The 57,671-nt window shown below is 64.9% G+C and carries 51 protein-coding genes (1 of these 51 running past the window's edge); 25 read left to right on the forward strand and 26 right to left on the reverse strand.

Annotated elements, in window-relative coordinates; genetic code table 11:
* Positions 1-1,017: the 5' portion of an ABC transporter substrate-binding protein gene (locus FYJ92_RS16685; RefSeq protein WP_185261692.1), read on the reverse strand. It extends 147 nt beyond the left edge of the window; 1,017 of the gene's 1,164 nt are visible here — the first part of the coding sequence; the start codon lies at positions 1,015-1,017; the stop codon falls past the left edge of the window.
* A 330-nt stretch (positions 1,018-1,347) separates the two neighbouring features.
* Here FYJ92_RS16685 and FYJ92_RS16690 point away from each other — a divergent pair, with 330 nt between their 5' ends.
* The 7 genes from FYJ92_RS16690 (at position 1,348) to FYJ92_RS16720 (ending at position 8,108) form a co-directional block, all read left to right on the forward strand.
* The gene (locus FYJ92_RS16690) at positions 1,348-2,340 is read left to right on the forward strand and encodes a LacI family DNA-binding transcriptional regulator (RefSeq protein ID WP_185261693.1); all 993 of its coding nucleotides are present in this window, start codon (positions 1,348-1,350) and stop codon (positions 2,338-2,340) included.
* Between the two features lie 66 nt (positions 2,341-2,406).
* Positions 2,407-3,570: a hypothetical protein gene (locus FYJ92_RS16695; protein WP_185261694.1), complete on the forward strand. Its 1,164-nt coding sequence runs from the start codon at positions 2,407-2,409 to the stop codon at positions 3,568-3,570.
* A gap of 65 nt (positions 3,571-3,635) precedes the next feature.
* Positions 3,636-4,313 carry an alpha/beta fold hydrolase gene (locus FYJ92_RS16700; protein WP_185261695.1) on the forward strand — a complete coding sequence of 226 codons (678 nt, stop codon included), beginning with the start codon at positions 3,636-3,638 and terminating at the stop codon, positions 4,311-4,313.
* Positions 4,310-5,245 carry an ester cyclase gene (locus FYJ92_RS16705; RefSeq protein ID WP_185261696.1) on the forward strand — a complete coding sequence of 312 codons (936 nt, stop codon included), beginning with the start codon at positions 4,310-4,312 and terminating at the stop codon, positions 5,243-5,245. Before FYJ92_RS16700 ends, FYJ92_RS16705 begins: the two co-directional genes overlap by 4 nt.
* A gap of 24 nt (positions 5,246-5,269) precedes the next feature.
* Complete coding sequence (gene hisD, locus FYJ92_RS16710; protein ID WP_185261697.1) at positions 5,270-6,592, forward strand: histidinol dehydrogenase; 1,323 nt, start codon at positions 5,270-5,272, stop codon at positions 6,590-6,592.
* Complete coding sequence (locus FYJ92_RS16715) at positions 6,589-7,362, forward strand: SDR family NAD(P)-dependent oxidoreductase (RefSeq protein WP_185261698.1); 774 nt, start codon at positions 6,589-6,591, stop codon at positions 7,360-7,362. Before hisD ends, FYJ92_RS16715 begins: the two co-directional genes overlap by 4 nt.
* A complete protein-coding gene (locus FYJ92_RS16720; RefSeq protein WP_185261699.1) occupies positions 7,359-8,108 on the forward strand; it encodes an HpcH/HpaI aldolase/citrate lyase family protein in 750 nt (249 codons plus the stop codon). Before FYJ92_RS16715 ends, FYJ92_RS16720 begins: the two co-directional genes overlap by 4 nt.
* A gap of 67 nt (positions 8,109-8,175) precedes the next feature.
* Here the strand turns inward: FYJ92_RS16720 and FYJ92_RS16725 are convergent, their stop codons facing one another.
* The 5 genes from FYJ92_RS16725 to FYJ92_RS16740 all read right to left on the reverse strand — a co-directional run bounded on the left by FYJ92_RS16725 (position 8,176) and on the right by FYJ92_RS16740 (position 14,377).
* The gene (locus FYJ92_RS16725; protein WP_185261700.1) at positions 8,176-9,663 is read right to left on the reverse strand and encodes a M20/M25/M40 family metallo-hydrolase; all 1,488 of its coding nucleotides are present in this window, start codon (positions 9,661-9,663) and stop codon (positions 8,176-8,178) included.
* A gap of 260 nt (positions 9,664-9,923) precedes the next feature.
* Positions 9,924-10,340, reverse strand: coding sequence for a phosphotransferase (locus FYJ92_RS19190; RefSeq protein WP_255482175.1), 417 nt, complete (start codon positions 10,338-10,340; stop codon positions 9,924-9,926).
* Positions 10,235-10,807 carry a phosphotransferase gene (locus FYJ92_RS19195; RefSeq protein ID WP_370526034.1) on the reverse strand — a complete coding sequence of 191 codons (573 nt, stop codon included), beginning with the start codon at positions 10,805-10,807 and terminating at the stop codon, positions 10,235-10,237. Before FYJ92_RS19195 ends, FYJ92_RS19190 begins: the two co-directional genes overlap by 106 nt.
* Positions 10,808-10,942: 135 nt before the next feature.
* Positions 10,943-12,946, reverse strand: coding sequence for a VWA domain-containing protein (locus FYJ92_RS16735; RefSeq protein WP_185261701.1), 2,004 nt, complete (start codon positions 12,944-12,946; stop codon positions 10,943-10,945).
* A 42-nt stretch (positions 12,947-12,988) separates the two neighbouring features.
* Positions 12,989-14,377 carry a sigma 54-interacting transcriptional regulator gene (locus tag FYJ92_RS16740; RefSeq protein WP_185261702.1) on the reverse strand — a complete coding sequence of 463 codons (1,389 nt, stop codon included), beginning with the start codon at positions 14,375-14,377 and terminating at the stop codon, positions 12,989-12,991.
* 235 nt (positions 14,378-14,612) lie between these two features.
* Between FYJ92_RS16740 and FYJ92_RS16745 the strand changes: the two genes are divergently transcribed.
* The 6 genes from FYJ92_RS16745 (at position 14,613) to FYJ92_RS16770 (ending at position 23,705) form a co-directional block, all read left to right on the forward strand.
* The gene (locus tag FYJ92_RS16745) at positions 14,613-15,206 is read left to right on the forward strand and encodes a TetR/AcrR family transcriptional regulator (RefSeq protein WP_185261703.1); all 594 of its coding nucleotides are present in this window, start codon (positions 14,613-14,615) and stop codon (positions 15,204-15,206) included.
* A gap of 74 nt (positions 15,207-15,280) precedes the next feature.
* Positions 15,281-16,819 carry an aldehyde dehydrogenase family protein gene (locus FYJ92_RS16750; RefSeq protein WP_185261704.1) on the forward strand — a complete coding sequence of 513 codons (1,539 nt, stop codon included), beginning with the start codon at positions 15,281-15,283 and terminating at the stop codon, positions 16,817-16,819.
* Positions 16,820-18,460 (forward strand): GMC family oxidoreductase, encoded by a 1,641-nt coding sequence (locus tag FYJ92_RS16755; protein WP_185261705.1) that lies wholly within the window; start codon positions 16,820-16,822, stop codon positions 18,458-18,460.
* 121 nt (positions 18,461-18,581) lie between these two features.
* The gene (locus FYJ92_RS16760) at positions 18,582-20,159 is read left to right on the forward strand and encodes an APC family permease (protein ID WP_255482176.1); all 1,578 of its coding nucleotides are present in this window, start codon (positions 18,582-18,584) and stop codon (positions 20,157-20,159) included.
* 145 nt (positions 20,160-20,304) lie between these two features.
* Positions 20,305-20,859, forward strand: coding sequence for a hypothetical protein (locus tag FYJ92_RS16765; RefSeq protein WP_185261707.1), 555 nt, complete (start codon positions 20,305-20,307; stop codon positions 20,857-20,859).
* On the forward strand, positions 20,856-23,705 hold the full coding sequence (locus tag FYJ92_RS16770) for an ATP-binding cassette domain-containing protein (protein WP_185261708.1): 2,850 nt from the start codon (positions 20,856-20,858) through the stop codon (positions 23,703-23,705). Before FYJ92_RS16765 ends, FYJ92_RS16770 begins: the two co-directional genes overlap by 4 nt.
* Here FYJ92_RS16770 and metH read toward each other — a convergent pair.
* From metH to FYJ92_RS16790, 4 genes are all read right to left on the reverse strand, one after another.
* Positions 23,695-27,345: a methionine synthase gene (gene metH, locus FYJ92_RS16775; protein ID WP_185261709.1), complete on the reverse strand. Its 3,651-nt coding sequence runs from the start codon at positions 27,343-27,345 to the stop codon at positions 23,695-23,697. The genes FYJ92_RS16770 and metH overlap by 11 nt on opposite strands.
* 196 nt (positions 27,346-27,541) lie before the next feature.
* Positions 27,542-28,960: an amidase gene (locus tag FYJ92_RS16780; protein WP_185261710.1), complete on the reverse strand. Its 1,419-nt coding sequence runs from the start codon at positions 28,958-28,960 to the stop codon at positions 27,542-27,544.
* Positions 28,957-29,193, reverse strand: a complete 237-nt coding sequence (locus FYJ92_RS16785) for a hypothetical protein (protein WP_185261711.1) — start codon at positions 29,191-29,193, stop codon at positions 28,957-28,959. Before FYJ92_RS16785 ends, FYJ92_RS16780 begins: the two co-directional genes overlap by 4 nt.
* The gene (locus FYJ92_RS16790) at positions 29,190-30,563 is read right to left on the reverse strand and encodes an amidohydrolase family protein (RefSeq protein WP_185261712.1); all 1,374 of its coding nucleotides are present in this window, start codon (positions 30,561-30,563) and stop codon (positions 29,190-29,192) included. The genes FYJ92_RS16785 and FYJ92_RS16790 overlap by 4 nt, the downstream gene beginning before the upstream one ends.
* Before the next feature lie 91 nt (positions 30,564-30,654).
* Here FYJ92_RS16790 and FYJ92_RS16795 point away from each other — a divergent pair, with 91 nt between their 5' ends.
* Positions 30,655-31,581, forward strand: coding sequence for a polysaccharide deacetylase family protein (locus FYJ92_RS16795; protein WP_185261713.1), 927 nt, complete (start codon positions 30,655-30,657; stop codon positions 31,579-31,581).
* A gap of 31 nt (positions 31,582-31,612) precedes the next feature.
* Here FYJ92_RS16795 and FYJ92_RS16800 read toward each other — a convergent pair whose 3' ends face one another.
* From FYJ92_RS16800 to FYJ92_RS16870, 15 genes are all read right to left on the reverse strand, one after another.
* Entirely contained in the window at positions 31,613-32,332 is a 720-nt protein-coding gene (locus FYJ92_RS16800) for an aspartate/glutamate racemase family protein (RefSeq protein WP_219729667.1), read from the reverse strand.
* Positions 32,333-32,334: 2 nt separating this feature from the next.
* The gene (locus tag FYJ92_RS16805; protein WP_185261715.1) at positions 32,335-32,952 is read right to left on the reverse strand and encodes a cupin domain-containing protein; all 618 of its coding nucleotides are present in this window, start codon (positions 32,950-32,952) and stop codon (positions 32,335-32,337) included.
* A gap of 113 nt (positions 32,953-33,065) precedes the next feature.
* Positions 33,066-33,788, reverse strand: a complete 723-nt coding sequence (locus FYJ92_RS16810) for an aldolase/citrate lyase family protein (protein ID WP_185261716.1) — start codon at positions 33,786-33,788, stop codon at positions 33,066-33,068.
* Positions 33,789-33,848: 60 nt separating this feature from the next.
* Complete coding sequence (locus tag FYJ92_RS16815) at positions 33,849-34,277, reverse strand: cupin domain-containing protein (protein ID WP_185261717.1); 429 nt, start codon at positions 34,275-34,277, stop codon at positions 33,849-33,851.
* The gene (locus tag FYJ92_RS16820; protein ID WP_185261718.1) at positions 34,274-35,206 is read right to left on the reverse strand and encodes a polysaccharide deacetylase family protein; all 933 of its coding nucleotides are present in this window, start codon (positions 35,204-35,206) and stop codon (positions 34,274-34,276) included. Before FYJ92_RS16820 ends, FYJ92_RS16815 begins: the two co-directional genes overlap by 4 nt.
* Positions 35,207-35,247: 41 nt before the next feature.
* Positions 35,248-36,072, reverse strand: coding sequence for an MBL fold metallo-hydrolase (locus FYJ92_RS16825; RefSeq protein WP_185261719.1), 825 nt, complete (start codon positions 36,070-36,072; stop codon positions 35,248-35,250).
* On the reverse strand, positions 36,069-36,836 hold the full coding sequence (locus FYJ92_RS16830) for a hypothetical protein (RefSeq protein ID WP_185261720.1): 768 nt from the start codon (positions 36,834-36,836) through the stop codon (positions 36,069-36,071). Before FYJ92_RS16830 ends, FYJ92_RS16825 begins: the two co-directional genes overlap by 4 nt.
* 26 nt (positions 36,837-36,862) lie before the next feature.
* Entirely contained in the window at positions 36,863-37,546 is a 684-nt protein-coding gene (locus FYJ92_RS16835) for a cysteine hydrolase family protein (protein WP_185261721.1), read from the reverse strand.
* Between the two features lie 79 nt (positions 37,547-37,625).
* Positions 37,626-39,221, reverse strand: coding sequence for an ABC transporter substrate-binding protein (locus FYJ92_RS16840; protein WP_185261722.1), 1,596 nt, complete (start codon positions 39,219-39,221; stop codon positions 37,626-37,628).
* A 27-nt stretch (positions 39,222-39,248) separates the two neighbouring features.
* Entirely contained in the window at positions 39,249-40,079 is an 831-nt protein-coding gene (locus FYJ92_RS16845; RefSeq protein ID WP_185261723.1) for an MBL fold metallo-hydrolase, read from the reverse strand.
* 9 nt (positions 40,080-40,088) lie between these two features.
* Positions 40,089-40,916: a hypothetical protein gene (locus FYJ92_RS16850; protein ID WP_185261724.1), complete on the reverse strand. Its 828-nt coding sequence runs from the start codon at positions 40,914-40,916 to the stop codon at positions 40,089-40,091.
* Positions 40,917-40,973: 57 nt separating this feature from the next.
* The gene (locus FYJ92_RS16855) at positions 40,974-42,047 is read right to left on the reverse strand and encodes an ABC transporter permease (protein ID WP_185261725.1); all 1,074 of its coding nucleotides are present in this window, start codon (positions 42,045-42,047) and stop codon (positions 40,974-40,976) included.
* Positions 42,044-42,847 carry an ABC transporter ATP-binding protein gene (locus tag FYJ92_RS16860; RefSeq protein ID WP_185261726.1) on the reverse strand — a complete coding sequence of 268 codons (804 nt, stop codon included), beginning with the start codon at positions 42,845-42,847 and terminating at the stop codon, positions 42,044-42,046. The genes FYJ92_RS16855 and FYJ92_RS16860 overlap by 4 nt, the downstream gene beginning before the upstream one ends.
* Positions 42,848-42,849: 2 nt before the next feature.
* Positions 42,850-43,746: an ABC transporter ATP-binding protein gene (locus tag FYJ92_RS16865; RefSeq protein ID WP_185261727.1), complete on the reverse strand. Its 897-nt coding sequence runs from the start codon at positions 43,744-43,746 to the stop codon at positions 42,850-42,852.
* Positions 43,743-44,630, reverse strand: a complete 888-nt coding sequence (locus FYJ92_RS16870; RefSeq protein ID WP_185261728.1) for an ABC transporter permease — start codon at positions 44,628-44,630, stop codon at positions 43,743-43,745. The genes FYJ92_RS16865 and FYJ92_RS16870 overlap by 4 nt, the downstream gene beginning before the upstream one ends.
* A 458-nt stretch (positions 44,631-45,088) precedes the next feature.
* On the opposite strand from FYJ92_RS16870, the gene FYJ92_RS16875 reads away from it, so the two are divergent.
* From FYJ92_RS16875 to FYJ92_RS16885, 3 genes are read left to right on the forward strand one after another with little or no spacing between them, the layout of a single operon-like run.
* A complete protein-coding gene (locus FYJ92_RS16875) occupies positions 45,089-46,063 on the forward strand; it encodes a branched-chain amino acid transaminase (RefSeq protein ID WP_185261729.1) in 975 nt (324 codons plus the stop codon).
* Positions 46,064-46,073: 10 nt separating this feature from the next.
* A complete protein-coding gene (locus FYJ92_RS16880) occupies positions 46,074-47,057 on the forward strand; it encodes an acetamidase/formamidase family protein (RefSeq protein ID WP_185261730.1) in 984 nt (327 codons plus the stop codon).
* Positions 47,050-48,474, forward strand: coding sequence for a dihydroorotase family protein (locus FYJ92_RS16885; protein ID WP_185261731.1), 1,425 nt, complete (start codon positions 47,050-47,052; stop codon positions 48,472-48,474). Before FYJ92_RS16880 ends, FYJ92_RS16885 begins: the two co-directional genes overlap by 8 nt.
* 1,306 nt (positions 48,475-49,780) lie before the next feature.
* Here FYJ92_RS16885 and FYJ92_RS16890 read toward each other — a convergent pair.
* The gene (locus FYJ92_RS16890; protein ID WP_255482179.1) at positions 49,781-50,947 is read right to left on the reverse strand and encodes a transposase family protein; all 1,167 of its coding nucleotides are present in this window, start codon (positions 50,945-50,947) and stop codon (positions 49,781-49,783) included.
* Positions 50,948-51,246: 299 nt separating this feature from the next.
* Between FYJ92_RS16890 and FYJ92_RS16895 the strand changes: the two genes are divergently transcribed.
* The 8 genes from FYJ92_RS16895 (at position 51,247) to FYJ92_RS16925 (ending at position 57,462) form a co-directional block, all read left to right on the forward strand.
* Positions 51,247-51,939 (forward strand): N-acetylmannosamine-6-phosphate 2-epimerase, encoded by a 693-nt coding sequence (locus tag FYJ92_RS16895; protein ID WP_185261733.1) that lies wholly within the window; start codon positions 51,247-51,249, stop codon positions 51,937-51,939.
* Between the two features lie 60 nt (positions 51,940-51,999).
* Positions 52,000-53,553 (forward strand): PTS transporter subunit EIIC, encoded by a 1,554-nt coding sequence (locus tag FYJ92_RS16900; protein ID WP_185261734.1) that lies wholly within the window; start codon positions 52,000-52,002, stop codon positions 53,551-53,553.
* An 11-nt stretch (positions 53,554-53,564) separates the two neighbouring features.
* On the forward strand, positions 53,565-54,035 hold the full coding sequence (locus FYJ92_RS16905; protein WP_185261735.1) for a PTS glucose transporter subunit IIA: 471 nt from the start codon (positions 53,565-53,567) through the stop codon (positions 54,033-54,035).
* 84 nt (positions 54,036-54,119) lie between these two features.
* Complete coding sequence (locus FYJ92_RS16910) at positions 54,120-54,998, forward strand: PRD domain-containing protein (protein WP_185261736.1); 879 nt, start codon at positions 54,120-54,122, stop codon at positions 54,996-54,998.
* On the forward strand, positions 54,995-55,255 hold the full coding sequence (locus tag FYJ92_RS16915; RefSeq protein WP_185261737.1) for an HPr family phosphocarrier protein: 261 nt from the start codon (positions 54,995-54,997) through the stop codon (positions 55,253-55,255). The genes FYJ92_RS16910 and FYJ92_RS16915 overlap by 4 nt, the downstream gene beginning before the upstream one ends.
* Positions 55,256-55,370: 115 nt before the next feature.
* Complete coding sequence (nagB, locus tag FYJ92_RS16920; RefSeq protein ID WP_185261738.1) at positions 55,371-56,150, forward strand: glucosamine-6-phosphate deaminase; 780 nt, start codon at positions 55,371-55,373, stop codon at positions 56,148-56,150.
* A 107-nt stretch (positions 56,151-56,257) separates the two neighbouring features.
* On the forward strand, positions 56,258-56,599 hold the full coding sequence (locus FYJ92_RS19355; protein WP_370526038.1) for a hypothetical protein: 342 nt from the start codon (positions 56,258-56,260) through the stop codon (positions 56,597-56,599).
* A gap of 11 nt (positions 56,600-56,610) precedes the next feature.
* Positions 56,611-57,462, forward strand: coding sequence for an N-acetylglucosamine-6-phosphate deacetylase (locus FYJ92_RS16925; RefSeq protein WP_370526039.1), 852 nt, complete (start codon positions 56,611-56,613; stop codon positions 57,460-57,462).
* The last annotated feature ends 209 nt before the right edge of the window (positions 57,463-57,671 follow it).

The following is a 57,671-nucleotide window of genomic DNA, read 5'->3' on the forward strand; positions in this document are numbered from 1 at the left end:
CGGCAGCGTGTCCGCGCCCGCTTCAAGGGTATCCAGTGCTGCCTGCCAGTAGGGTGCTTTGGCCTGCAGCGTGGGGTCGTTGAGCTTGCTGGTCCGGGAAATGACGGCGAAGGGGGCGCCGTTGGTCATGGCTGAGTCTCCGACCGAGGTGGCCAGGACTCCGGCGAGTGTGTCGAATCCGACCTTGGAGTTCTTTGCGATGGCGAAACCGTCCTGGGTCCACTGGGCGGCCGGCTTCCCGCCTGCCTTTGCCGCCGGCGCAGGCGCGAAGGCGAAATCGTTGGAGAACTTGGACAGGGCCGGGTCGATCAGGGTGGCACCGCGGCCAGCATAAATGATACCCATAGCTGCCTGCCCGTTCTGCAGGGCGGCGACGGCCTTGGCGTTGTTCAGGGTCAGGGCGTCGCTGGACATGTAGGACTTGAGCTTGCGCAGGTCGTTGATCGCGGCTGCACCTTCAGGGGAGGCAAGTGTGGGCCGTCCCTCGTTGTTGACCCAGGAGCCACCTTGGCTGGTCAGTGCGTTGTTGAACGCAGTGGAGATATCGCTGTCCGCGTTGAAGGAAGCGACGAACGGTGTCTCAGACTTTTCCGCTGCCCTGATCTTGTCGGCCGCTGCAAACAGTTCGTCATAGGTCGTGGGGGCCTGGATACCCAGGCCGTCGAGGATATCTTTGCGGTACATCAGAATGTGGACATTCTGCTGGTTAGGCAGGGCGTAGAGGTGGCCGTCGTATTTCATCTTCTCCAGCAGTGCCGGATCAATATCGTTGACACCGGAGGCTTCACCATTCTTGGCCACCCACTCGTCCAGAGGCGCCAGCCATCCTTTAGAGGCGTACTCGACCAGGGTGGTGTTATAGACCTCCACAATGTCATAGGACGCGCCGTCGGCCGGCTGGGAAAGCGAAAGTGGCGCCTTTTCGAGTTGGGCCGAGAAATCCACCGGTGAGTGGTTTACCTTGAGATTCTTGACTCCGTTACAGGCGCTCGTCATGGCCCTGGTAAACGGGTCCATGCCAGGGGCACCGTAAGCCAACACATTGACGGTGGCAGAGGCCGCGGGTTCCGGAGCAAGACAGGTCCCCTGGGCGCCGGATGCACCGGGAATCTGACTGCCGGCGCCACAGGCAGCCAGGGACGCCACCGTAAGGGCGGCTACAGCCAGCAACAGGGGAGATCGACCGATTCTTTTGGGAAAGTTCAAAACGTCACCTTATTGATAGGTGCCCCTATGGGCATGAATACGTATGTAATAGACTGTGGCATAGCTAACATGCTTGTCAATAGGCTTGCCGTGAGATGTTTACATCGAAGCATCCGCCCGAACCCGGAAAGTGAGGCAACAATGGTTGCCACCAGTCGTGACGTCGCCCGCTTGGCGGGAGTATCCCAGCCGACGGTTTCGCGTGCCCTGCGCGGGGATCCCCGGGTCACCTTGGAGACGCGCCGCCGCATTGCGGACGCGGCGGCGGCCCTAAGCTACGTTCCCAGCCAGATGGGCCGCTCACTCTCAACGCAAGCCACACAGCGGGTGGCCATGGTCGCCGATCTGGCCAACCCCCTCTACCCCCTGATACTTCCGGCGATCCACGACGCCCTGGCCTCCCGCGGCTACCGGATGGTTCTGATGGCCGAACGCGAGGATGACGATGCTGCCTACTCGCCACTTCTGGACCGCTCCGTGGACGGGGTGCTGCTCACGACCACGCGGCGGGAGTCCACGATGCCGTTTGAACTCCAGCAGCGAGGCATCCCAATGGTCATGCTGAACCGCATTGGCGGCATCGTGGCAGCCGACAGCGTGGTAGCGGACAACCTGGCAGCGGGTCGGGTAGCAGCCCAGATGCTTGTGTCTGCAGGCCACACCGAGATCGGGCTGATAGCGGGACCGGCCGCAGCCTCCACCAGTACCGACCGCGAGACCGGAATCCGGGAGGCACTCGCTGACTCCGATATCCCCTTGCGTTCCTCGCGGATCGCACGCGGTTGGTTCGGACATGATTCCGGGGTTTCGGGGATGCGCAAGCTTATGGCACTCGAGCGCCCACCCCGCGCCGTCATCTGCATCAGCGACTCGGTCGCCATCGGCGCGCTGAACGCGGCCCGGGAACTTGGCCTCCGGGTACCCGAGGACATTGCCCTGGTCGGGATCGATGATATCCCCACCTCCGGCTGGCCGATCTGCAACCTCAGCACCGTCGCCATCCCCTTGGCCGACATGGCCCGGGATGCCGCGAATCTTCTGGTGGACAGGCTGACGGGGGCTCTGGCCGAGGACCCGGTTCGCCGCGTCCACCCGGTGACCGCCGTGCCCCGCGGCACTCACACCGTCTCCTAGTCGACGCACGTCCCAATCCGCGAGCGAAACCTTGACATGCATGCGATACATACGTATACATGACCCATGGACGTTAACGTGAAGCAGAAAACAGCAACCCAGGTCGTCGATGAAAATGAGCTGAGGCGCCGGACCATCCGCCGCAGTGACTATGTCAGCTGCAACCAGGCCTTCATCGACTGCCGCACCCCCGGGAGCGACACCAAGGAGAACTACTCGATCATTGGGCCGGGGGTGACCCAGAGCGCACAACAGGTCGTGAACCTTCGGGAACCGCACGGCTTCAATATCGGGGCCGCCGCCATGCCGGATGGCGTGGTGAACAACCTCCATCTCCACTTCACTGCCGAAGTGTTCCTGAACTGGAGCGGAACCTGGCAGATGCGCTGGGGCGCGGACGGCAGCGACGGCGAATTCATCTGCGAAGAGGGCGATATCGTCAGCGTTCCCACCTGGATCTTCCGTGGATTCACCAATGTGGGAGGTTCGCACGGTTGGCTGTTCACTGCCTTGGGCTTCGACAACACCGGAGGCATCATCTGGGGACCCTCGGTGCTGAAGGAGGCCGAAAAGCATGGCCTCTTCCTGACCCTGGACAACGACCTTATCGATACGGTGGCCGGCGACACGATCCCGGAAAACGTGGAGGTCGTCCCGCCCCTGCCCCAGGCCGAGATCGACAGGCTGCGCACCTGGACCGCCGAGCAGATGCAGCAACGTGTGGTCCGCCAGCGCGATCTGAAGTGGAGCAGCCAACCGTTCCTGTGTAATGAACTGCCCGGCGGCGGGGCTGAGCTGGCCACGGTCATCGGTTACGGAATGACAGAGGACCGGGACCAGGTACCGCCGATACACTACCCGCACAACTTCAACCTCGCGTGGCTGCGTGCGGTCAAGGACGAGGGCATGCTCCAGCACCGCCACGACCACAGCCAGGTGTTGATGGGCTACCGCGGCACATGGCTGGTGACCCTGAACGACGGCGACCATAAGGTGGCGACCGTCCTCCGTCCCTACGACACGATATCCGTGCCGGCGGGAGCCTGGCGGACCTTCACCGCAATGGATGACGAGGCCCAGATGCTGGTCGTGAACAGCGGCGACGGGCGCGTCCGTCTCGAATGGCCGTCCGAAACCATCCGGCACGCCGAAGACAAAGGCCACGCCGCCGACGCCGCCGGCTACGTCGCCGCGTGGAACGTCGTCCGATACTCCACAATCGACGACTGAGCGGGCAGATCATGGGGCCTCGCCCAGCGACACAACGGATCCGTACCTGGATCAGGGTGCCGGGCATGCTGTGTACCGCCGAAATCTTTACCGCTATGGATCCCTACCTCCGCCTCGGCGGCGCGACAGTGGACACACGGATCGAGGGCACCACCTTGGACGAAGGGGCGGACTATCTCCTCGAGCTTGCCCGGAGGCAGGAGGGGCCGGTGGGAATCATCGGACTCTCACTCGGTGCAATCGTCGCGATGGCCGCGGCAGTGAAAGACCCGTCAATCTTCCACGCCGCAGTGCTGATCTCGACCAACCCCCGGGGACCCAGGCCCGAACAGATGCAGGCCTGGGAAGAATTGGTCCGACGCAACACGGCTGGTGCCTTCCCCGAAATCGCCAGTGACCTCGCGCCTGGCCTGTTCGCGCCGGCACGCATCACCGCCGCCCTACTCAGGACTGGAACAGCCATGGCCGAACACCTCGGACCGCGAGTCTTCGCCGACCAGCTGGGCATCCAGCGAAGCCGCCGGGACCTTCGTCCCGACTTGCAGCGGGTCACTGCACGGACTCTGGTCCTCGCCGGATCCGAAGATCAGCTCTGCACCCCGGAGATGCACCACGACATTGCCACTGCCATGCCACACGCCGAACTCCACACCATGTCCGGCGCCGGCCATCTCATGCCACTTGAGGGTCCGGAAGCAACGGCCAACACCATCAACCACTGGAACCGAAGGAAAACTTCATGACAACCACCCCCCCGGGGCTGCGGGCCTACGGGTTCGACGGCCCCGTCGACTACATCGAACGCATCACCTACGACATCTGGAACCTGCCCCACCGCGATCTCGAACTCATCCGCAAGTACTACGCGCCCAGCACGGCAATCCACCTCGACGCCGGCGACCTGGTGGGCGACGAGATCGTCATCGCCAACACCCACGCGCGGCTGCGCACCTACCCGGACTTCCACGGCGTCATCGATGACACGATCTGGACCGGTTCCGAAGAGGAAGGTTACCGGACCTCCATGCGCTGGACCTGGACCGGGACCGACACCGGCGGCACCGTCTACGGCCCCGCCACCGGCCGGCCGGTGACATTCACGGCGATAGCCAACTGTATTGTGCACGGCGAAGTCATCGTCGAGGAATGGCTGGGCGCCAACCCGCTCGCTCAGGCACGCCAGCTGGGATACTCCCATGAGGACGCCGTGCAGGCTACTGAGTATCCCTCTGCAACCCGGGTGGCCCGTCCGTCCTTTGACTTCACCCGGACGGCGGAGGGAGACCTGGTCCGGAAGGCATTCACCAATGCTTTGGAAGGCCGGTTTGAATCCGGGCTCTATGCCGCCGATTGCGCCACCGCGTTCGCCCCGGACGTCCAGCGTGACGGAGCCGGCGCAGTGGTGGAGTGGGCTACCGGTCTGCGGGCCGTCCTCGGACTTCTGACCGTGACGGTGGATGACCAGTACTCGCTGCCCGCGTCGGACAAGCTGCCGGTGCGTGTTGCCACCCAGTGGCGGATCGCCGGTACTGGGCCCAAGGGCCCTGTCGAGTTCAGCCTCATCAGCCACCACCATCTCGTTGAAGGCCGCGTTACGGCGCAGTGGCTGGCCTACGACGAACTCGCCTTCGCCCACCAAGGCATCGCCTTGCCCCAGCCAGCCACCGCCGCCTGACCACCAACCTTCCCGGAGAACACTATGTCGCAGATACTTAAATCAGCCCTCCCGACCGGCCATACCGGCAGCAGCAAGCCGGAAGTCCGGGCCACCGTCGAGGCAATCATTGACGATATCCGTACCCGCGGGGACGTCGCCGTCCGCGAATACTCAGAGAAATTCGATGGTTGGAGCCCCGAATCTTTCCGGCTCACCCTCGAGCAGATCGAGGAGATCATTGCCACCCTGCCCCGGCAGGTGATCGATGACATCACGTTCGTCCAGGACCAGGTCCGCCGCTTCGCCCAGGCCCAGCGTGATTCCATGACGGACATTGAAATCGAGACGCTGCCCGGTGTCCGGCTGGGTCACCGGCACCTGCCCGTCGCTTCCGCCGGGGCCTACATCCCCGGCGGCCGCTACCCCCTGACCGCTTCCGCGCACATGACCATCATCACGGCCAAAGTCGCGGGCGTGCCCCGGGTGGCCGCCTGCACCCCGCCCATCCGCGGTAAGATCCCCGCAGCGACCATTGCGGCCGCACACATGGCGGGCGCGGATGAGATCTATCTGCTCGGCGGCGTTCAGGCCGTGACGGCCCTCGCTGTTGGTACCGAGGAAATTCCCAAAGTGAATCTCATTGCCGGCCCGGGCAATGCCTTTGTGGCCGAGGCCAAGCGCCAGTTGTTCGGCGAGGTCGGCATCGACCTTTTCGCCGGTCCGACCGAGATCCTGGTCATCGCTGATGAGTACGCGGACCCGTTCATTGTCGCCGTGGACCTGCTCAGCCAGGCGGAGCACGGGCCCGATTCCCCGGCTGTGCTCATCACCACCAGCGCCGCACTGGGCGCCCGGGTGCTGGAACATATTGAGCAGATCCTGCCAGGCATGCCCACCAACGACTACGCCGGGCCGGCCTGGCGGGACCACGGCCAGATCCATGTCGTCGATACCCTTGACCAGGCCTATGCCTTGGCGGATACTTTCGCCTCCGAGCATGTCGAGGTCCTGACCCAGGAGCCCCGCGAGGCCCTGGATAAGATGCATGAGTACGGCGCGCTGTTCCTCGGCGAGGGCACCTGCGTCTCCTACGGCGACAAAGTTATCGGCACCAACCATGTCCTTCCCACCAAGGGCTCAGCCCGCTACACCGGCGGCCTTTGGGTGGGCAAATACCTGAAGACCGTCACCCACCAGGAAGTTACCGACACCGCGTCCTCGGCGCTCCTGGGCGAGATCTGCGGCCGCGCCAGCAGGGTCGAATCCTTCGAAGGCCACGCCCGGTCCGGTGACGTCCGGGCCACTAAGTATGCCGGCGCCGACCTGCCTTGGGCCACCATGCCAGTGACCGTGGACCAGCCGTGACAGGGCCATTGACAGGCCGCACCGCCCTGGTCACCGGCGCCGGCAACGGGTTGGGCCAAGCCATGACCCAGCATCTGGTGGATGCTGGCGCCCGTGTGATCATGGTCGGCCGGAACCTGGATAAACTCGTCCAGGCCCGCCAAGAACTTGGACTGACCGGGGACCAGTGCAAGCTGGCAAGCTGCGACGTCTCGGATTCGGCCTCGGTCGATCAGCTGGCGCTGACCCTCAAGGACGAATCCGTTTCCATTCTGGTAAACAACGCCGGGATTCCCGGGCCGGTGTCCGATTTGGTCGACATCGATCCGGACGACTGGGACAACGTCTTCGCCACCAACGTGCGAGGCGTCTACCTGATTTGCCGGGCCTTTCTTCCTGCCATGATGAAATCCCGCAGCGGCGACATCATTAACATCGCATCAGTGAGCGGGAAACGGCCCCTGGTTGGGCGGACTCCCTACTGTGCATCGAAGATGGCTGTGATCGGACTGACCACGACTCTGGCTGCCGAGGCCGGCCCGTATGACATCCGCGTCAACAGCCTCTCGCCCGGCCCGGTCCGGGGACCACGGATGGAACGCAACTTCCGGCTCGAAGCTGAACGCTCAGGAACCTCCTACAATCAGGCCGAGGCAGATTTCGTCTCCCGGGCGGCCCTGGGCCGAATGGTCGAGGAAGAGGAAGTTGGCCAGGCTCTGGTCGGAATTCTGCAGATGCGGGGACTGACCGCAGCAGACATCGACCTGTCTGCCGGGATGGTGGCCCGATGAGCTCCCCGCTGTCTCCGGAGCCGCTCAAATCACGACTCGCCTCCGGCGACCGACTGCGAGGCCTGCTCGTACGGGTGCCGGCACCGATGCTGATAGATATGGCCGGGACCAACGGCTACGACTTCATCTTCCTCGACACCGAACACGGGATCGCCGATCAGAAGGACATCGCAGATCACATCACCGCCGCCCGGGCCGCGGGGTTGCCCACGCTGATCCGCATCGGTGAAGGGGAGGCCGCCCTCGCGCTGCGGGTTCTCGACGCCGGCGCCGAAGGCATCATTGTGCCGCACGTCCGCACAGCCGAAGAAGCTTCAGCCGCGGTCCGTATGTCCCATTACCCGCCTCTCGGGGACCGCGGCTTCGCCACCTACACGGCTGCGGGCCAATGGGGCAAAACCTCCCCGGCAGACCACGCCGCTCAGACCGCAGCCCGGACCCTCGTGATTGCAATGATTGAGGACGCCGAAGGCGTTTCCAACGCCGGCGCCATCGCACAGACCCCCGGTGTAGACGTCATCTTCGTCGGGCCTTCGGACCTGGCCGCGGCTTTGGAATATGACGCATCCCGGGCGGACGACGCCCGGCTGCAGGTCTGGGCTGCTGCGTCAGGGCGCCCGGTCATGGCAATCGTCTCCACCGCTTCCCAGGCCCGCAAGGCCTGGGAACAAGGAGCCGCGATGGTGGTCCTGAACGCGCAATCAGCCATCGACGACTGCCTGGCTGACTGGGCGGCCACGTCCTGAAGACATCAAAAGGAGAGGCTCCGGTTGGCACAACCGGAGCCCCTCCTTTTGTCATGTAGTGACGGCGTCAGTCCGTCACCGACCTCCGGGTCGCCGCATCGGCAAAGTCGCCAAGATAGTCGACGGTGAAGTGCATCAGCTTCTCCACAGAACCCACCGTGAAATACTCGTCAGCGGCATGGGCCCGATCGCCATGGCCGAGTCCTGCCACACTGAACGGGATCTGCTTGCCCAAAGCGGTGAAGAGCGAGGCCGGGCAGCAGTTGTTCGCGATCGGCCACACCGCCGTCTCCACCCCGTATCGGGCGGCCGTGACGATCCCCGCATCCAGCAGGACATCATGGTCATCGGGCATCGACGGCGCACCGGCATAACCGCGCGGAATGTCAATGTCCACGTGGCCGAAGCCTCGCCGGTCCAGATGCCCGCGCAGGGCCTGGACAAACTCCTCTGGAGTCAACCCGGGCGGAAACCGGAAATCAACTCTAGCGCTGGCTTCCCCGGGGAGCGAGGTATAGAACGTCGGACCCTGGTAGCCCCCGGTAATACCCTGGATGTTCATATTGACACCGGTCATGTAATTTTCCACATGGTCCGCAATGTCTTTACCGGCCAGCGCCCGTTCAACGTGCAGGTTGCCCAGCATATTTGCCGACCATGCTGGATTCTCACGGAAACCGGCCGATACCTTGGCGATATCGTCGGCGAACTGCAGCGAGGCCGCCTCCGCGACAGCTCCTATCCCATCGATGGTGACCCGTTGCTCATCGTCGTACATCGTGCCCAGGGCCCGCACCAGCTGCATCATGGGCGCGTCGATCCACGCCGAATTCCCAGCCCAGATATGCCGCCCATCGGCAGGACCGCCCCATGCACCGCCACGGCAAGTAATCTGTGCAAACACACACCCCTTAAACCCACGGCGGACCGTCATGACGCCCGAGGAATTCTGCTGCATGCAGGGCAGCCAGATGCCGTCGGCACTCAGCAGCAGCTCCCGGTGTTCCTCCACAAATCCCGGCAAGCTCGGGCTGCCGATCTCCTCTTCTCCTTCGATCACGAAGATCAGGTTGACCGGCAACTCCACACCGGCCTGCTGCATGGCCTCGACCGCGAGAATCGCGGCGATCACAGGTCCCTTGTGATTATTGGCACCCCTGCCGGCCACCACCGGGCCAAGGTGGGGCAACAGTCCTAGATCGCGGGCATCAATAACCTCAGCTGCCAGCGGGTCCACCGTCCACTCGTGCGCCATTGTCGGCGTCACATCGTATAGTCCATACACAATCAAGGTGGGAGCCGACGGCATAGATGACCGGGCCGTCCCCAAAACGACCGGATAGCCTGCCGTGGGAACGATCGCGGCGTCAGGGCACACACGGCCCAGCAGTGCGGAAAAATACTCCGCAGCAGCTCCGATCCCCTCACCGGTGTCGCTGAATGAAGGCATACGCAACGCGCGGCGAACCTCCTCCAACGCCGCATCGCCTCCGGCGTCGATGATCTGATGGGCCGGAGTGAACTCCGCACGTGGACCTTTGATTTTTGCATTCATCCAGCAATTATCAGCTATGCATACGTATACCTCAATCCCTTGCCATGTGCGGTCCCGACACAGCTGAGTTAAATAGTTCCGCGTACGGCGTCCGGCCGGAGACGGAAGAAGTCAGAACGACCTGCTCCGGAAACGCCGGGTAGCGGAAGTGCGAGCCACCTGGATCACCGGTATTGCTCCGGGGAGCCATGCACCCAACACGGCCAGCGCACTAATTCAGGTCTTTATCCGCCGTTTCCCGCCTGTGGTGGTTCCCCAAGTCAGCCCTCCAGGACCTGCCTGATCCCGAACTCGCCCACGGCGAACATCCGCGGGTTGTCGTCGGAGTTGCTCAGCATGGCGGTGGACTGGATGAGAGCCCAGCCTCTGGCCCTCATCCAGGTGTCCCCTCGCACCGCAGGGCCAAAGGCGTCGATGAAGCGCTGGCGGGCGCCGGCGTCGAACATCAGCCACGCCACCGCAAGATCGACAGCCGGGTCCCCGGCCCCGACGTCGCCGAAATCGATAACACCCGACAGCGTGCCGTCGTCCGCCAGCAGAATGTTGCCCGGGTGAAGGTCCCCGTGGAGCATCATCGCCGGGCCATCCCAGGCATTAGCGGCGCAGGCCTGCGCCCATATGGCACCGAGTACTGCCGCCTGAGGGTAGCGCTCGCGGTCCCCGAGCCGTTCCACCACCGCCGAGTCACGATCTGTAGCGGTACACCGCGGAAAGGATTCACCGGGACGCCGGTCTCGGCGGGCACGTGGAGCGACAGGAGGAATGCGACCAGGCCTTCAGCGGCCGGTCCGCGCTCAGCGGGGTCGACGTCAGCCGCGGCGGCGCCTGGGATCCACCGCACGATGCTCCACGGCCACGGAAAGTCCGACGTCGGCCGGCCAGCATGGACGGGTACAGGAACCGCCACCGCGGAGCAGCGGGCTATGCCGGGAAGGTAGCGCTGCTCATGCAGTATCAGCGGCACGGCCTCCGCCCTGCGCGGCAGCCGGACGGCCAAGTGATGGCCGAGCCGGAAAGTCGCGTTGTCCCAGCCATTCGCAACCCGTGCTAGAGGAAGATCGCGGAGGTCGGGACGCTGCTGCCGGACAAGGCACTGGACGACCGTCTCGCTCACGTCCACCATGGATGGTGGCATTTCCGCCATTCGGAGATCCGCCTTCCCTGTCCCGCAACGCACTCCGGCCCTTCCTTGTCCGAATATAGTTCAGGTCGCCGAGAGCGTGCACACGCTGGACCATTCTGCGTTTTCCGCACGGCCGATCACGTGCCGAACGGCCGTCTATTTGACCCAGTCCGCGTCGCCGAAGGGGCCGCCGCGGAAGTGGGCGCGGAGGTACTCCCCCACCACTGCAGCCCCCAGATCATCGGTCTCGGGAGCCACCACCCGGCCGCCAACCCGGCGCGCCATCCGCTGGATGAACCGTTCCAGGCCCGGATCGGCGCCGAGCCGGAAGAACGTGACCTGGGTGCCGGCACGCCCCAGGCGGTCGAGCTCGGCCACGGTAATCCGGATGGTCTCCGGGTCCGGCGGGTAGTCGAACCAGGTCTCACCGTCGGCCAGCAGGTGCGCGGTTGGTTCGCCGTCGGTCACCACTAGGAGGACCGGCTGCATGGACGGGTGCTTGCGGAAGAACCGGCCCGCCAGCAGTAGGCCGTGGTGCAGATTGGTTCCCTTGTTCTGGAAGGGCGGCAAGGCGGTGAGCTCGCCGATGTCCGTGGTCTGCGCGTAGCGGCCGAACGTGATCAGCTGCAGCCGGTCGCCGCGGAAGCGCGTTGAAATGAGGTGGTGCAGGGCGAGTGCGGTGCGTTTCATGGGCATCCAGCGTCCTTGGGCGGCCATCGAGAAGGACACGTCCACGAGCAGGACCACGGCAGCCTGGGTACGCGCCTCAGTTTCCGCCACCTCGATGTCGTCCGCGGCGAGGCGCAGTCCGCTGCCCGGGTCTCCGCCGTCGGCAATCGTCCGACGGATCGCGTTGGTGATGGTCCGCGTGACGTCCCACGGCTCGGCGTCACCGAACTCCCACGGGCGGCTGGAGCCCGTTTGCTCCCCGGCCGCCCCGGCAACGCGCGTGTCCCTGCGCCCCTGCCGGCTGGAAAGCTGCTTGGCGGTGTCACGCAGCAGCGCCCGCCCGAGCCGCCGCATGGACTGCGGTGACAACCGGAGATCCCCGTCCGCCCCGCGTTGGAGGTACCCGCCGTCGTGCATTGCGCGCTCAATCTCCGCAAGGGTGCGTGCCGTGACGGCGGCATCCTGCCCGAGCTGGCGGGCCAGGGCGTCGAGGTCCAAGTCGTCCAGGCTGGACCCGTTGTAGGACTGGGAGAGCTGCTCGGACAGCTCGTCCAGCTCAGCGAGGTCCTGCAGCATACCCGTGCCGTCGCCCAGGCCGAGCCCCTCCTCGCCCTCGAAGCGTTCGGAGCCGGTCCAGTCCTCGCCGGGGCGCAGGGCGCGCAGGTTGTCGTCGAGTTGGCCGAGCTGGGCCATGAGTTGCGGCGAGCCGAACGCCTGGGCGGAGAGGTTCATCAGCTCCTCCCGCTGCTCCTTGGACATGGATTGCAGCATCCGCTGGGCTGCGGCCGCGCGCTGGGCGAGGGCGTCGATCAGTTCGTCGACGGACTGTGGATTCTCGGGAAAGTAGTGGCCGTGTTTTGCCATGAAGTTCTGGAAGTCCGCGTCGGTGTCCTCGCCGCGCCGGTGTTTGTCGAGGAGCCCGTTGAGGTCCTGCAGCATTTCGTTGACGGCCGCACGGTCCTCGTCGGTGGCGTTCTCGAGTGCCTGCTTCATGCCGGCGAACCGCTGGTCAAGGACTTCGCGGCCCAGCAGGTCCTTGATCCGTTCGAACGCCTCGCTGGCTGTCGATGACTGCCAGTCGTAGGAGGCCAGTTCGTTGACCGCTGCCGCCGTGGACCGGGGCAGGTTCTGCAGCTGCATCTCCCGGAAGGACCGGTCGGTGTTGTCCATCATCGCGTCGCGGGCCAGCTGTTTGCGCTCCTCCAGCACCGCGGTGTCCAGCAGCTTCCGGACTTCGTTCAGGGTGCCGTCCAGCTTGTGCCGGCCCAGGAGGTCCTTGCGGCGCTGCTGGACGCGGCCGGCGAGGTCGTCCAGGCCTTCGCGGCTGCGGCCGCCGCGGCGCAGGTACTCCTGCAGAGCGTGCCGGGGTGAGTAGCCGGCCATGACGTCCTCGGCCACGGCGTCAAGCGCTTCCGCCAGGTCCACCGGCGGCGCGAGCGGATCCGGTCCGCCCCTGTACCGGCTGTACCTGGACCGGTTGTGAACGCTCATGGCCCTCCTGTCCTCAAGCTTTCGAACTACGCGAGGTAGCTTCTAGCCGTAAACCGTCGCCTCGTCGTCGGACTCCTTGGCGATCCGCCGTGCGAGGTAGAGGCCTTCCAAGGCCAGTTCGACGGCGGCGGCTCGCTGCCCGTCGTTCGTCGCCCCCAGGCGCTCACTGATGTCGTCGTAGAGGCGGGAGCCGTTGAGCGACGGGAGGTTGTCCAGGAACTCCCGCGCGGTGACCAGTTCCCCGGTGGTCACCGTGGTGTGGCCGTCGAGCGCGGCCACAAGCTGCCCCATGTCGATGCCATGAAAGTGCGCTTGCACGGCTTCCGCGGTGGCCATGCGCAGGAGATGGTCCAAAATCTCCTGTTCACGCCCTTCCTCACCGGACTCGAACTCAATCTTGCCGCCAAGGACCTCCACCGCCGCGTCCAGGTCGATGATCCGGGCCACGGCCTCGTCCTCGCCGCGCACACTGGCACGGCGAAGGGCTGCGGCGGCCACGGTTTCGGCGCCCGCGATGGCGAAGCGTGCGGACACCCCGGAGGTCTGGTTGATCGCCGGGGACTGCCGCAGCGCCCGGGTGTAGCGGGCCAGGATCTCGAGGATGACGGGCGGGACGCCGGCCACCAGCTGCCCCTCCTGCTTGATGACGGCCACCTCGTCGTCAAGCTCCAGGGGGTAGTGGGTGCGGATCTCGGCGCCGAAGCGGTCCCGCAGCGGCGTGATGATCCGGCCGCGGTTCGTGTAATCCTCGGGGTTGGCGGACGCGACCACGAGGACGTCCAGCGGCAGCCGCAGCACGTAGCCGCGGATCTGGATGTCGCGTTCCTCCATCACGTTCAGCATCGAAACCTGGATGCGCTCGGCGAGGTCGGGCAGCTCGTTGATGGCTATGATTCCGCGGTTTGAACGCGGGACCAGGCCGTAGTGGATGGTTTCCGGGTCGCCAAGCCTGCGGCCTTCGGCCACGCGCATCGGGTCGATGTCCCCTATCAGGTCGGCGACGGAGGTGTCCGGCGTCGCGAGCTTTTCGACGTACCGTTCGGAGCGGTGGCGCCAGGCCACCCGCAGCCGGTCCCCTTCGGTGAGGACGCGGGCACGGGATTGCTCGGTGATGGGTTCGTACGGGTGTTCGTTGAGTTCCGATTCCTCGATCACCGGCGACCACTCGTCCAGCAGCCCGGCCAGGGTGCGCAGCAGCCGGGTCTTGCCCTGCCCCCGTTCGCCGAGCAGGACGATGTCGTGGCCGGCGAGCAGGGCCCGCTCGAGCTGGGGCAGGACGGTCCGGCTGAAACCGAACATCCCGGGCCAGGGATCGGTGCCGGCGGCGAGCGCGGCGAGCAGGTTGTCGCGGATTTCGCGGCGCAGGTCCTTGTGCACGTGGCCGGAGGCACGCAGTTCACCAACAGTGAAGATATCGGGGCGATCACTCACTCCTCTACGGTAGACCTCCACCGGGCGGGGATCGAGGGATTTGTCCAGATTCCCTGCTCACAGGGCGCCGTGAGTCTTACGCTTGATCCTGATGACTGCAGCCATGCCGCCGGAATCGCCGGCACCTCCTTCGGGTCCGTCTGGCACCCTGCTTCTTTTGGTGCGCCACGGGGAGATCGCGGTCATGCGGCCCCTGAAAGTGCACTTGGTACGGCTTAGGCAATAGTCTGGCCAGATGGGGACCAATGCCGTGAACACCGGCGAACAGATGGACAGGCAGTCGCGTATTCTCGAGGCGGCGCTGGATCTGCTGTCCCGCCACGGGATCTCGGGTGTGAGCATGCGGGCCGTGGCCCGCGAAGCCGGCGTCGCGCTCGGCCTGGTGAACTACTACTACGACGACAAGACGAGCCTGATACGGGCAGCCCTGCGCCGGGTCGACGAGCACGACCTTCTGCTGGTGGCGCCCGACCCGTTGTCAGCCCCGGAGGAACAACTGCGCCAGGCCTTGCGGCGGGTGGCAGCCGCTGACCTGTTGACCACCCGCTATCTGTCCCTGCGCCTGCACCTTTGGGCCCTCGCCCAAGCGGACGAGGGCTATGCACAGATCAACGCCGAAGCCTTCGACCGCTATCTCGACGGACTCGCTGCACTGGTTTCCAACGCCCAACCCGGCCTCTCCTGGGAGGCCTGCCGGGAGCGGGCGGCTGACATTGTCGTCATCCAAAACGGCATGTGGCTGACGACGCTTCTCGGCGTTGATGAGGCTTCCATCCAGAGAAGTATCGCCCGCACGGAACAAATCGCCTTCGCGCCGCTTCAGGAGTAAGCCCGCCAAGTAGCATTGAACGACTGTTCAAAAAAGCATTGAACACTCGTTCAATGTCCGCTACTGTCCTTTCTATGACTTACGCCACACCCCTTCGGGACGTCCCCCACACCAAAAAAACTGAAACAGCATCCACCCTGTTCATCAACGGCGCTTGGGAGGCAGCCGCCTCGGGCGCTGTCCGCGAAATCCGAAACCCCGCCGACGGCGAACTGGTGGCCACGGTGTCGGAGGCCGGCCGGGAGGATGCGGAACGCGCCATTGCCGCAGCCCGTGCAGCCTTCGACTCCGGAACCTGGTCGAACGTCCCGGCCCCCGAGCGCGGCACCTTCCTCCTGAAAGTCGCCGCCGGACTGCGCGAACGCCGGGAAAAGTTCGCCCGCGCCGAGTCGCTGGACACCGGCAAGCGCATGGTCGAAAGCCGCATCGACATGGACGACATTGCCGCCTGCTTCGAGTACTTCGGCAGGCTCGCCGGGCAACAGGCGGGCCGCATGGTCGACGCCGGGAACCCCGCCGTCGTCAGCAAAATCGTCTACGAACCCGTAGGCGTCTGCGGCCTGATCACGCCGTGGAACTACCCCCTGCTCCAGGCGGCGTGGAAGATCGCGCCCGCACTGGCCGCCGGCTGCACGTTCGTCCTCAAGCCCTCCGAGCTGACCCCGTCCACAGCCATCCTGGCCATGCAACTGCTGCAGGACCTCGGCCTGCCGGACGGCGTCGCCAACCTCGTGACCGGCCCCGGCGCGGAAGCGGGCGCACCGCTCTCGGAACACCCCGCCGTCGACCTCGTGTCCTTCACGGGCGGGCTGGAAACCGGCAAGCGCATCGCGGCGGCCGCCGCCGGCACCGTCAAGAAGGTGGCCCTGGAGCTTGGCGGCAAGAACCCCAACGTGGTGTTCGCGGACGCGGACTTCGACGCCGCCGTCGACAATGCCCTGAACGGCGCGTTCGTCCACTCCGGGCAGGTCTGCTCCGCCGGGGCGCGGCTGGTGGTGGAGGAATCGATCGCCGAACGCTTCGTGGACGAGCTGGTCCGGCGTGCCCGGGACGTCCGGCTCGGCGGGCCATTCGATGAGGCTGCGGAAACCGGGCCGCTGATTTCGGCGGCCCACCGCGACAAAGTCCACGCCTACGTCCAGCGCGGCATCCAGGAGGGTGCTCGGCTGCGGACCGGCGGCGCGGCGCCGCAAGGAGAAAAGTACGACGGCGGATTCTATTACCAGCCCACCATCCTGGACCGTGTCGAAAGAGGCATGTCCGTGGTCATCGACGAGGCGTTCGGCCCGGTGGTGACGGTGGAAACGTTCCGCACCGAGGACGAAGCGGTAGCTACCGCCAACGACACCATCTATGGCCTGGCCGGCGCAGTCTGGACCCAGGATGCCGGCAAGGCGCAGCGCGTCGCATCCCGGCTGCGGCACGGCACGGTCTGGATCAACGACTACCACCCCTACCTCCCCCAGGCCGAGTGGGGCGGCTTCGGCCAGTCCGGCGTCGGCCGCGAGCTGGGCCCCACAGGGCTGGCCGAATACCAGGAAGCCAAGCACATCTACCAGAACACCAGCCCGCAGGTGACCGGCTGGTTCGCCGACCGCGGCAAGGAGAACTAGATGCACTACGACACCATCGGCGACGCCACCGAGCGCGGGTTCGACTACATCGTCATCGGCGGCGGATCCGCAGGGGCCGCCGTCGCCGCCCGGCTGAGCGAGGATCCGGACGTCACCGTGGCCCTCGTGGAGGCCGGCCCGGATGACCGCAACCTGCCCGAAATCCTGCAGCTGGACCGCTGGATGGAACTGCTCGAATCCGGCTACGACTGGGACTACCCGGTGGAACCGCAGGAAAACGGCAACTCCTTCATGCGCCACGCCCGTGCCAAGGTGATGGGCGGCTGCTCGAGCCACAACTCCTGCATCGCCTTCTGGGCACCCCGCGAGGACTTGGACGAGTGGGAGTCCAAGCACGGCGCCACCGGCTGGAACGCCGATGCCGCCTGGCGCCTCTACAAGCGGCTGGAAACCAACGAGGACGCCGGCCCGGACGCACCCCACCACGGGGACTCAGGACCCGTGCACCTGATGAACGTGCCCCCGGCGGACCCTGCCGGCGTCGCGTTTTTGGACGCCTGCGAACAGACGGGCATTCCCCGTGCGAAGTTCAACACCGGCACCACCGTGACCAACGGGGCCAACTTCTTCCAGATCAACCGTCGCGCGGACGGCACCCGGGCCTCCAGCTCGGTCTCCTACATCCATCCCATCATCGACCGCGAAAACTTCACCCTGCTGACAGGCCTCCGCGCCCGCCAGCTGGTGTTCGACGCGGACAAGCGCTGCACCGGCGTGGACGTGGTGGACTCCGCCTTCGGCCGGACCCACCGGCTCTCCGCCCACCGCGAGGTCATCCTGTCCACCGGCGCCATCGACTCCCCCAAGCTGCTGATGCTCTCCGGCATCGGCCCGGCAGCCCACCTGGCTCAGCACGGCATCGAGGTGCTGGTGGACTCCCCCGGCGTGGGCGAAAACCTGCAGGACCACCCCGAAGGCGTGGTCCAGTTCGAGGCCAGGCAGCCCATGGTGCAGACCTCCACCCAGTGGTGGGAGATCGGCATCTTCACCCGCACCGAGGAGGGCCTGGACCGCCCGGACCTGATGATGCACTACGGTTCCGTCCCGTTCGACATGAACACCCTGCGGTACGGCTACCCCACCACGGAGAACGGCTTTTCCCTCACCCCGAACGTCACGCACGCCCGCTCCCGCGGCACCGTCCGGCTGCGCAGCCGCGATTTCCGCGACAAGCCCATGGTGGATCCGCGCTATTTCACGGATCCCGACGGCCACGACATGCGGGTCATGGTGGCCGGCATCCGCAAGGCGCGCGAAATCGCCGCCCAGCCCGCCATGGCCGAATGGACCGGCCGCGAGCTATCGCCCGGCGTCGAGGCGCAGACGGACGAGGAGCTGCGGGACTACATCCGCAAGACCCACAACACCGTGTACCACCCGGTGGGTACGGTCCGGATGGGGCCTGCTGACGACGGGATGTCACCGTTGGATCCCGAGCTGCGGGTCAAGGGCGTCACCGGCCTGCGCGTGGCGGATGCCTCCGTGATGCCTGAACACGTCACCGTCAATCCCAACATCACCGTCATGATGATCGGCGAGCGCTGCGCCGACCTCATCCGCGCCGGCCACACCGATGGCGCTGCAAGGGAAGGGGTGGAGCTCAGCCCGTCCTTCGCCTGAGAGGCGACTTCCGGAGGCTTTTTGATCCCGCGTCCAATGGCGGCCGCGGGCTGCATCGTCGTACTTTTCTGACATAGGAGTTCACATTTTGGAACCCAGCAAGAGTATTGATTCAAGCGGCATGGACGAATTTGGCTATACCCAGACCCTGGACCGGAGCATCGGCAAGTTTGCCAGCTTCGCCGCAGGCGTCAGCTACATCTCCATCCTCACCGGCGTCTTCCAACTGTTCTACTTTGGTTTTTCCATGGCCGGCCCGGCGTACGCCTGGTCCTGGCCCATCGTCTTCGTCGGCCAGCTGATGGTGGCCCTGTGTTTTGCCGAACTGGCGGGCCGGTACCCCGTTGCCGGGTCGGTGTATAACTGGGCCAAGCGGCTCTCGTCCGGGACCTCGTCCTGGCTGGCCGGCTGGCTGCTGATGCTGTCCTCCATCATGGCGCTGGGGTCAGTGGCGCTGGCCCTGCAGCTCACCCTGCCGCAGCTCTGGTCCGGCTTCCAGTTCGTCGGTGACGGCACCGGCCCCTACGACTTCGCCATGAACGGCGTGGTGCTGGCCACCATCATGATCACCATCTCCACGCTCATCAACGCGTTCGGCGTGAAGCTGATGACCAGGATCAACAGCATCGGCGTCTTCGTGGAGCTGACCGCGGCCGTGCTGCTGATCCTGGCGCTGGGCTGGCACGTGGTGCGGGGCCCCGAGGTCTTCTTCGACACAGCCGGCTTCGGCGAGGGCCACGACCTCGGCTTCTTCGGCGTCTTCCTGATCGGCGCCATGGCGTCCGGCTACGTCATGTACGGCTTCGACACCGCCAGCTCCCTCGGCGAGGAAACGAAGGACCCCAAGCGCACGGCACCCAAGGCCATCCTGCGCGCCGTCACGGCCTCGTTCGTGCTGGGCGGGCTGATCCTGTTCTTCGGCATCTTGGCCGCACCGGACCTGAACGACCCCCTGGTGGGATCTGCCGACGGCGGCCTCCAGTACATCGTGCTCTCCGTCCTCGGCGGGCCTTTCGGCAAGGCCTTCCTGGCATGCATCGTGGTGGCCGTTGTGGTCTGCACCCTGGCTGTCCACGCTGCCGCCATCCGCATGATGTTCGCCATGGCCCGGGACAACAACCTGCCGTTCAGCCGGCAGCTCAGCAAGGTGGATCCGGTCCGCAGGACCCCCAAAGTCGCGGCGATCGTGATCGGCGTCATCGCCGTCATCCCGCTGCTGGTCAACGTCACGCAGCCTGCCATCTTTACCATTCTGTCCAGTATCAGCATCGTCCTGATCTACCTGTCCTACCTTCTGGTCACGGTTCCCCTGCTGCGGAAGCGGCTCCTGAAGCAGTGGCCGCTGCGGGATGAGCAGTCCGAATCCGGGTTCACAACAGGCAAATGGGGACTGCCGGTGAACATCGTGGCGGTCCTCTGGGGCGGGGCCATGACGGTGAATCTGGTGTGGCCCCGCCCGGAGATCTACAACTCGGTGCCGCCCTTCGAGTGGTACCTGCAGTGGGGCGGTGTGATGTTCGTGGCCGCCGTAATCATTGGCGGGACCCTCCTCTACCGCCTGAAGATCCGCCACCAGACCGGGGTGCTGGCCGAGCACGCCGCGGCAGTCGCAGCGCATCCGTCGTCGGCGGGCGCCGCGCCGCACGAAGCCCCGGAGGACGCCCTACAAGTCAAGGTGGCAGCGTCGGAAGCGCAGTAACGCCCAGCAGAAAGGCCGACGACGGCACTCACGTGAGTGCCGTCGTTGGCCCTTTGTGCCGGTGGCCCCCGCGCACACGCGTGACCTGGCGTCACACAACGTGACGGCCTCCGCATCCGGATCAGCAACGTCCTACCCTTGACAGGTGACTTTGACTACGATCCGCACCGCCGCCGCGAGCTCCCTCGCCGCCGCCGGTCTCCTGTTTACCCTCGCCGCCTGTTCCGCACCGGCCGCGACCCAGCCAACCACCTCTGCCCCGGCGACGACGGCAACGGCCTCACCCAGCGCCTCCGGACCCTGCGCGGGCGTGAAGGTGATCGTCGATTCGGGCGCCCTGAAGCAGGCTGCTGCTGACACCTCCGTGTGCGTGGCTGTGGACGCGGCGACGCCCGTATCCAAGGTGCTCGACGAGGCTAAGGTGAAAACCGTGGGCACTACCGAATACCCCAATGAACTGGTGTGCCGTGTGAATGGTGTGCCCGCCGCAGACTTCGATATCACCCACAAGGGCGGCACGTACCGGGAAGAGTGCGGCAAGATGCCCGCAGCCTTCGCCTACTGGTCCCTCTGGGTTAAGCCGGCCACCGGCGACTGGGCCTACGCGCAGGAAGGCCTCGCCACCCTCCAGGTAAGCCCGGGTGAGAGCCTGGAACTGCTGTACACGGTCGACGGCGAACCGGCCGCACCGGCAGCATGACCTTTCGACCCGCGCCGTTACGCGCAGCGGCGGCTCTGGCCGTCGTCTTCATCGCGGCGCGGGTCATCTACCGCATCCTTTTCAACGGGGCGGGCATTGGCGAACCGGTTCTGCTCGACCTGCCGGCGGTTCGGCTGCCTGCCCCGTACGCGCATGTGGTCTTCCTCGGTCCGGTCACCGGAGCTGGCCTGTGGCAGGCGGTCCTGTCCGCCCTGCCGATTGCCGGGATGTTCCTTGCTTTCGGCCTGCTCAACGCCTGGGTCGATGTGGCCCGCGGCTTTGTCCACCTGGCCCGCCGCGGTCCCATGCAGGGCCTGGCCCGGACGCTTGTGGTGGCGTGGGCGGCGCTCCCGGCGCTTGCCGACGCCGTGACCTCCGTCCGCCTGGCGTTCCGGTTGCGGGGCGAACGCTTCGGACCGCGCGCCCTGGTGCCCGTGCTCGAGCGCACCCTGGAGCACGCCAGCCGGGTTGCCGCGGCCCTGGAGCTGCGCGGCTTCGGGAGCCGGGCAGCACACCAACCCGGACAGGGTACCGAAGCGCCGGTTACCGTCCGGGACGCACAATTCCGCATCGGTGATGCGCAGGTGCGCGTTGCTGGTTTCGCGCCGTCCAGCGGGTCCATAACGGTCATTACCGGGCCGACGGGCTCCGGCAAGTCCACCATCCTGCGAGGTATCGCCGGCCTCCTCTCACACGTTGACGGTGGAGAAATTTCCGGCACGGTGTGCGTCGCCGGAACGGACCGCGCCACCACGCCGCCGCGCGATACCGCCCGCCTCATCGGCGTCGTCCTGCAGAATCCCCGCGCCGCCTTCGCCTCCACCCGGGTCCGGGACGAAATCTCCCTGGCCCTTGAGCTGCGCGGTGTGGCTTCCGCGACCGCCAAGGCCAGGGTGCTGGAGGTCGCCGAGCGGATCGGTGTGACGGCGCTGCTGGACCGCAACATCAGCACCCTCTCCGCGGGTGAGGCAACGCTCGTAGCCATCGCCGCCGCGGTGGTGGAGCATCCGGCCCTGCTTTTGGTTGATGAGCCCCTGGCCGACCTTGACACCGCAGCACGCGGACACGTTATCGCCGTGCTCGACGCCCTCGCCCGGGACGCCGGTACCTGCGTCATCGTGGCGGAGCACCGGGCTGCGCCACTCGTCCCGGTTGCCGACTCCTGGTGGACCATCGACGACGGCGCCCTGGTGCCCGGTGCCGCGCCGTCCGCTTCCCCGACGGTTGCGCACCCTACGCCAGCGCCGCCAGCGGAGCACGCGCCCGTACTGATGGCGGCAAACCTTGCGGTGCACCGCAAGGGCAAGCCGCTCGTGCTGGATGCATCCCTGACCCTGCACCGCGGCGAAGTGGTGGCCTTGGTGGGGCCGAACGGGGCCGGGAAGTCGTCCCTCCTGGTGGCGCTCGCCCTGGGTGAAGGAACGGTTCGTGAAGGGACGGGCGGTGTAAGAACGGTCGACGGCGGCCGCGTCGCCCTCGTGCCGGACGCCTCGGACGACCTCTTCACCAGGGATACGGTGGCAGCGGAGCTCCGCGCGGCCGAACGGCGCCAGGCGCGCCGTAAGGACGTCGGGCAACCTGCGCCTGGCTCCGCGGCGTCACACCTGGCCCGTTTGCGGGGAGACGTGCGGATTCCCATTGGGCCCGAGCATCCCCGGGACCTCTCTGCCGGGGAGCGCAGGATCCTGGCCATCGCGCTGCAGACCATGGACAACCCTCAAGTGCTCCTGATCGATGAGCCCACCCGCGGACTCGATCCTGCGGCGCGCACCGCAGTCTCGGCAGCGCTGCGGGCCGCAGCGGACTCCGGCGCGGCGGTCTTGATCGCCACGCACGACCACGACTTCGCCCACGGCCTCGGCGCCCGGATCCTCCCGATGCGTGACGGCGTCGTGCCCTCCGTGGCGGCCGAAGTCCCGGAACCGCGCCTACCGCTTCCCCGGCAAGCAGGTGCAAGACCAAAACCACGGGTCATCGAACCAGACTCCCCGGTCCCGGCAAGACGGCACCGCATCCGGATGCCGCGCGGCGTTGAACTCCCTGTCCTCGCGGTGGCCAATCTTCTGGCTCTGGCAGCGTTCTGCTGGCCGCTGCTCGCGGCGGCCCTCCCGCAGGACGCCGCCGCGGCCCTCCCCTACGCGGCGCTGGCCATCGCACCACTCGCTGCCGTCGCCGTCGTTGTGTCCATGGATGGCTCGGTCCGCTCCGCACACACGGTGGCGCTGCTCGGCGTCCTGGCCGCCGTAGGTTCCGCAGTTCGGGTGGCGAGCACCGGCGTCGGGGGCGTGGAGGCAGTCTTTATCCTGCTGATCCTGGCCGGCCGGGCCTTCGGTGCCCGTTTCGGCATGCTCCTCGGTGCCGCCACCATCGCCCTCTCAAGCGCCGTGTGGGGTGGCATCGGGCCCTGGACACCGTTCCAGATCTTCGCCTGCGCGTGGGTGGGCGCCGGGGCCGGCCTGCTCCCGCGCCGGGTGCGCGGGAAAGCAGAACTGTGGATGCTGTGCGGCTACGGCGCCCTGGCGTCTTACCTGTTCGGCCTGCTCACCAACCTGTGGTTCTGGCCCTTCGCGGTCGGTGCGGGCACGGGCATCTCCTACGTGCCCGGCGCGCCGCTGGGGACAAATATGAGCAGCTTCCTGCTCTACTCGCTGGTGACCTCGACGGCGGGCTGGGACACTCTGCGTGCCGTCACCACCATCGTCGGAATCGCCGTGGTGGGACGGGCCATTCTTGCCGCCCTGCGGCGGGTGAAGCCGGTCTCCAGCGCGGGCGGGCAAGCCGGGCCGACTCACCCGGCCAAGGATCACTCCACCCAGGCCAGGGACCGGCTTCAGCTCACACCTTGAAGTACTTCGCCTCCGGGTGGTGGAACACAAACGCGTCGGTGGACTGTTCGGGGTGCAGCATCAGCTCATCACTGAGGACCACGCCCATCCTTTCGGGCTTCAGCAGCTCCGTCACCTTGCGGCGGTCCTCCATATCCGGGCACGCGGGGTAGCCAAGCGAGAACCGCGCACCGCGGTAGTCGAGTTTGAACAGGCCGGCCTTGTCCTTGGGCTCCTCGGCCGCGAAACCCAGCTCCTTGCGGATCCGGGAATGCCAGAACTCCGCCAGCGCCTCGGTGAGCTGCATGACCAGGCCGTTGAGCTCGTAATAGTCGCGGTATTGGTTGGCCGCGAACATCGTGGACGTGAACTCTTCGATCTTCGAACCGGCGGTGACCAGCTGCACCGGCAAAACGTCCACCTGCCCCGACTCGCGCGAGCGCACGAAGTCGGCCAGGCACAGGTGCCGGTCGCGGCGCTGGCGCGGGAAGTCGAACCGCAGCCGTTCGGTGCCGATCGGACCGCCTGAACCACCGTCGGGGGCGAGGAGCCCCGCGGTGCCGAGGACGCCGTCGTGATCCTCTCCGTGGTGCAGCACCACCACCTGTTCCCCTTCGGTGACCACCGGGAAATAACCGTAGGCGACGGACGCATCAAGCATTCCCTCGCCGAGGATGCGGTCCAGCCAGTACCGCAGGCGGGGCCGGCCTTCGCGCTCCACCAGTTCCTCATAGGAGGCGCCGTCATCGCCGCGGCCGGGCTTGAGCCCCCACTGCCCCATGAAGGTGGCGCGCTCGTCGAGCATGGCGGCGTAGTCGTGGAGTGCCACGCCGCGCACAATGCGCGTGCCCCAGAACGGCGGCGCGGGCACGAGGTTGTTGGCGGCCACGTCGGACCGGCCGGGCATTGCCTCCGGCTCGGTCACCGTGAACTTCGGGCCGCCTTTATGGATCCGCTTCTTCAGCGGCGGAAGGCCGACGGCATCCGGGTCCGCGCCGCGGGCCACCTGCACCAGCGGTTCCATGAGTGCCAGGCCCTCAAAGGCGTCCTTGGCGTACCGGACGGTTCCCTCAAACTGCTCCGCCAGGTCCTGCTCCACGTAGGCGCGGGTCAGGGCGGCGCCGCCGAGGATGATGGGCCACTTCTTCGCGAGGCCCCGGGACTGGAGTTCGGCGAGGTTTTCCTTCATCACCACGGTGGACTTCACCAGCAGGCCGGACATGCCGATCACGTCGGCGTTGTGTTCCTGCGCTGCGGCCATGATCTCGGCGATCCCCTGCTTGATGCCGATGTTGATGACTTTGTAGCCGTTGTTGGTGAGGATGATGTCCACCAGGTTCTTGCCGATGTCGTGCACATCGCCGCGCACGGTGGCGATCACCATGGTGCCCTTGCCCGAGGAATCCGATTTCTCCATGTGCGGCTCGAGCAGGGCCACCGCGTTCTTCATCACCTCGGCGGACTGCAGCACGAACGGCAGCTGCATCTCGCCGGCGCCGAAGCGCTCGCCCACCACCTTCATGCCCTCGAGCAGGTAGTCGTTGATGATGCCGAGCGGGGTCATGCCCTCGCTGCGAGCCAGGTCGAGGTCTCCTTCGAGGCCCTTGCCTTCGCCGTCGATGATGCGCCGCTCCAGGCGTTCGCCGGTGGGCAGCGCCGCAAGTTCTGCCGCGCGCTGGTCCTTCAGCGCCGCGGTGTCGACGCCGGCGAACAGGTCCAGCATGCTGTTCAGGGGGTCGTACGTGATGTTGCCGTCGGCGTCGTATTCGCGGCGGTCCCAGATGAGGTCCAGGGCAACTTTGCGCTGTTCTTCCGGCAGGGAGGCGAGCGGAACGATCTTGGCGGCGTCGATGATGCCGCTGGTCAGGCCGGCCTGCACGGCCTCGTGCAGGAACACCGAGTTCAGGGCCATGCGCGCTGCCGGGTTCAGGCCGAAGGACACGTTGGAGACGCCGAGGGTGGTCTGGATGCCGGGATATTTCGTGGTGATCTGGCGGATGGCCTCGATGGTTTCGATGCCGTCCCGGCGGGTTTCTTCCTGGCCGGTGGCGATGGGGAAGGTCAGGGCGTCCACGATGATGTCCTCGACCCGCATCCCCCATTCGCCTACCAGGGCGTCGACGAGGCGCGAGGCGATGGCCACCTTGCCTTCGGTGGTGCGTGCCTGGCCCTGTTCATCGATGGTCAGGGCGATCACGGCGGCACCGTGTTCCTTTACGAGCGGCATGATGCGCGCGAAGCGGCTGTTGGGGCCGTCGCCGTCCTCGTAGTTGACGGAGTTGACCACCGGGCGTCCGCCGATGTGCTCGAGCCCGGCCTGCAGCACGGGCGGTTCGGTGGAATCGATGACAAGCGGGAGCGTGGAAGCCGACGCGAAACGTGAGACGATCTCCTTAATGTCGGCCACGCCGTCGCGCCCCACATAGTCAATGCAGACGTCGAGCAGGTGCGCGCCAACACGAACCTGTCCGCGGGCAATATCAACGCAGTCGTCCCAGCGTTCTTCGAGCATCGCCTGGCGGAACGCCTTCGAACCGTTCGCGTTGGTGCGCTCGCCAATGGCGAGGTACGCGGATTCCTGGTCGAAATTCACGTGGTGGTAGAGGGAAGCGATGCCGGCTTCACGCTCGGTGGGAACGCGGCCGCCGTCGGCGCCCCTGCCGCCGCTGGTGACGGCGCCGCTGGCGCGGAAGGGCGCAAGACGTTCGACGACGGCGGCCATGTGCTCCGGCGTCGTACCGCAACAGCCGCCCACCAGGCCCAGGCCGAATTCCCGTACGAACTGTTCGTGCGCTGTGGCGAGTTCGGTGGGCGAGAGCGGATAGTGCGCGCCGTTGGGACCAAGGACGGGCAGGCCGGCGTTGGGCATGCAGGCGATCGCGACGGAGGACTGTTTGGAGAGGTGGCGCAGGTGCTCGCTCATCTCGTCCGGCCCGGTGGCGCAGTTCAGGCCGATGGCGTCGACGCCGAGCGGCTCGAGCGCGGTGAGCGCGGCGCCGATTTCGGAGCCCATCAGCATAGTTCCGGTGGTTTCGACCGTCACCTCGACGAAGATGGGGAGCCGGATACCGCGGGTGACGATGGCCTGCTTGCAGCCATTGACCGCGGCTTTGGTCTGCAGGAGGTCCTGGCTGGTTTCGATGAGGAAGGCGTCCGCGCCCCCGTCGATGAGGCCCTCGGCCTGCAGGGCGAAGGTCTGCTTGAGGTAGTCGTAGCTGGTGTGGCCGAGGCTGGGGAGCTTGGTGCCCGGTCCCATGGAGCCCAGGACCCAGCGCATCCGTCCGTCTGTTTGTTCTGCCGCTTCCGCACGCTCGCGGGCGATTCTCGCGCCTTTGCGGGCGAGTTCCTCGATCCGGTCGTCGATGCCGTAGTCGGAGAGGTTGGACCAGTTAGCGCCGAAGGTGTTGGTTTCCACCGCGTCGATGCCGGTGGCGAAGTACGCGTCGTGGATGTCCGCGAGGACGTCGGGCCGCGTGGCGTTGAGGATCTCGTTGCAGCCTTCGAGCCCCAGGAAGTCGTCCTCGAGCGAGAGTTCCCGGCCCTGCAGCATGGTGCCCATGGCCCCATCGGCAATGACGACACGGTGGTTCACCGCATCCAGGAGTTCCTGGGCGCGGACAGGGCGGGGGACGGAGTCTATATCAAGCGCAAAACGAGGCATCTAAACAGGTTACGTGCGGGGGCCTCTGCAGTGCGCTGTGTGTCCATGTGCTACGACGGCGGGTGGTCGCCTCGCTAGGACCTTCGGGCAGCGCCTGTGAGTTAGCGCAACTGGCATGCACGGGTTGACAGGGACCCCGCAGACCAGCCCGGCAATGGACACCATCACCATAATTTTCATGTCAGGACAAGAGCCGCTATGACGCCGCCGCACCAGTGACGGCGGGCAGTACCCGTACCGGGACGCAGGTGCGCCATGGCGCGGCTTGCTCATAGGCGTCGGCGATGGCAAGCACGGTGGCGTCTGAGTGTTCAAGCCCCATGAGGTGCATTCCGATGGGCTGCCCGCTGGCGAACCCGCAAGGCACACTAACGCCCGGCATTCCAGTGAGGTTCGCGGCAGAAAGCATGCGCAGCGCAGCAGCCAGAGAGTTCTCGCCGACTGACGCGGTCAGTTCCGAAGACATTGAGGACGCGAGTGGTGCGATCGCCGGGAGCGTGGGCGAAACCAGCCCGGCCACGCCGGCCCGGGCCATGGCGTCGGGTATGTACGCTCTGAGGTGCGTCCGGACCTGCCAGGCCAGGCGGACCTCGTCCCGGGACACCAGGGCACCGGTTTCGATCATGACGCGTGTACCGGGCAGATACCCCTCGGCGGACCGCTTTAGCCGCTCACGGTGATGGCGGGCCGCTTCCGACAGTGAAATTGCCACGCTTGCGTGCAGTGCCAGGTCCAGTTCGGGGAGCCGCAGCTCTACGATCTCCATCCCCAGGTCCGCAAGCACGGAGAGGGCATTTTCCACGACAGCCATGACGTCCGGGGCAACCCCCCATTCAGACCACATCCGGCGGTCTACTCCAAGCCTGGTCGAAGCAGCAACGTCCCGAATGCGGGCGGAAACGGGTCCTCCGAGGCGGGCAAGTGCCTGCGGCTCCACCATCCCGTCAAAGAGCGCAGCGCAGTCTTCCACGCTCCGGGCGATCGGCCCCACATGATCCATCGTGTGGCTGACGTGCAGGACACCGGTGGAAGATACGACGCCGGTGCTTGGCTTGAGCCCCACCAGGCCGTTGACGGAAGCGGGGTTTCGGACTGAGCCGCCTGTGTCAGTGCCGAGGGCCCCGGGAATGCTTCCCACCGCAACAGCGACTCCGGATCCAACGCTTGAACCGCCAGCATACCGCTCAGGATCCCACGGGTTACGTGACGGCGGCGTCCCTTGGCCGAAGGCGAACTCATGCGTTTGAAGTTTGCCGAGAATCACAGCACCGCTGGCACGGAGTTGACGTACGACGCCGGCGTCGTCCTTTGCGATGTTCCCTCGCAGGCTGTCTGAGCCGCCTTCGGTGGGCATCCGGCGGACGTCGATGACATCCTTTACCCCCAGGGGAATGCCGTGGAGGGCGCCGCCGAACTGCCCCTTGGCGGCCTGGCCGTCGGCCAGGCCGGCCGCTGCCCGCGCCCCCCTCTCGTCCACGAATGCCCAGGCGTGGGCGTAGCCTTCGGTGTCCTGAAGCCGGTCCAGCACGGAGTCGAGCAACTCAACCGCCGACAGCTCCCGTCGTCGGATACGGCCAGCCGCTTCGGTGATGCCCAGCTCCCATGGCTCGGTCACGGTTTCACCCCCTGGTGCGGCGCACCGGACTGGTCCGCGGAACCGGCCTGGTCCGATGCGAGGGTCAGCTGCTCAAAGGATGACTTCAGTTCATCCATCCCGGCCCGGAAGTCCCGGTACGCTGCTTCCAGCGCCGGCAGATCCTCCCGGGCGATCGCGTTGCCCACCAAATCGCGGATGACCACCAACTGCCCACTGGTCAATGCGTGTTCGCAGTCCACTGGTTGGTTCATCGGTGGGCCTCCGTAGTGAGCTGCCCGTCCTGGACCACGCAGATGCCGTCCACCAGGACAGTCCGCACACCGCGAAAGTCCTCCATTCGGGCCACAACCACGTCAGCCACGCGCCCGGCCTGCAGCCGTCCGCTTCCGGGGCCAATGCCCGGGATAAGGTCCGCAACTGCCGAGCTTGCCATGGCGACGGCGTCGGCCAGAGAGCGGTGCCCGTGGGCCGCGATGTCATGGACGGCGGAGATCAGCTCGTCGTGGTCGCCGTCGTGCCCGTAGTCCGTGCCGATGACGGAGATGAGGTCCGGTTCCCGGAGCAGCAGGTCCCAGTGTTCGCGCGTGGTGACGGTGTGCCTGCGGTGCAGGAGATCGAACACCGAGGCCTCGGCCGGCCAGCCCATTTTCCGGCCCAGGACGGCCAGCTCGTACGCTTCCGCAGGGGTGTGGGAGGGGTGGTTTGCGTGGGCGGCAATCACGGTTGCCCCGCTGCCGTCCAGCTGGAACATGAGCTCACGCAGGACGCCGGCTGTGGCCGAGGCGCTGTGCACGATGGCCGGCACGCCGAACTTGGCCGCTGTCTGGACCCCTTCCCGGATACCTTCGATGGCAGGGACGAACGAGGGCATCACGGAATTCGTGACGAGCTTCGAGAGTTGGGTGGCGGTGAGGGCCTCCGCGAGTCCGGCCTCTTTGGCTGCCTCAGCCAGTGCACCCACGTTGAGCGCACCGGCATCGATGAACCGGCCCAGCACGGCTTCCTTGATGCGCCGCGCCTGCTCGAGGGTGATGCGGATCCCGGAAGCCTTGTGGATCGCTGCGGGGATGTAGACGAGATCCTGCCCTCCGCCGCCCAGCGTTTGGCCTCCGCCCAGCTCCCCGATGGCGACAGCACCGTCGTCGAGCATCCGCTCAACGGTGAGTTCACGGGCCTCAGCCGCCAGTCCCCGGCCATCAGCCATGGCCGCCGCATGGAGGCAGCGCGGCAGATGCGTGGTGGCGCCCCGCACATGCACCGCGTGGCGGCGGTCGGCTTCGCGCACGTCGTCCATGGACGCGAAGCCGCAGAGGCTAAGGACTGTGGTGGTTCCGGCCAGGAGGTGCCTGTCCAGGTTGCCCATCCACCGCTGCGCGGACAGGGCCGGCGCCGCACTGGGGAACAGTGCGCCGGGGGTCACGCCGTGGGTGTGGCTGTTGATGAGGCCCGGCATCACGATGCAGCCCGCGGCGTCGATGACGTCGCCTGCGAAGCCGCGGTCCGCTTCCCAGTAGTGGAGGACGTCCGCGATGCGGCCGTCGCGGATGACCACTGCACCGGCCTCGATGACAGTGTCCCCGGAGCCCGTGACGATGGTGCCTCCGCGAATGAGCGTAGACATCCGCTCCCCTCTCGGCTAGTTTCATCATATCGAAGTTTGCTTCACTATAGCCGCAACGGTGCGGCGTCGGAACCCCCGAACGGAGAACACGATGGCAGAGCCACAGACGCAGCGGGATTTCGTCGGATATGGCGAAATTCCGCCTGATTTCCGCTGGCCAGGCGACGCCCGCGTGGCCGTTTCCCTCGTCATCAACGTGGAGGAGGGCGCCGAGCGGAGCATCCCCCGCGGCGACACCGCCAACGACCTGGGTGCGCACTGGATTCCGGCTCCTGCCTCGGCCACCCGGAACCTCACTCTGGAATCGGCCTTCGAGTACGGCGCCCGTGCCGGCATATGGCGATTACTTCGGATCCTACAAAAACACGACGTCCGGGCCACCGCCTTCTGCTGCGCCATGGCACTGCAACTCAACCCGGCCATCGCCGCGGCACTCGTCCGCGACGGACATGAGATCGCCGACCACGGCCACCAATGGGACACGCATACAGAGCTCGACGACGATGCTGAGGAACGCCTTATCCTTGCCTCCCGCGACGCTATCCAGGCCAGCACCGGCCAGGTCCCCACCAGCTGGTATTCGAGGGACGGACTCAAACCGGGCACGCGCGGTGTGCTCGCCGGGAACGGATTCGCCTACGAGTCCAACAGCTTCAATGACGACCTTCCACATTGGGGCTCCGGCCAGGAAAATCCGAAGCTCCCGGTACTGCCCTATGCGGGAGACACGAACGATTCGGGGCTGTTCCGGCAGTTCCCCACCGCAGCATCGTTCGGCAACCACTTGATCGCGGCCCTGGAGCTGCAGCTCGATGACCCCCGCGGAGGCCCGTCGGTGATGAGCGTCGGGCTCCATCCACGGCTGATCGGACGCCCGGCGTACGCAGCCGCCCTCGACCGTTTCCTTGCGCATGCGAACGGCAGGGCCGCCTGGTTCGCGACACGCGAAGAGATTCTGAGCGCGTGGAAACGCACGAACACGGAGCAGCCGACGGCGGACGGGTCACCGGCATCGTAGGGTCACCCGCGCCGTTGGGGTCGCCGTCGGGCTAGTGCGCTGCGAGCAGCGCACCCCACCCGGGGATCGGGCGTGAAACGCCCGCCAGGTGAAGCAGATGCCACAGGGTGGCGATGGCGCTGTCCACGACGGGGATGCCAAACTCCTGCTCGAAACCCTCCACAAGGTAGCCCGAGCGAAGGTTGGTGCCGACGCACACCACCGCATCGAGGCCGTCCACAAAGGCCGGACGCATGATGGCACCGATGGCGGCAGCGTCCAAGCGGGCGATCTCCGGGTTGCTCATGACAGACTCCGGAACCGAAACGGCGCGCACATCGAGGCCGTGGCCGGAGTACTCGCGCTGGATCCCGGCAGCGATGGATCCGGGGCCGGGAAAAACGAGGCCGATCCGGCTCGCAGACAGCGCACGGAGGGCCTCGACGACGGCCACGGAAGCCGTAGTCGCCGGTACGCCGCACATAGCCTGGAGCTCGGCACAGAGGGCCCTGTCGCCAGCAATCCCGGTCCATGAACCAGAGGTGCCGTGGAACGCGATGGCCTGCAGATCGGCGTCCTTCAGCAACGCCGGAGCATCGCCGAGAACGCTCAGGTCCACCGTGTCATCAAGGCTCGGCGGAAGGCGAAACCGGCTGTAGTGGCCCCCCAGGTCCGGTTGCCCCGCAAGGATCGCCGCCGTGAGTGTCTCCGCGTTGGAGTTGCTTGAGGGGACAAGGATTCCCAGCCGTGTCCCCGGCCCGGGAACGCCCACGTTCAGTGCGCCTTGCCGAGGGACGGCGGCGTGGATATTGCGAGCATGACTGCGGCAGAATCCGTCTTGTTGCTCCACCAGTGCGGCAAGGAAGCGTCATAGGTCAGGCTGTCGCCGGCCTCCAGCACAAAGTCCTGGCCGCCAATGGTAGCCACCAGCGTGCCGGATTGGAGGATGACGCACTCCTCGCCCTCATGGGAGTGCGGAACATAGGCGCCGTCGAAGTTGGCGGGAATAGTCATGTTGATGACCCCCAGCTTGCGCTCCGCGTCGGGAACGATCAGCTCCATGATGATGCCCTGCGAGGGGATTTCAATGCGGCGCCGGTCTGCCCGGCGGACCAGCATGTGGTCCTGGCCATCGTTGGGATCTGTAAACATACTTGCCAGCGGCAGTTCGAGGGAGTTTGCCAGGCGCAGGAGCGTGGCAAAGGACGGGTTACCGATTCCGCGCTCAATCTGGCTGATGAGTCCTGCACTGACACCTGCACGTTCGGCGAGTTCCTCCACGGTGAACCGTCCGAGGCGCTGCTCTTTGATCATGGCGCCGAGATGGGCGATCCAGAAGTCGCGTTCCAGGGACCCGGTTGCTTCGCTGCTGGCTGTGTCCGTGCCTTCCACAACGACTCCTTCATTAGTCCTTGGTTTTGCGTCAGTATATCGAAGATAGTTTCGCGTTGACGGTTTTTTTGATGGCCTGGATTCGACGGGCGTTCCGCCCCTCCCAGTGGCGCTCACGCGGCCCGCAGTTCGGCATAGCCGGTCAACATGGAGGCGAGTTCCTTCTCCCAATAGACCGCACAGCGGTCGGCTCCGCGCTCGAAAACACCCGCTGCGGCGGCCATTCCGGGTGCCGGGAGTCCGATACTGCGGCTGGCACTGGCAACCACGTCCACCACGCGCCGGACGGCTTCCGGCAAGGCCTCCGGCCGCTCATCTCCGTGGCGAAGGAGGTCCGCAGCCAGATCGGTCGGGCCCACCCAGCCCCCGCCGAACGCCTCGCTGCCAACGAATTCCTTGACGCGCTCCACGGCCTCGACCGTCTCGAACAACACCGTGATTACGGGAGCAAAGGAGTAGTCCATGCCGAAGGCCGAGGCCGGCGTCACCTGCCGCGGACGCGATCCCGCAGGAGCGTACCGCGTGGCTTCGTAGGCGCGTTCAAGTTCGTCCACCGTCCGTACCTGCGGCAGCACGATCTCCGCCACACCGGTGTTGGCGAACGCCACCAGCGTGTTCCTGTCCAGGTCGGGCACGCGCACCGCCACCTTCACCCCGGAGCTGGCCAGGCGCTGCACCACATCGCTGCATTGCTGAACGGTGATCCCGGTCTGCTCGGCGTCGAGGACCAAGAAGTCAATGGTGGCGTGGGCAAGGAGGGCCAACAAGGTGGGCGTGGGATCGGCGGTGATGATGCCGACGCTGCGTTCAAGGGCGGCGGCTGGTTCCTGGGTCATGGGAGGTTCCTCATTCGGGTGGCGCGGAAATGAACAGCGATCGGGTGCCTGAACGGCCGGTCACTCGTCAGGGACGAATTGCCAGTCCGCGGGCTTGCTGACCCCCACAATGAGCTCCACGTTCTCGTCGCCGTCGTTTGTGAGTCCATGGGTGGTTCCCCGGGGGATGTAAATGCCGTCGCCGGGTTTTGCCCGGTAGGTGGTGTCGCCGAGATGGACGATGGGTGCCCCGCTGAGGACGACGTAGAACTCGGACGCGTCAGGATGGTGGTGGCACAGGTGGTGCTGCCCGGGCAGGATCGTTCCCCAGCTGACGCACAAATCATCTGAACCGCTGAGGTCCCTGGAGATGAGCGTGCTGACCAGGCCCTGGTCGCGTTGTCCCTTGAGTCCAACCTTATCCAGGGCCGTGAAGCCTTGCTCGTGGACGTTGTGCACCAGACGGCCGATATCCACCGTGGCCGTCCCGTCGTCGACCGTACCCATCATGCAACGCCTTCGAAGGCGCCCACAGCAGTGACAGCTTCTGCCTGCACAGGCGGGTGTTCCATCCACCACCGCGCGATCTCCTCGCGGGTGGCGAACCAAACCCCAGACTGGGCAGTGGCATATTCGAGGAACCGGCGCACTCCGTGGGCAACGCTGGGCCGGCCGCCGATCCTCAGGTGCAGCCCCACGGACATCATCTTCGGCACGGTCTCGCCCTCGATGAGGAGGCAGTCGAGGGAGTCCTTCAAAACGTTGAAGAAGTCCTCTCCGGTGCCGAGGCTTCCGTTACCCCAGAAACGGGCATCGTTTGTGTCGCCCGAATACGGAACCACCAGATGGCGGTGCGGGCCTGCCTGCACGTAATACGGAAGGTCATCGGCGTAGGAATTCGAGTCGTAGAGCACCCCTTCCTCGGCCAGAATGGTCCGGGTGTTCTCGGTGATGCCCTCCCGGACATACCAGCCCACCGGCCGCACGCCGGAAACAGCCTGGACGGTGTCCAAGGACTTGCGGATCTCCTGCCGCTCCTCGTCGGGCTCCATTCCCACGGTGCCGCGCCACTTGTAGCCGTGGGCGCAGATCTCGTGGCCGTCCCGCACCATGGCCAGGGCGGCGTCCGGATTCCGCTCAAGCGCAGCACCGCAAGCCATTACCGTTGCCTGGACGTTGTACTCGCGCAGCATGCCGAGGTAACGCCAGATACCCACGCGGCTGCCGTACTCGAAAAAGGACTCCTTCATGAGGCTGCGCCGAGAGGGATCGGCGGACCAGCCACCGAAGATCGAGACGTCCTCGTCCCGCTCGTCACCGGCTTCGATGGAACTCTCAGCGCCTTCCTCGTAGTTCAGCACCACGGATACAGCAACCTTCGCGCCGCGCGGCCACGTGACAACCGGAGGGTTCTCCCCATATCCAATCAGGTCCCGCATGGGCTTCTCCTTGCTAGTTCATTATATTGATGAAGTTTCACTTACAACGCCTGCCCCTCGTAGACTTTCCGGTGGGCAGCCAGTGACGTCCTGAGCATGCTGTCGACGTCATCGATGACGTTTCCGTGCGCGGGTCCGATCAGCACGGCGGGATAGGACTCCAGGGTGTCTTCGATATCCTGGAAGGCCGTGCCGACGTCGACAAATTTGGTCCAGTAGAGCGCGCGGCCGGTGCCATAGGCGGCCTGCTCCACCGAGGGCGGCTCCGGCATCTCGCTGGAGAGCAAGCGGCACTGCCCTGGCAGGTGTACCGGTTCGTCGTCCTCGTCCGGGGCGGGAATGTCGTGGATGTAGGAAAAGCCGTCGGAGACGAACATGATCCGCGCGCCTGAGTCGTAGCCCCAGAGCGTGTTCTCCAAGTCGCGGATGTAGGCCGGAAAGAAGCGGAACTCCCTGTCGCCGAGTTCCAGCGACTCGCCGGCGGCCTTGGCCCTTAGCCTGTCCTTGTATTCAGGAAAATGAAGGGCGTAGTCCCGGACATCACCCACCACAACAGCCGAGGGGTAACGGGCCAGCAAGGCCGGGAGGTTGCCCGCGTGCGGGATTTCCGGATGGGTCGGGAAGATGTAGTCGAGTCTCCGCCCGTCCAGCGCATGGTCCAGCTGCGCCAGGACGGTATCCCGATGTGCCGGATCCCCCGTGTCCACCAGGATCGACGCCTCGGATCCGATGACCAGGTAGGACGAGACGTGGTAGTGGACTTCCTGGCCTTCAGCGTTGGCCGAAAGGCAGCCGCCCATCCAGTGGACGCCGTCGGCGAGGACGCGTCCGGTGGTGAGCTCCAGGCCGGGATGTTTGGGACTCATTGGATGCCTACCTTCCGGAGGGCCGCTGCCAAGGCCGTGGCCTCGGCAGCGCATTCCGCCAGGCCTGCAAAGGGTTCGCCGTATCCCGGGCCGATGGCCTTCACCCGGCGTTCCCGGACGACGGTTTCGACATCCTGCGCGATGCCGCGCGTATCGGCCTGGGCAAACCACTGGAACTTATGCAAACCGGCCGCCGCGTTTGAGATGCCGTACGAGCCATGCGTGAAGGCATCGGAGGTCAGGAGCGCGCCGGAGACGGGATCGAAGATCCATAACGTCGGCAGGAGCCGCATCAGCGGTGAGACGAACTCCAGCGTCAGGCCGTCCATGACCTCGACCTCAAGGGACGTCCCCGGGTTGACCATGATGCGCCGCGGCGTCGCCGAGGTCCTTGGTACCGTGATTCCGCCCGTGTACCAGACGGAATCGACGTCGAACCGCGCCTCGATGGCGGGAAGGTTCAGGCAGCATTCCATCTCCGTCCGTGTCAGCACGACGGCAAGCCGTTCCCCCGGTTCGAGAAGCGACTCCAGCTGCCCGATAATCTCCGCCTCGTGGAGCCGGATGCCGGTGTCCACGAGGACCGAGCCGGCGCTTCCTTTAATGAGGTAGCAATTGACGGGCTGGTGGACGCGGACGCCAGGCGGGCACCAGCTGACCTGTTCGTCCAGAATGATGTCCGCACCCAACCGATGGATGCGGTCCCCGATGAGGCTGTGGGCGCCGTTGACGGCGGCCACAGCATCGGTTGGGTGTGGATTCAACGGCTTCTCCTCTCTTCGTATCCGAATCAGCTGGCCTGGGAGGCGCTGGCCGAGTCCCAGACGGCGATGGCCTCGTCCAGCGTGCAGACATCGTGGCGGGCCTTCATGACAGTGAGTGCAGCATCGTGTACCACCGTGTCGTAGGCGCCCACGGCGTCCTCAAGCAGCACGGCATAGAAGTCGTTGTGGACGGCGTCACGCAGCGTTGCCTCGACGCATCCGCCGGTGGAGACGCCCACCAGGGCAACGGATTCGATGCCCTGGCTCCGCAGCAGGAGCGCCAGCTCCGTGCCCACGAACGCGCTGGGTCGGCGCTTGGTGATGATGACCTCGCCGTCCTCGGGCAGGCACTCGGCACAGAATTCCGTGGCCGGATCGCCCTTGAGGCTCAGCTTGCCGAGATCAATGGGCCGGCCGTTGGCGGCCGTATACAGAGCCCGCAACCAAGCGGCAGGTGAGCTGCCGCCGTCGGGCAGGTTTTCGACCCGGATGTGGAAGATGGGGACACCGTTTTTCCGGGCGGATTCGATGGCCCGTCCGCAGCGCTTGGCGACATCGGGCATCATGCTGAGGTCATGGCCGGAGTCGCCGATGGCGCCGCCGGCGTTCACGGCGCCTTCTTGCATGTCGATCACTACAAGGGCGGTGCTGGCCGGGTCGAGCAGTTCCTGCAGGGTGTCACGGACCTGTTTTCCGCAGATTTCAATCATGGGGTGTCTTCCTTCTGTGAGTTGGTGCCGGCCGGGTTCGACGTCTGCCGGCCGGCACCACGCGGGGACTGCTGGCGGCCTAGCGGCCGAGGGCGTTGAAGTTGATCTGGCCGTTGGTCAGAGGCACGGCCCCTGGCAGTCCTGTCTTGGTGACGAGCACTCCCCTGGTTTCGACCAGCGACAGGATAGGCGCGCCGTCGTCGACAAGGGAGGCCATCTTCTTGAGAAGAGAGGTGCGCTTGTCTGTTTCCTGGTCGGGCGTGGCGGACAGTTCGCTGCGTGCCTTGTCGAACTCCGGGCTGGACCAGCCGGTGCTGTTGCTCGGGGCGCCGGTGCCGTAGAACGCGTAGCTATAGAACGCGGGGTCGGCAATCACAATGGGCTCGGAGTACAGCACGGCCTGGTAGCGGCCTTCGATCAGCGCCGTGGAGAAGTCGGTGGAGCTGGCCACGTTCTGCAGCTGGACGTCGATGCCGACGTCCTTGAGCATGGACTGGAGCAGCACTGCTGACTTGGCCGCTACTGGTCCCGGGCGCGTAACGCTGTAGCTCAGCGTCATCGGGAACCCATTGCCGTACCCGGCCTCGGCCAGGAGCTTCTTGGCTTCAGCCTTGTTGAACTTGTAGATCGCTGAGCCTTCAACCATGGGGAAGATGGAGCCGGCCGGTTCGCCGAAACCGGCATACGCGCCCTTCACCAGCGCTTCACGGTCGATCGCCATGGAGACTGCATGACGGACTTTGGGGTCAGCCAACGGGCCGGACGTGGTGTTGATCATCATCGTGTCGCGCGTTTGGCTGGCGCAGTTCAGGACAGTGACGCCCGGCGACTTCTCCAGCGACTTGTACTGGTCGTACTCGAAGCCATTGGCCACCTGAACCTCACCGGATTCAACCAGCTGGCTTCGGGTGGCCGTGCTCTGGACAGCCTTGACGGCCACCCGCTTCACCGTCCCGCGGGTTCCCTCCCACGCCGGATCGGCCGTCACCGTCAACGAAGCTCCCGGCGTGAACTCTTCAAGCTTCCAGCCGCTGTAGTCAGCCAGGTTCTTCGAAAGCCAGTCATTCGCGGTCGGATCTTCCGCGGTGACGTGTTTCTTTGCCTCGGTGCTGTCGTGGATGTAGAACAGGTTGTTCTGCAGGGATTCTTCGGTGTAGGAGGTCAGCCCTGTGGTGTTGAGCTGCAAGGTCCGCTCGTCGATCACCTTTACCAGGTCGTCCACATTGAAGCCACTGCTTTTCAGTGTTCCCCTCATCACCGGTTGCCGCTTCATACCGATATCGAAGCTCCATCGGATATCTTCGGCCGATAGCGTGTTCCCGAACTGGCTGGTGAGCTTGCGGAGGGTGATCACGACGCCGGTGCCGTCCGGGCTGGGCTTGGCGCTCTCGGCCAGCCGGCCGGCCAATTCAGTGGACGGTTCGGGGCACGTCCTTCCGTCGCTGGCTCCAACCTTGTACTCGAGGAGTTGGGAGCCAAGGCCGCTCAGCACTACGTGCGAAGCGCTGCCTCCCCAGGGCGACGGCGTGAGGCTGTCCGGCAGGGCTCCGACGGCAACAACAACATTTTCTATGGATGGGTTAGCTGCCGGATCAGGGGTGGAGCCGCCGCAGGCCACGAGGGTCGCGGTGAGGGCGACAGCAGCGCCTCCGGTGAGCAAACGCAGACTTTTCATAACAGTCACTCCGTTATTAGGGGGAAGCTAGGGCTGGGCGGTTTCGTAGCGGTACGCACTCTTGTGGCCGGCGCGAATGATGGGCTCGACGTCGCGGATGTTGCTGATGAAGTTGCCGTGGGTGGGGGCCACGGATTTGACGCCGAGCTCATCAATAAGATGAAGAACGCGGTCATAGACGGCGTCGGCATCGTTGGCGAAGCGTGCCCAGTAGAGGGCGCTTCCGGTAAAAAAAGCAGCATTCTCGACGGCGATGGGCACCGTCAGTTCGCCGGTGGTCAACCCGCATTCGCCCGGGAGGTGTACCGGGTCTTCGTCATCGAGTTCGGGGCGGTGCATGTAACAGAAGCCGTCGGCGGTGAACAGCACGCCGGCTCCAGGCGCGAACCCCCATTGGGTGTTGGGCAGGTCCCGGATAAGGGCCTCCACCACCATGAACTCCTGCCCGCCCAGATCGATTCGATCCCCGGGCACCCTTGCGTGGAGGTTAGGAACGATCTGAGGGTAGAAGAGGTGGTAGTCGCGGATGTCGCCTACCACCTGGATGTCCGGGTACTTCTCCACCAGCCTCGGCAGGTTTCCGGTGTGGGGAAGCTCGGGGTGGGTGGGAAACACATAGGTCAGCTGGCGGCCATCCAGCAGCTCATCGAGGGTGCGGGAAATGATGGGCCAGCTCGACGGATTGCCGGTGTCCACCAGGATTGATGAGTGCTCGCCCTGGAGGAGGTAGGTGGAGTTGTGGCCGTGGATCACACGGTCCGCCAAGTGGAAGGGGAGGCAAGAGCTCATCCACGTGACGCCGTCCGCTACGCTGCGGGGGAGGTCGCTGCTCATCGTTTCTACGAGTTGTTCTTCCATGATGGTCTCCTAAACCAGCTGCGGGGTGAGCGCGTCGAGCATGAAATCGAGGTGGCGCCGCACCACATCGCGTCCCTTCAGGACGCAGCCGCGGGACGGGGCGATCACCTCCGGGTCCAGGGTGTCGAACTTGTCCTGGAGCCATTCCCTCAGAGGCTCGCACGTGGAGCGTGGGATCCATTCGTATTTCGCATAAAGGTGGCCTGCGACCTGTTCCACCGTGGTGGAGTCCTCGACGGTGGAGTCGATGATGCGCTGGCCGTCGGGCCGGTCCATCACGCCGTGGGTGAAGGTGTCCGAGGTGAAGAGCGTGCCCGTTTCCTTGTCCCAGCCCCAGAAGGTGGGCAGGAGGCGCAGCAGGGGCGCTTCTACTTCCAGTACGCGGCCGGGAGCTATCTCGATCTCGGCCGCCCGCGCCATGGAGTCGCCCTCCTCGGTGCGGTGGGCATCGATCTGGTGCCGGCGTCCCCGCAATGCCAGTCGGCTAACGTCATCGAAAGCATCGAAGGGATTGATGACCCCGCCGGTATAGAGCCTCTCGATGTCGAACCTGCCAGCGATTGGTTCGAGGTTGGATACACAGTCCATCTCACTACGGGTGAAGAAGATGGAGACTCCCCCGCCTTCACCGATCAGCTTGGCGAGGTCGTTAAGGACCTGTTCGCTATGGACAGCCAGACCGGAATCGACCAACAGCCTGGATGGGCCTTCGGTCAGGAGGTAGGCGTTCGACGGCTGGAAGCCCGTTGCACCTTGCGGCACCCAGCTCACGCGGGCGTCGAGCGGAATACTTCCGCCGAGGACCGTCAACTTGTCTTCATACAGTGTATTGAACATATCTTCAATCTATTGAATCTCGGAGGTTTGTCAAGGACTTTTTTACGGCGCGGGTTTTTAGCCCTGCTGCACGGCGGGCTCTGCAGCAGGGGACACCTTCGGGGGACGCTTTATGCCACGGATGACGTTGTTGCGCGTGCGGGGATCCAGCAGCGTGATGAGGGCGTCAAGCAGCACATACCCCAGCAGGCTCGTGGCACCCATGATGAGGACGAATCCCTGGATGACGGGCACATCGCCTTTGAGCACGCCGTCCAGCGACCACCCGCCGACTCCGGGCCAGGAGAACACGCTCTCGATGATGGCCGCGCCGCTGAGTGCAGCGGCAAACAGCAGGACCATGTAGGTCATCAAGGCCCCGCGTACATCGCTAAGCGCGTAGCGGAAGACCTGCAAGGGCCGCAAACCGCATGCCCGAGCAAACTCGATCTGGGGTGAGTTCAGGACCTGCAAGAGGCCCGTCCGTACCGTCTTCCCGAAGGGGGCGGCGAAGAACAAACCCATGGTGACGATGGGCAGCACCGCCCGGCTGAGGATGGCTTGCACGGTCCCCCACTGTCCAGCGATCACCGCGTCCAAGGCCAAGGACCCCGTCACTTTGGGCGGAGGAATATCGGAGCTGGACAGCATTCCCAGCGGTGCTGGGGCCAGATGGAGTTGCTGATAGAAAACGAAGAGCAGAAGGAGGGCAAGGACAAACTCCGGCATGGCCATGAGGACCGAGACGCCGGCCGTAAAGGCCTTATCGGCGCCGCGTCCGTAACGGTAGGCCGCCAGCGTACCCATTCCCAAACCGATGAGCAGCGCCAGGAGCAGGCCCGGAAGTAAGTAGACCAGGGTGTTGGGCAGCCGCGTCCAGATCTCCCCGGAGACCGAGCTTCCGGTGAAGAACGAATGCCCCAGGTCCCCGCTCAGCGTGCGGCCCATGTAGTCCAGATAGCGTTCCCAGAACGGCTTGTCCAAACCCAATTCGGCGTTGATCCGGGCGATATCGGTCGGGGTGGCGTACTCGCCCAGGAGGGCGATAGCGGGATTACCTGGAAGCAAGGAGACCAGGCCAAAGCTCAGCGTGATGAGTCCCAGCAAAAGCAGGAAGGCTATGACAATGCGGGACAGGACGTAACGGATCATGCCATGGCCGCCTTTTCTCCAGGGGTGTACGGGATGGGAGGCATTGCCGCGGCCATGAGGGCCTGGGTGTAGGGCTGTTGGGGATTGGCGAGTACATCGTGAGTGGACCCAGTTTCAACGAAACGTCCGTGGTGCATCACGGCGACCCGGGAACAGAAGTGCCGGACGGTGTCAATGTCGTGGGAGACAAAGACGTAGGTCAGTCCCCTAGCGAGCTGCAGCTTAGCGAGCATGCGCAAAATGGATGCCCGGATAGTAAGGTCCAGTGACGACGTCGGCTCATCGAGGACCACCAATGTCGGGTCCGTGACGAGGCACCGGGCGATGCCCACTCTTTGCTGCTGTCCGCCGCTGAGATTGGCGGGGCGCCGGTTCAGGAAATCCTGCGAGAGCCCTACCTCTTCCAGGGTCTCGGCCACACGCCGAAGTCGTTCTGCCCGGGAGCCGTAAGACTTCGCGACGATCAACGGCTCCTCAACAATCTGGCGGATGGTCAGGCGCGGGTTCAGGGACGCAAACGGCTCTTGGAATACGATCTGCCAGCGGCGGCGGCGTTTACGCAGCTGCGCCTTCGACAACGCGCGTATGTCCTCGCCGTCCAGGAGGATCGTGCCGGAGTCGGCCTCAATGAGCCTGAGGATCAGACGGCCAAGCGTAGACTTGCCCGATCCGCTTTCACCAATGATCCCCAAGGTCTCTCCCTGCTCGACGGACAGTGAAATGCCGTCAACAGCCGTCACGGACTGTCCCTGCGGGCTGTGGAACGTTTTCCGGACATCCTTCAATTCAATGATGGGCATGGTCAGATGCTCCTGGACTCGAAGAGGGCGGTCGGGTGCGTTGGGTCGGTAGCTTTCGGTGCCGCAGTAACGGCCGCGTCTGCCTGCGGCTGTACAGCGACTGACCCAGCCGCCTTCGGCTGGACGACGGAATCGAGCAGCGAGACAGTGTAGGGATCCCGCGGCCGGACAAATACCTCAGACACGGGGCCCTGCTCGACGATCTGCCCGCGATACATCACCAGGACGCGATCGCAGTAGTTGGCCACCACGCCGAGGTCATGGGTGACGATCAGCATCGACCGGCCACTCCCCTTGGTCAACCGCGTGAGAGTATCCAGCACCTGGCGCTGCACGGTGAGGTCGAGTGCCGTCGTTGGTTCATCCGCGATGACCAAGCGGGGGTTGAGGTACAAGGCCATGGCGATGACGACGCGCTGGGCCATCCCGCCGCTGAGCTCGTGCGCGTAGCCGCGCATGACGCGTTCTGGATCGTTGACGCCGGAGGACGCCAGTAGGTCAAGGGCCCGGCCACGCGACTCGGCGCCGACCTTGATCCTGTGGGCATTGGCAATGTTGGCGAACTGCTTCTCGATACGGATCACTGGATTCAATGCGCTGAAAGGGTTCTGCGCCACGAAACCGATCTCCTTGCCACGGATGTGACGGATTTGCCGCTCCGGCAGCCGGATTAGATCCTGGCCGTGGAACTCTGCTGTGCCCGCCATGACCCGCCCCGGCGGCATCAGCAGCTTGATCACTGAGCGCACCACAGTGGACTTGCCCGATCCTGACTCACCCACGATGCCAACGACTTCGTTGGCGCCGACATCGAAGGAGATGCCATGGAGGGCGCGCGCCACACCCTCACGGGAATGGAACTCTGTCACGAGGTCCCGCACGTGAAGTCCTGTTGTCATCGTGCCCGCTCCGCTCGCTCGATCTTCGTTTCGATGGCTCCGGCAATCACATTGAGTGAGCCGATGGCCAGGACCATGGCTACGGTGGGAAATGCTGCGGCCCACCATTCGCCCCTGATCAGCATGCTGACGCCGTCGTTGATCATGGCTCCCCAGGTAGGCGTGGGGGGCGAGACTCCCACACCAAGGAAGTTCAGTGCGGCAATGGTTCCAAGGGCGTTGGCCGCTGTCAGCGTTGCCTGCACCAGGACCACGCCATAGGCGTTGCGGAAGATGTGGTTGAAGGCGATTCGGACCGGCGAGCAACCGATCGCTGTCGCAGCCTCCACGTAACGCGCGGAGCGAAGTGTCATGGCCGCTGCCCGGGAAAGGCGCACAAACCGTGGCGCCGCAACGATGGCGATCGCGAGGACCACGTCCGTAGGCCCGCCGCCCATGAGCTTGATGGAGACGACAGCGATCACGATGATCGGCAGGGCGGCGAAGGCGTCAATTACGCGCATGATGGCGTCACCCAACCTGCCGCTCGTCGCAAAAAGTCCCAGCGGGACGCCTACCACCAGAGACAATGCTGTAGCGGTGAGGGCAATAGGAAGGTCCAGCTTCGCGGCCTCTATGGTGCGGGAGAAGATGTCCATCCCGTTTCCATCCGTTCCGAACCAGTGCGTTCCGTTGGGCGCTATGCCGATCGCATTTGTGTCCGGACGAAGTGGGTCGTACGGGAGCGGGGCGAACATTGCCATCAGCGGCAGACCGACAATGACCGCCACCGCTATCGCGACCATTATGGCGCTGGACTGCTTGATCAGGAGCGTCCGGCCTTGGCGGGCCCACCCTGTGACCCGGAGGCCCGGCGACGTGCGCGGAAGTCCTTGGATGCTCATGGAGCCTCCGCGCGGAGTTGGTCGGGAACGGCGTTTGGGGCGAAGTGGCTGCAAGGCCGGCCCACAATGAGTTCATTCGCAATGTATTGAAGATCGTCCTGCTTCAGGACCAGTGGCTGTTGCATGTTCAGCTCCCTGCTCGGACCTTGATCAGCCATGGGCTCATATCAAAGTCTCATCACTTTATTGAATTTGACTGTAGCGCCAAGTGTGACGAATTGCACTCTTTTTCTAAGGAATCCGGGCATCGCCCCGGAGTGACAGTGGTAATGCAGGGTCTTCTCCAGCCCATTCAAGGAGGCCCGCAAAGGGCTGTGCGGTGCCGTGCCATTCACAGACGGGCCATTGACACCGCACAGAAGTGACTTCAATATAGTGAGCAAGAACCGATTGTGATGAAGCTTGGGTGCTGTCGACGCCGTCAGCACCAACGGAACAGATGAGGAACGGAACCTACGATGCCCAAATTTCAGGAAACAACAGCCGCAGTAGCCAGCGGACAGCCCGTTCCGGGCCAGCCGGTGAAATACCTCCTCCACGATGGGGAGCTGGTGGACTACGCCGACGCCCGCCTCCATGTGCTGAGCACCTCGCTCAAGTACGGCGTTGGAGTCTTTGAGGGGTTCCGTGCGTACTGGAGCGAGGACGAGCACCAGCTGTACGCATTCAGGATCGGCGACCACATGAAGCGCCTGATTGATTCCATGAGGGTAGTAGAGATTGACGGCCCGAAGGACATTGTCCAGCTCGGCGAGCAGCTGCTGGGACTGATCCGGGCCAACGAACTGCGCGGCAATCTGCACATGCGGGCCCAGGTGTTTGTGGATTCCAAGGACGGCAAGCCGGAGGACACCGGCCCGTCCACCGTCTTCATGGCAGCCATCCCCATGGGCAACTACTTCGGTTCCACAGGCCTGGATGTGCAGATCAGCAGCTGGGCCCGGCTCTCGGACCGGTCCATGCCGCCCAGGGTGAAGTCGATCGCCAACTACCAGAACGGCAGGCTTGCCCTGCTGGAAGCCAAGCGCAACGGCTACAACGCGGCGCTGCTGCTCACGGAGAACGGACACGTCGCCGAGGGCGCCGGCTACAACGTCTTCATGGTCCGCCAGGGGAGGTTGTGCACTCCCCCCGTGACTGACAGCATCCTCGAGGGAATCACCCGGGACAGCGTCCTGCACCTCGCCCGCACGGAGCTGGGCATTGACGTCGATATCCGCCCCATCGACCGCACCGAGCTGTACTCGGCCGACGAAGTCTTTGTCTGCGGCAGCGCGGCAGAGGTCAACCACGTTGCGTCCGTGGACCGCACCACCATCGGCAAGGGAACAGCCGGAGACATCACCCGCAGCCTCCAGGATCTGTACCAGCAGGCCGTCCTCGGACGTGTGGCCGCGGACCAGAACTGGGCCACGCCCGTCTACCCGGCATAGGAGAAAGTCCATGCAAGACATCCAGCCGCTGCAAGAGGTGCCGTCCGCGGAGCTGGCGCGTGCCAGCTACGAGCACGCCTCGCCGTCGTTTGAGGCGAGCGCCGAACCGGTCCTCACCGTTAACCAGGGCGAGCATTTCTGGCTCGACGCGAGGAGCTTGCTCACCGGCGGCCTCTTCGAGGAGACCGGCGAGTACGAGAAACTGTCCATTCCGGTCACCGGTCCGGTGGCAGTCCGTGGGGTGAATCCCGGCGACGCGCTGCGCGTGGACATCCACGAGATCAGGATCGCCGACCGCGGGGCCATGGTCACCATGCCCGGACGCGGCGGCTTCACCGGGGGCCTCGGCCGGGCGGGCCACGTGTTGGAGATCGTGGATAGCCAGGTGGTGTTCGACCACGGCATCACCATCCCCGTCCGACCCATGGTCGGCAAGGTGGGGGTGGCACCGCTGGGCGCCGGTCCCAATTCCAGCACCGTGGGAATCCATGGCGGCAACATGGACTGCAAGGACGTGACGGCGGGGTCCGCCGTCGTCCTCCCCGCGCAGGTGCCCGGAGCTATGCTGTACGCCGGGGATCTGCACGCGGCCCAGGGCGACGGCGAGTGCTCGCTGACCGCCGTCGAGGTTGAAGGCAGCGTGCGGCTCTCCTGCACGGTGGTCCCGGGGTCTGCGGTTTCCGACGCCGGTGCCGTCGTCCGGCGGCCGGTGGTCCTCAGTGGCGGTTCTGTCATCACCATCGGCGACGGCGACACCCTGGACGAGGCGGCGCGGCTCGCCCTGGACGACATGCTCGAACTGCTTCAGACGGACCGGAACTGGTCGAGGGAGAAGACTGCGATGCTGCTCAGTGCGGCCGCGGACGTGTCCGTCTCGCAACTGGTCAACGCCCGGGTCTCGGCCAAGGTCACCCTGGCCTCGCGCTATTTCAGCGCCGAACCTTTCACCCTTGATTCTTCCGACACTATGAATGCGCAGGTCTCCGATGTTTGATCTCCTCCTGACCAACGGCTTGGTCGTCACGCCCTCCGGTGCCGAGCGCCTGGATATCGGCATTGCGGAGGGCAAGATCGTGTCGCTCCGCGCCTCAGGGGTTGGCACGCCTGACGAAGCCCGACGCGTGGTGGACCTGAAAGGCCAGCTGGTGGTTCCCGGCGGCGTGGATCCCCATGTGCACACCAACTCGGTGCTTCCCACCGCGGCAGAGAGCGGCATCATGTGCTTCGGGCCGGACCGCGTGAGCGAGGGCGCGATCTACGGCGGCACCACCACCCTCGTGGACTTTGCGCACTGGAAGCCGGGCGACGAACTGTCCGAGTCCTTCGCACGGAAGTCGGCCGAGTGGGCCGGCTCCACGTACACGGACTACGCGCTGCACGGCACCTTCAAGGAGCCGGAGATCCCCTTCGAGGTCCTGGAGCAGGTCCCGGATGCGGTGGCTAACGGGCACGGCAGCTATAAGGTGTGGATGACGAACACGACGCCGACCCGGCCCAAGCAGAAGACGGACCTGGGCAACATGTGGGGGCTGATGGAGCAGACGGCCGCCGCGGGCGCCATGCTTGCGGTCCATGCCGAGGACGACGACATTGTCATGTACTCGTACAAGAAGCTGCAGCGCCAGGGCAAGACCGCCCTTGAGTACATGCACCATGCCCACAACAACCTCTCCGAAAAGCTCTCCTTCCAGCGGGCCATCACCCTCGCCCACCATGTGGGGGCCCCCATCTACCTCATGCACGTCAGCGCCCGCGAAGGCGTGGATGCCATCCGCGAGGCACGCGGCCGCGGCCAGGCGGTGTACGGCGAGATCCTTCCGCACTACGCCTACTTCACGGCCGAGGACTATAAGCAGGAGAACGGCGCAATCTACCACACGTACCCATCCTTGAAGTCCGAGACGGACCGGGATTCGATGTGGGAATCGCTGCTGGACGGTTCGCTGAGCACGCTGGCCACCGACGGCGTGTGCACTGACCTGGACGTGAAGACGCGCGGCAAGACCATCCTCGACGCGACCGGCGGCCATGCCGGCGTTGAGATGCGCATGGCGGTGGCGTACACCGAAGGCGTCAAGAAGCGGGGCCTGGACCTGACACGCTTCGTCGACATCACGTCTGCCAACGCCGCCAAGATCCTGGGTCTGTACCCGCAGAAGGGTGTTATCGCCGTCGGCAGCGACGCGGACCTGGCCGTGCTGGACACAAACGTCGATCGCAAGATCACGGCCTCGGACCTGCACGAGGCGGACTACACGCCGTGGGAGGGCTACCGGGTGGCGGCCTGGCCCAGCATGACCGTACTGCGCGGAACCGTCATGGTGGAAGACCGCAAGTTATTGACCGGCCCGGGCGGGACACTACTCAAACAACGCGTGTCCAGCGACATCCTCAACCGGCCGGCCTGCTAAACCCCAGTCTTCGAACGGGCGTAGTAGATGCCGTGATGCCGGATGAATCGATACTCTGGCTAGCTTCGGAGGGGGTGTACCCCCGAGAAATGATCGAACGCACTAACGGTAAGCAAGTTTTAGCTCGTTACTCGTGGGACCGACCGCTGTCAGAATGACCCCCGTGTTTTCAACAACGGCAATTTCATCTCCTACTACAGCCCGGTGCGCTACGCGGTCCTTCAGACACCCATCAGACTGAACTACGCGCCAACCTGACAAGGAGCACTCCCCGCTGGTACACCCGTCAGGCCATAGAAGGAGCCGCGACAAGTTAACGGAAGGTCCGTCATCGGCCTTCGAAAATGCGCGGGGAGCACCCAGAAAAGTGACTTCAACGTGGACTTTTCCGGCATGTTTTCCGCGCAAGTGTGCATGCGAGCTAGAAACTCCCCAAGTCTTCGCGAAGGCCGACGGTCTACAACGGGGTGGTGGCGCTAGGGAAGCCGGCCCAGACATGGATGAGGGTACAGAAAGGGGAATGGCCGGTTCGTCCGTACTGTTTTGGGTCCTCCTGAAGCCTGTGCGGCAGGCCCCTTGTGATGCCCGTATCGACTTCGACGCCTTACTGACCGTCCGGGCCTCTCTTCCTTTTCGTCACCAGGGCATGGCTGGGAGCGGTTCTTCCAGTCGATGTGTCCATCGCCGCCAAGTAGCGCGGGGTCTGACAGCCCGTCGGTCCCCCCATTGGCGGGGCTTCTACTTGCCTGAACCCCTGTCCCGTTGCTCCTCTTTAGGAGTCGTGACCATAGAGTCTGCCGAGCGTCCTTCACGGATGCCGGCCAGTGCTACCTCAACCCGGTTCACCGCGGATGCGGTTTCCCCACCCTCTCACCCGGGACAAGCTCCACCGTCGTGAGCTCCGTCGTGGTGGCTCATTTTGCGACCGCCCCGTGAAGGGTCCCGGTTTCCCAAAGAGTTTCGTCAGCGAGCACGCGTCTGTTAGCGGCCATGAAAAACTGCCCATAGGCGGCCACCGGAACTGCCCACTGCTTGGATTTTCAGGGGGGAAGCAAGGGCAGGCACACCGGCTGGAGGCAAACAGCCCTTGGCCGCGGCTACATCAAAACCGACAAGTCCGCCAGCTACAGCAGCCGCCGACGCGGCGGCCGGAAGGATTGGTTGGCTCAGATGTTTTTCCTTGAAAAAGGGCGAAGGGCGGGGTCCTGTTGCCTCATTGCAATACCTCCGGGAAAGGTGATTCGTTGCCTCATCTGGAAACCTCCGGTTGATGGCTTCGTTGCCTCATTGAAGAACCTCCGGATTTTCAGTTGTTCCAGGCCCTGTTGATGGGTTTGGCGGCGGCGGGTTGTTTTGCCCGGGAGAGTGTTTCCAGCTGGCCGGTGAGTGCCAGGATCTGGCGTGAGAGTGCGCCTGGTTTGATCTGTTTGAAGGCGGCGTTCATTCGGATGATGGGGCGTTTGCGCATCCTCTCGTGTCGGATCGCGCGGTGGTGGGGTGTGGCTGGTGCGTCGTGCTTCTTGGTCACTTTCGCGCCGTGCCGCTGCTTTTCGATGAGTTTTTGCTGGGGCAGCAGGTAGTTAGTGAAGATCCGGTCCAGCTCCCAGATTTGGTTGAGTTTCTCCAGTTCCGCGGCGGTGTCGTAGCGGAGGTAACCGACGAGTTCCCGGACCCTGGCCCAGTTCTTTTGCTCCACGTGGGCGCCGTCGTTCTTGTTTCCCGGACGGGACCGGGTGAAAGTGATCTGCTGGGCATGGCAGTAGGCCAGCAGGTGGTCATTGATGAACTCCGAGCCGTTGTCCGAATCGATCCCGATGATCGGGAAGGGGAACACTGCGGTGACGTACTCGAGGGCCTCGAAGACCCATTTGGCGGCTTTGTTCCGCACGGACCGGTTCACGGTCCAGCCGGTGGAAACGTCCGTCACGGTCAGGGTGAAGCAGAATTCCCCGAAGTTGTTGCCGCCTTCGTGGCCGACCAGATCGATCTCCACAAACCCTGGCACGGCGTCGTCCCATTCGGCCCAGGTCCGGATCGGGATCTGGGATTTCAGGAGCGTGCCGGGCTTGGTGTGCGAGCGTCCCCGCGGGAAGAGTTTCGCCCGTTCGCCGGCGAGTTTGCGGTCGATGGTCGCCGCGCTCATGCGCATCAGCAGATCCGCCTGCGCGTCAGTGATCACCAGTTCCTTGTCCCGGCGCAGCAGCGGCACCAGGACCGGCAGCATCGGGGCCAGCAGCCTGCCGGCAGGGGCGCGCAGCACCGCCCAGCACGTGACCAGGGATGGCAGCAGCTCAGGCCCGTAGACCGGTGTCCGGCCCGGTCTGGGCTTGACGACCTTCAGGACCAGGGCCTCCCGCAGAGCGGTCCGGGCGTAATCGCGGTGCCAACCGGTCAACTCGACCAGCTCGTTCAGGATCCGGGACTTCCCTGCACGATCGGCGCTTTTGTAGGCGAGGGCTTTCTTCTTTGTCACAGCTAGCCGCTGGACCATCGTGAGCTCCATGAAAACGGGCATAGTCCCCATACGCCGCCCGATCCGGAAACCACGCCGCTACGCGGAGGTTTTCAAATGAGGCAACGTATCCGGCTATGCGGAGGTTTTCTATGAGTCAACGCGCGGGGTGACGAAACCCGGCAAGCGGTGTATGGTGAAAAAGGCGCGATTATTCGCGTAAGTCATCGGGATTGTAACTTTCGGCAAAACCTGAGACGGAAGTTCATGTGCGGTCTTGTGCATGGACAACTACGTCTTTCAGTGTCCGAGGAGTTCCGATGACAAGCCCCTTTCTTTTAGACCGCCTGCGCGGTGGTCTTGTTGTGTCCTGCCAGGCATTGCCGGGCGAGCCATTGTTCGTTGCCGAAGGCGGCGTGATGCCGCTCCTGGCGGCAGCGGCCGGGCAGGGCGGGGCGGTTGGGATCCGCTGCAACTCTGCGCGTGACGTCCGCGAAGTCAAGGCAGCTGTCGGGCTCCCTGTGATCGGGCTCATCAAGAAGCAATATCCGCCGTACGAGCCCTACATCACTGCCACCATGGCCGAGGTGGAAGCTCTCGTGGCCGTGGGTGCAGACATCGTGGCGTTGGACTGCACTCACCGTGAACGCTTTGACGGGCTCAGCCCCGCCGCGTTTATCGCGCAGATCCGGACCGAACACCCGGGCCTGGCCCTCATGGCAGACATCGCCACGCTCGATGAAGGACTGGCCGCCGCCGAGGCCGGTATCGATTTTGTCGGGACCACCCTCAGCGGCTACACGCCTCAGTCCCAAGCGGCACCCTCTCCTGACTTTGGACTGGTCGAACAGCTGGTAATCGGAACTGCGGTGCCGGTTATCGCTGAGGGCCGGATCCGCACGCCGCAGCAAGCCCGCCAGATGCTTGACCTCGGCGCCTTCTGCGTGGTGGTCGGCGGTGCGATCACCAGGCCCCTGGAGATCACCACAGACTTCGTAAAGGCCCTCGCTTAAACCTCACCCCTTCCCTTCATGCGCGACGCCGTCGTCGCGCCGGAAATGAAAGTAGTCACAATGTTCAAGCAACTGCAAAAAGTCGGCAAGGCATTCATGCTGCCGATCGCCATCCTTCCGGCCGCCGGCCTACTGCTCGGCATCGGCGGCGCCCTGTCGAATCCGAACACCGTTCAGGCCTTTCCCGCCCTGAATAACTCAATCCTTCAGGGAATCTTCGGCGTCATGTCCGCTGCGGGGGCGACGGTCTTCAGCAACCTTGCCCTTCTGCTCTCGATTGGTCTCTGCATCGGCCTGGCGAAGCGGGACAAGGGCACCGCTGCCTTGGCCGGCGTCGTGGGCTATCTGGTCATGACCGCCACCATCAAATCGATGCTGGACATCTTCAAGCCCGGGGCCGAACCTGTAGACACCGGGGTAGTCGGTGCACTGGTCATCGGCGCCGCAGCCGTTTTCCTGCACAACCGCTACCGCAACATTGAGTTGCCGGCCGTCCTCGGATTCTTCGGCGGCTCCCGTTTTGTCCCGATCGTGACGGCCTTCGCCGGTATCTTCGTGGGCATCTTCTTCTTCCTTGCGTGGCCGCCTATCCAGCAGGGGATGGTCAGCGCCGGCACGTGGATGGCCGGGCTCGGACCTGTGGGGACGTTCTTCTATGGCTTCTTTATGCGCCTCAGCGGTGCGGTTGGCCTGCACCACATGATCTACCCCTTGTTCTGGTTCACCCCCTTGGGCGGAACCGAGCTGGTTAATGGAGTGTCAGTGTCGGGCGCCCAGAAGATCTTCTTCGCACAGCTGGCTGATCCTAACCATGTTGGAATGTTCACCGAAGGAACCCGTTACTTCGCCGGCCGCTTTGCCACGATGATGTTCGGCCTCCCGGCCGCCTGCCTGGCAATGTGGCACTGCGTCCCCAAGGGCCGACGCGCCAAGTACACCGGCCTTTTCCTCTCTGTTGCGCTCACCTCCTTCATCACCGGCATTACCGAGCCCATCGAGTTCATGTTCCTGTTCGTGGCACCGCTGCTGTACGTGTTCCACGCCTTCCTCGACGGTGTTTCCTTCTTCCTCGCCGATATCCTGAACATCCGCCTCGGCAACACCTTCTCGGGCGGCGCGATCGACTTCACGCTCTTCGGCATCCTGCAGGGCAACGACCGGACCAACTGGCTGCTCGTGCTGCCCATCGGCGCGGTCTGGTTCGCCCTGTACTACTTCTCCTTCCGCTTCGCCATCAAACGGTTCAAAATTGGCACCCCCGGGCACCTGGAGGACACCATCGCCCGGGATGCAGAACCGACGGACGCCCAAAGCCCGGAAGACCCGGCCCTCGTGCCGGCAACGGTCGGCCGCCGCGGCGAAAGCACTATCAACGCAGAAGCCGCAAAGGTCCTCGAAGCTCTCGGCGGTGCCACCAACCTTGAAGAGGTGGATGCCTGCATCACCCGCCTGCGTGTATCCGTGAAGGATCCCGCCATGGTTGATAAGACCGCCCTGCGCAAGCTCGGGGCCACCGACGTGTTTGAAGTCCGTGGCGGCGTGCAGGCCGTTTACGGCGGCAAGGCCATCTTGTACAAAAACGCAATCAATGAGAGCCTCGGCCTCGACGACTAAGGAACACGCACATGCTAAACCCCTTCAAGAAAAAGAGTGAGTCCATCTACAGCCCCGTATCAGGGCGGATCGTCTCCCTGGACGAGGTACCGGACCCTGTCTTCGCACAGCGCTCCGTCGGCGACGGCTTTGCCATCGAGCCCACCGACGGATCCTTCCGCAGCCCGGTGGACGGCGAACTGCTCCTGGTGGCGACGACACGGCATGCATTCGCCGTCCGCACCCATGAAGGGGCGGAGATCCTGGTCCACATTGGAATCGACACCGTCACCCTCAAAGGCGAAGGATTCACCGGTCACCGGCAGGCCGGCGACATGGTCTCCCGCGGTGACCTCATCATCAGCTGCAACCTGGACGCCATCAAGACAAAGGTGCCCTCCATGATTACCCCCGTCCTGCTGACGAACGGCGCGAAATTCTCCATGAGCTCACCGGATTTCCACGCCAGCGGCGCACCCGTGATCACGGTCCGGCGGAAATAGGGGGCCAACCATGGACGTAACGACAGGCCACGGGCACTTCGGGGAAACCCGCTGCCACAGGCCGGGCCACCGTTTCCAGGACCAATGGCCAGCGACGTGACGGCATCGACGCAGGCCAGCATCAAGCGCGTCTACAACAACAACGTGCTGCTCGCCATCGAAACAGACGCCACCGAGGTAGTGCTGTTGGGCAAAGGCATCGGTTTTCAGCGTCGCCCCGGAGAGGCCGTCGATACTTCCCTGGCCGATCAACGTTTCGTCGCTGAGGGGCCCTACCGGGCCCCTCAGCTGGCGGGACTGCTCAGCGACGCACCCTCTGACCAGATCACGCTGGCCCAAACTATCACCGAGCTGGGCCATGCAACTCTTGGCCTGGAGCCGCGACAATCGCTCATGATCCCCGTCCTTGACCACCTAATGTTCGCAGTGCGCCGGGCCCAGGAAGGCACCCACATCGACTTCCCGCTCCGATGGGAAGTGGCCCAGCTATACCCCGCAGAAGCAGCGCTGGGGCGCCACGTTGTGACCCTGGTGAACGAAAGCCTAGGGGTACAGCTGCAGGAAGATGAATGGGTCGCGTTCGCATTGCACTTCGTCAACCAGCAGTGGACCAAAGGAGATTTTTCGAAGACGGTCGCCATGACCGAAACCATCAGCCGGGTATTTCTTCGGCTGGCCGAGCGCTGGGGCACACCGATCGATGAGAACGCGAGCAGTGCGGCGCGTTTCGTGACACACCTGCGCTATGTATTCGCCCGGGCCGCGAGCGACAAACAACTGAGCACGTCGCGGCTGGACGTGCTCACGGCGGTACGGCAGGCCTATCCCGAGGCCGCCGAGGCCGCCCTTGACATCGCCGAGCTGATCGGAAAAGCAATTAACCGGGTAATCAGCAACGACGAAATCTCATACCTCGCCCTTCACACAACCCGCCTTTACGCCGAAATGAAAGAACAACAATGACCAGCAAAACCGTAACGGTCGGGTCATCCGTCGGCCTGCACGCCCGTCCCGCCGCACAGATTGCGCAAGCAGCCGCAGACTACGACAAGGAAATCACCCTTACACTCCCCGGCAAACCGCCCGCCGACGCCAGCTCCTCCCTCATGATCATGATGCTGGGAGCAACCCACGGTGACACGATTACGGTAGCCTCCGACGATCCCGCCGCCGTTGAAGCGATCACTGCCCTCATCGGCAGCGAGCTGGACGCCGCATAGCTGCATAAGCACCGACGCAGGTTACGTCCCCGGTGTATGACAGAGGGCCGCAACCTTGGACTTCATTCGCCCGCCCATCACAGGAGCGACGGCAACCGAAAGGCACCAACACCGTATGGAAATCATCATCCTTCCCACCCCTGCCGCCGTAGCCCGCACGGCTGCCGACGTTATCGAACAGCAGGTTCGGCGTGGCCCGTCCGTTCTTGGGCTGGCCACCGGCTCCACCCCGCTTGGGACATACCAGGAGCTCACCGAGCGGCACCGGACCCGCGGCCTGAGCTTTGCCCAGGCGCAGGCATTCCTCCTGGACGAATACGTGGGCCTCCCCACCGCGCACCCGCAGTCCTACCACTCGGTCATTCGGGACGAATTCACCGACAGCGTCGACTTCGGCGCCGGAAGCGTGCACGGGCTCAACGGAATGGCTGTGGACCTGGAAGCAGAGGCTGCCCAGTACGAGGCGCGGATCACCGCAACTGGCGGGGTAGACGTTCAGATCCTTGGTATCGGAACCGACGGACACGTAGGTTTCAACGAGCCCATGTCATCACTCGGTTCCCGCACCCGGATCAAGACCCTCACTCGGCAGACCCGCCAAGACAACGCCCGCTTCTTCAAGCACATCGACGACGTTCCAAACCACGTCCTGACCCAAGGCCTGGGCACCATCCGGGAGGCACGGCACCTGCTGCTGCTCGCCATGGGCGAGGCCAAAGCGGAGGCCATCGCAGCCGCAGTGGAGGGTCCAGTTGCCGCAATATGCCCGGCCTCCGCGCTCCAGTTGCACCCGCACGTCTCCGTCCTAGTGGACGAAGCAGCGGCCTCCCGGCTGGCGCACCGCGAGTACTACACAGACACGTTCGGTCGGAAACCGGCGTGGCAGGGACTCTGATTCCGGGATCCGCAGAGGGCCTCGGACGGGTTCCTGGCCTGCTGCCTAATTGCGTCCACGTCGTACACACCTCAGCGGCAGCCTTGACTACAGGAGAGCTTTAGATCATGAGCAATGAATTGGTTCTTAGGGGCCGTATCGTTTCCGCTGCCCTTGAGGTGGCCGACGGGGCTGTCGCGGTGGACGGGGGCGTGATCACCTTTGCCGGGCCGGCGTCGGACTTCCCCGGTAACCCCGGGCCCGTGCGGACAGACCGCATCCTGCTCCCGGGTCTCGTGGACCTGCACTGCCATGGCGCCAAGGGATCAGATTTTGCCGAGGGATCCGAAGAGGGTCCGAAGCCGCCGCCCGTTACCTGCACAGCCGGGGCACCACCACGCTCCTTGCCAGCGTGGTCACCGGTCCGCAGGACCAGACGCTCCGGACCCTTAAGGTACTTCGATCCCTGACGGATCAGGGGTTGATCGCAGGGTCGCACTTGGAGGGTCCGTTCATCTCGTCGGGACAATGCGGCGCGCACGACCCGGAGCTACTGCTGGAACCGGACCTGGACCTGACGGCCTCCATGCTTGAGGCAGCCGGTCCGTCTCTGGCGTCCGTGACACTGGCGGCCGAGCTTCCCGGAGCCGGAAAACTTGTGGACCTGCTAACTCATCACGGCGTCATTCCGTCGCTGGGCCACACGGCAGCCAGCAGCTCAGCTGCCGGGGAGTTCCTGGCGCAGGCCGCTGACGGTCTGGTGCTGGCTGGATCTTCGGCTAGTGCCGGACGCCCCCGGCGGCCCACTGTGACGCACCTGTTCAACGCCATGCCCAGCCTGCACCACCGCTCCCCCGGCCCGGTCTCGGCCAGCATGGCAGCCGCCCGCGCCGGGGAGGCCGTGGTGGAATTGATTGCGGACGGCGTCCACCTCGCCCCTGAAACCGTGAAGTTGGTATTCGAGCTAGTGGGCGCGGAAAACATCGCCCTCGTCACAGATTCCATGGCTGCCACGGGTCTGCAGGATGGGGCGTACCGGCTGGGTCCGCTTGCCGTCACTGTCCGTGAGGGAGTGGCCCGGGTCGATACCAGCGGCGCCATCGCTGGCGGAACCGCCACCTTGCTGGATGTTGTGCGAACCACGGTATCGGCAGGAGTTCCTCTTCAACAGGCCGTGATGTCAGCGACAGCCGTCCCTGCGAATGTCTTGGGACAGTCCGAACTCCTTGGTGAGCTGCGCGCAGGGTTGCTGGCCGATATTGTGGTGGTCGATCAGGACCTGAACCTCGACAAGGTGTTCCGCCGGGGCGAAGAACTGACTGCTCTCAACTGAATTTGAATCGACCAAACAATTTTGGGATCCGGAACGGTTGATGTGCTGTCAATGTATCGGAAAAAGCCCGCTCCCGGGCGCCCACAGTCGGGGACTCCTAACGTGAGATTGGCCTACACCCCAGCCTGACGTCAGGCAGTCATTCAAACACCGTCAGGATAGGGTCCAAAAGCTGGTTCCCGTACGCCCCCAGCGGACACTCTTGAATC

Source organism: Pseudarthrobacter sp. NBSH8, from assembly GCF_014217545.1.
GTDB lineage: Bacteria > Actinomycetota > Actinomycetes > Actinomycetales > Micrococcaceae > Arthrobacter.

Excerpts from the sequence above, each read along its gene's own strand:
- FYJ92_RS16690 (WP_185261693.1), top strand. The coding sequence starts at position 1,348 with ATGGTTGCCACCAGTCGTGACGTCGCCCGCTTGGCGGGAGTATCCCAG.
- FYJ92_RS16695 (WP_185261694.1), top strand. The coding sequence starts at position 2,407 with ATGGACGTTAACGTGAAGCAGAAAACAGCAACCCAGGTCGTCGATGAA.
- FYJ92_RS16700 (WP_185261695.1), top strand. The coding sequence starts at position 3,636 with ATGCTGTGTACCGCCGAAATCTTTACCGCTATGGATCCCTACCTCCGC.
- FYJ92_RS16705 (WP_185261696.1), top strand. The coding sequence starts at position 4,310 with ATGACAACCACCCCCCCGGGGCTGCGGGCCTACGGGTTCGACGGCCCC.
- hisD (WP_185261697.1), top strand. The coding sequence starts at position 5,270 with ATGTCGCAGATACTTAAATCAGCCCTCCCGACCGGCCATACCGGCAGC.
- FYJ92_RS16720 (WP_185261699.1), top strand. The coding sequence starts at position 7,359 with ATGAGCTCCCCGCTGTCTCCGGAGCCGCTCAAATCACGACTCGCCTCC.
- FYJ92_RS16725 (WP_185261700.1), bottom strand. The coding sequence starts at position 9,663 with ATGAATGCAAAAATCAAAGGTCCACGTGCGGAGTTCACTCCGGCCCAT.
- FYJ92_RS19195 (WP_370526034.1), bottom strand. The coding sequence starts at position 10,807 with ATGGCGGAAATGCCACCATCCATGGTGGACGTGAGCGAGACGGTCGTC.
- FYJ92_RS16735 (WP_185261701.1), bottom strand. The coding sequence starts at position 12,946 with ATGAGCGTTCACAACCGGTCCAGGTACAGCCGGTACAGGGGCGGACCG.
- FYJ92_RS16745 (WP_185261703.1), top strand. The coding sequence starts at position 14,613 with ATGGGGACCAATGCCGTGAACACCGGCGAACAGATGGACAGGCAGTCG.
- FYJ92_RS16750 (WP_185261704.1), top strand. The coding sequence starts at position 15,281 with ATGACTTACGCCACACCCCTTCGGGACGTCCCCCACACCAAAAAAACT.
- FYJ92_RS16755 (WP_185261705.1), top strand. The coding sequence starts at position 16,820 with ATGCACTACGACACCATCGGCGACGCCACCGAGCGCGGGTTCGACTAC.
- FYJ92_RS16760 (WP_255482176.1), top strand. The coding sequence starts at position 18,582 with ATGGACGAATTTGGCTATACCCAGACCCTGGACCGGAGCATCGGCAAG.
- FYJ92_RS16770 (WP_185261708.1), top strand. The coding sequence starts at position 20,856 with ATGACCTTTCGACCCGCGCCGTTACGCGCAGCGGCGGCTCTGGCCGTC.
- metH (WP_185261709.1), bottom strand. The coding sequence starts at position 27,345 with ATGCCTCGTTTTGCGCTTGATATAGACTCCGTCCCCCGCCCTGTCCGC.
- FYJ92_RS16785 (WP_185261711.1), bottom strand. The coding sequence starts at position 29,193 with ATGAACCAACCAGTGGACTGCGAACACGCATTGACCAGTGGGCAGTTG.
- FYJ92_RS16790 (WP_185261712.1), bottom strand. The coding sequence starts at position 30,563 with ATGTCTACGCTCATTCGCGGAGGCACCATCGTCACGGGCTCCGGGGAC.
- FYJ92_RS16795 (WP_185261713.1), top strand. The coding sequence starts at position 30,655 with ATGGCAGAGCCACAGACGCAGCGGGATTTCGTCGGATATGGCGAAATT.
- FYJ92_RS16810 (WP_185261716.1), bottom strand. The coding sequence starts at position 33,788 with ATGACCCAGGAACCAGCCGCCGCCCTTGAACGCAGCGTCGGCATCATC.
- FYJ92_RS16815 (WP_185261717.1), bottom strand. The coding sequence starts at position 34,277 with ATGATGGGTACGGTCGACGACGGGACGGCCACGGTGGATATCGGCCGT.
- FYJ92_RS16820 (WP_185261718.1), bottom strand. The coding sequence starts at position 35,206 with ATGCGGGACCTGATTGGATATGGGGAGAACCCTCCGGTTGTCACGTGG.
- FYJ92_RS16825 (WP_185261719.1), bottom strand. The coding sequence starts at position 36,072 with ATGAGTCCCAAACATCCCGGCCTGGAGCTCACCACCGGACGCGTCCTC.
- FYJ92_RS16835 (WP_185261721.1), bottom strand. The coding sequence starts at position 37,546 with ATGATTGAAATCTGCGGAAAACAGGTCCGTGACACCCTGCAGGAACTG.
- FYJ92_RS16840 (WP_185261722.1), bottom strand. The coding sequence starts at position 39,221 with ATGAAAAGTCTGCGTTTGCTCACCGGAGGCGCTGCTGTCGCCCTCACC.
- FYJ92_RS16845 (WP_185261723.1), bottom strand. The coding sequence starts at position 40,079 with ATGGAAGAACAACTCGTAGAAACGATGAGCAGCGACCTCCCCCGCAGC.
- FYJ92_RS16850 (WP_185261724.1), bottom strand. The coding sequence starts at position 40,916 with ATGTTCAATACACTGTATGAAGACAAGTTGACGGTCCTCGGCGGAAGT.
- FYJ92_RS16855 (WP_185261725.1), bottom strand. The coding sequence starts at position 42,047 with ATGATCCGTTACGTCCTGTCCCGCATTGTCATAGCCTTCCTGCTTTTG.
- FYJ92_RS16860 (WP_185261726.1), bottom strand. The coding sequence starts at position 42,847 with ATGCCCATCATTGAATTGAAGGATGTCCGGAAAACGTTCCACAGCCCG.
- FYJ92_RS16865 (WP_185261727.1), bottom strand. The coding sequence starts at position 43,746 with ATGACAACAGGACTTCACGTGCGGGACCTCGTGACAGAGTTCCATTCC.
- FYJ92_RS16870 (WP_185261728.1), bottom strand. The coding sequence starts at position 44,630 with ATGAGCATCCAAGGACTTCCGCGCACGTCGCCGGGCCTCCGGGTCACA.
- FYJ92_RS16875 (WP_185261729.1), top strand. The coding sequence starts at position 45,089 with ATGCCCAAATTTCAGGAAACAACAGCCGCAGTAGCCAGCGGACAGCCC.
- FYJ92_RS16880 (WP_185261730.1), top strand. The coding sequence starts at position 46,074 with ATGCAAGACATCCAGCCGCTGCAAGAGGTGCCGTCCGCGGAGCTGGCG.
- FYJ92_RS16885 (WP_185261731.1), top strand. The coding sequence starts at position 47,050 with ATGTTTGATCTCCTCCTGACCAACGGCTTGGTCGTCACGCCCTCCGGT.
- FYJ92_RS16895 (WP_185261733.1), top strand. The coding sequence starts at position 51,247 with ATGACAAGCCCCTTTCTTTTAGACCGCCTGCGCGGTGGTCTTGTTGTG.
- FYJ92_RS16900 (WP_185261734.1), top strand. The coding sequence starts at position 52,000 with ATGTTCAAGCAACTGCAAAAAGTCGGCAAGGCATTCATGCTGCCGATC.
- FYJ92_RS16905 (WP_185261735.1), top strand. The coding sequence starts at position 53,565 with ATGCTAAACCCCTTCAAGAAAAAGAGTGAGTCCATCTACAGCCCCGTA.
- FYJ92_RS16910 (WP_185261736.1), top strand. The coding sequence starts at position 54,120 with ATGGCCAGCGACGTGACGGCATCGACGCAGGCCAGCATCAAGCGCGTC.
- FYJ92_RS16915 (WP_185261737.1), top strand. The coding sequence starts at position 54,995 with ATGACCAGCAAAACCGTAACGGTCGGGTCATCCGTCGGCCTGCACGCC.
- nagB (WP_185261738.1), top strand. The coding sequence starts at position 55,371 with ATGGAAATCATCATCCTTCCCACCCCTGCCGCCGTAGCCCGCACGGCT.
- FYJ92_RS19355 (WP_370526038.1), top strand. The coding sequence starts at position 56,258 with ATGAGCAATGAATTGGTTCTTAGGGGCCGTATCGTTTCCGCTGCCCTT.